The 53,670-nt window shown below is 53.0% G+C and carries 65 protein-coding genes, 8 tRNA genes, 2 rRNA genes and 1 riboswitch (1 of these 76 only partly in view); of the genes, 16 read left to right on the top strand and 59 right to left on the bottom strand.

Features of this window, described 5'->3' with window-relative positions:
- On the top strand, positions 1–1,076 hold the 3' portion of the coding sequence (locus tag KNP64_RS11775; protein ID WP_214793572.1) for an aldehyde dehydrogenase family protein. The gene continues 382 nt to the left of window position 1, outside the view; the window shows 1,076 of its 1,458 coding nt (coding positions 383–1,458); its start codon lies beyond the left edge, outside the window; the stop codon is at positions 1,074–1,076.
- 45 nt (positions 1,077–1,121) lie between these two features.
- Here KNP64_RS11775 and KNP64_RS11770 read toward each other — a convergent pair whose 3' ends face one another.
- From KNP64_RS11770 to KNP64_RS11755, 4 genes are all read right to left on the bottom strand, one after another.
- Positions 1,122–1,460 carry a zinc ribbon domain-containing protein YjdM gene (locus KNP64_RS11770; protein ID WP_214793575.1) on the bottom strand — a complete coding sequence of 113 codons (339 nt, stop codon included), beginning with the start codon at positions 1,458–1,460 and terminating at the stop codon, positions 1,122–1,124.
- A gap of 66 nt (positions 1,461–1,526) precedes the next feature.
- Complete coding sequence (locus KNP64_RS11765; RefSeq protein ID WP_138858617.1) at positions 1,527–2,039, bottom strand: GNAT family N-acetyltransferase; 513 nt, start codon at positions 2,037–2,039, stop codon at positions 1,527–1,529.
- 113 nt (positions 2,040–2,152) lie between these two features.
- Positions 2,153–2,482: a four-helix bundle copper-binding protein gene (locus KNP64_RS11760; protein ID WP_138858616.1), complete on the bottom strand. Its 330-nt coding sequence runs from the start codon at positions 2,480–2,482 to the stop codon at positions 2,153–2,155.
- 83 nt (positions 2,483–2,565) lie between these two features.
- On the bottom strand, positions 2,566–3,177 hold the full coding sequence (locus KNP64_RS11755; RefSeq protein WP_214793579.1) for a protein kinase family protein: 612 nt from the start codon (positions 3,175–3,177) through the stop codon (positions 2,566–2,568).
- Between the two features lie 153 nt (positions 3,178–3,330).
- Here KNP64_RS11755 and KNP64_RS11750 point away from each other — a divergent pair, with 153 nt between their 5' ends.
- The 3 genes from KNP64_RS11750 (at position 3,331) to KNP64_RS11740 (ending at position 6,768) form a co-directional block, all read left to right on the top strand.
- Complete coding sequence (locus KNP64_RS11750) at positions 3,331–4,227, top strand: aldo/keto reductase (protein WP_138858614.1); 897 nt, start codon at positions 3,331–3,333, stop codon at positions 4,225–4,227.
- 287 nt (positions 4,228–4,514) lie between these two features.
- Positions 4,515–5,786 carry a hypothetical protein gene (locus KNP64_RS11745; RefSeq protein WP_371815341.1) on the top strand — a complete coding sequence of 424 codons (1,272 nt, stop codon included), beginning with the start codon at positions 4,515–4,517 and terminating at the stop codon, positions 5,784–5,786.
- A gap of 124 nt (positions 5,787–5,910) precedes the next feature.
- Positions 5,911–6,768, top strand: a complete 858-nt coding sequence (locus KNP64_RS11740) for a pirin family protein (protein WP_138858613.1) — start codon at positions 5,911–5,913, stop codon at positions 6,766–6,768.
- Between the two features lie 24 nt (positions 6,769–6,792).
- Here KNP64_RS11740 and KNP64_RS11735 read toward each other — a convergent pair whose 3' ends face one another.
- The 4 genes from KNP64_RS11735 to KNP64_RS11720 all read right to left on the bottom strand — a co-directional run bounded on the left by KNP64_RS11735 (position 6,793) and on the right by KNP64_RS11720 (position 8,623).
- Positions 6,793–7,095, bottom strand: a complete 303-nt coding sequence (locus KNP64_RS11735; RefSeq protein ID WP_214793581.1) for a hypothetical protein — start codon at positions 7,093–7,095, stop codon at positions 6,793–6,795.
- A 168-nt stretch (positions 7,096–7,263) separates the two neighbouring features.
- Positions 7,264–7,725: a GNAT family N-acetyltransferase gene (locus tag KNP64_RS11730; protein ID WP_214793584.1), complete on the bottom strand. Its 462-nt coding sequence runs from the start codon at positions 7,723–7,725 to the stop codon at positions 7,264–7,266.
- Positions 7,725–8,042, bottom strand: a complete 318-nt coding sequence (locus KNP64_RS11725; protein ID WP_214793587.1) for a hypothetical protein — start codon at positions 8,040–8,042, stop codon at positions 7,725–7,727. Before KNP64_RS11725 ends, KNP64_RS11730 begins: the two co-directional genes overlap by 1 nt.
- Positions 8,043–8,098: 56 nt before the next feature.
- Positions 8,099–8,623 carry a GrpB family protein gene (locus tag KNP64_RS11720; protein ID WP_214709172.1) on the bottom strand — a complete coding sequence of 175 codons (525 nt, stop codon included), beginning with the start codon at positions 8,621–8,623 and terminating at the stop codon, positions 8,099–8,101.
- Between the two features lie 155 nt (positions 8,624–8,778).
- Between KNP64_RS11720 and KNP64_RS11715 the strand changes: the two genes are divergently transcribed.
- Both KNP64_RS11715 and KNP64_RS11710 read left to right on the top strand, forming a co-directional pair.
- Positions 8,779–9,321 carry a TraR/DksA C4-type zinc finger protein gene (locus KNP64_RS11715; RefSeq protein ID WP_034779670.1) on the top strand — a complete coding sequence of 181 codons (543 nt, stop codon included), beginning with the start codon at positions 8,779–8,781 and terminating at the stop codon, positions 9,319–9,321.
- Positions 9,322–9,460: 139 nt separating this feature from the next.
- Positions 9,461–9,928: a helix-turn-helix transcriptional regulator gene (locus KNP64_RS11710; protein ID WP_214709170.1), complete on the top strand. Its 468-nt coding sequence runs from the start codon at positions 9,461–9,463 to the stop codon at positions 9,926–9,928.
- 40 nt (positions 9,929–9,968) lie between these two features.
- On the opposite strand, the gene KNP64_RS11705 is transcribed toward KNP64_RS11710, so the two are convergent.
- The 3 genes from KNP64_RS11705 to KNP64_RS11695 form a co-directional block, all read right to left on the bottom strand.
- Positions 9,969–10,961 carry a M23 family metallopeptidase gene (locus tag KNP64_RS11705; protein ID WP_214793590.1) on the bottom strand — a complete coding sequence of 331 codons (993 nt, stop codon included), beginning with the start codon at positions 10,959–10,961 and terminating at the stop codon, positions 9,969–9,971.
- A gap of 181 nt (positions 10,962–11,142) precedes the next feature.
- Positions 11,143–11,325, bottom strand: a complete 183-nt coding sequence (locus tag KNP64_RS11700; protein ID WP_214709166.1) for a hypothetical protein — start codon at positions 11,323–11,325, stop codon at positions 11,143–11,145.
- Entirely contained in the window at positions 11,322–12,122 is an 801-nt protein-coding gene (locus tag KNP64_RS11695; protein WP_214793593.1) for a GNAT family N-acetyltransferase, read from the bottom strand. The genes KNP64_RS11700 and KNP64_RS11695 overlap by 4 nt, the downstream gene beginning before the upstream one ends.
- A 70-nt stretch (positions 12,123–12,192) precedes the next feature.
- Between KNP64_RS11695 and KNP64_RS11690 the strand changes: the two genes are divergently transcribed.
- A complete protein-coding gene (locus tag KNP64_RS11690) occupies positions 12,193–12,657 on the top strand; it encodes a GNAT family N-acetyltransferase (RefSeq protein ID WP_034779680.1) in 465 nt (154 codons plus the stop codon).
- On the opposite strand, the gene KNP64_RS11685 is transcribed toward KNP64_RS11690, so the two are convergent.
- The 4 genes from KNP64_RS11685 to KNP64_RS11670 form a co-directional block, all read right to left on the bottom strand.
- Positions 12,638–13,225 (bottom strand): GNAT family N-acetyltransferase, encoded by a 588-nt coding sequence (locus tag KNP64_RS11685; protein WP_214793596.1) that lies wholly within the window; start codon positions 13,223–13,225, stop codon positions 12,638–12,640. The genes KNP64_RS11690 and KNP64_RS11685 overlap by 20 nt on opposite strands.
- Before the next feature lie 94 nt (positions 13,226–13,319).
- Positions 13,320–13,922 carry an NUDIX hydrolase gene (locus tag KNP64_RS11680; protein ID WP_214711201.1) on the bottom strand — a complete coding sequence of 201 codons (603 nt, stop codon included), beginning with the start codon at positions 13,920–13,922 and terminating at the stop codon, positions 13,320–13,322.
- Positions 13,922–14,935: a S66 family peptidase gene (locus KNP64_RS11675; protein ID WP_251126427.1), complete on the bottom strand. Its 1,014-nt coding sequence runs from the start codon at positions 14,933–14,935 to the stop codon at positions 13,922–13,924. The genes KNP64_RS11680 and KNP64_RS11675 overlap by 1 nt, the downstream gene beginning before the upstream one ends.
- Positions 14,936–15,001: 66 nt before the next feature.
- Entirely contained in the window at positions 15,002–15,307 is a 306-nt protein-coding gene (locus KNP64_RS11670) for a hypothetical protein (protein ID WP_214764473.1), read from the bottom strand.
- A 147-nt stretch (positions 15,308–15,454) separates the two neighbouring features.
- Here KNP64_RS11670 and KNP64_RS11665 point away from each other — a divergent pair, with 147 nt between their 5' ends.
- Both KNP64_RS11665 and KNP64_RS11660 read left to right on the top strand, forming a co-directional pair.
- Complete coding sequence (locus KNP64_RS11665; RefSeq protein WP_138858601.1) at positions 15,455–15,769, top strand: hypothetical protein; 315 nt, start codon at positions 15,455–15,457, stop codon at positions 15,767–15,769.
- Between the two features lie 85 nt (positions 15,770–15,854).
- Positions 15,855–16,640, top strand: coding sequence for an SDR family oxidoreductase (locus KNP64_RS11660; protein WP_214793602.1), 786 nt, complete (start codon positions 15,855–15,857; stop codon positions 16,638–16,640).
- A 32-nt stretch (positions 16,641–16,672) separates the two neighbouring features.
- On the opposite strand, the gene KNP64_RS11655 is transcribed toward KNP64_RS11660, so the two are convergent.
- The 10 genes from KNP64_RS11655 to KNP64_RS11610 form a co-directional block, all read right to left on the bottom strand.
- Complete coding sequence (locus KNP64_RS11655) at positions 16,673–17,467, bottom strand: GNAT family N-acetyltransferase (protein WP_214793605.1); 795 nt, start codon at positions 17,465–17,467, stop codon at positions 16,673–16,675.
- 67 nt (positions 17,468–17,534) lie between these two features.
- Positions 17,535–18,602 (bottom strand): saccharopine dehydrogenase family protein, encoded by a 1,068-nt coding sequence (locus tag KNP64_RS11650; protein WP_214753427.1) that lies wholly within the window; start codon positions 18,600–18,602, stop codon positions 17,535–17,537.
- Between the two features lie 60 nt (positions 18,603–18,662).
- Positions 18,663–19,139, bottom strand: a complete 477-nt coding sequence (locus KNP64_RS11645) for a hypothetical protein (protein WP_214793607.1) — start codon at positions 19,137–19,139, stop codon at positions 18,663–18,665.
- A gap of 91 nt (positions 19,140–19,230) precedes the next feature.
- Entirely contained in the window at positions 19,231–19,860 is a 630-nt protein-coding gene (locus KNP64_RS11640) for an NADPH-dependent FMN reductase (protein ID WP_128123682.1), read from the bottom strand.
- A complete protein-coding gene (locus KNP64_RS11635) occupies positions 19,857–20,849 on the bottom strand; it encodes a ring-cleaving dioxygenase (protein ID WP_214793610.1) in 993 nt (330 codons plus the stop codon). The genes KNP64_RS11640 and KNP64_RS11635 overlap by 4 nt, the downstream gene beginning before the upstream one ends.
- Positions 20,850–20,889: 40 nt before the next feature.
- On the bottom strand, positions 20,890–21,321 hold the full coding sequence (locus KNP64_RS11630; RefSeq protein ID WP_251126426.1) for a MarR family winged helix-turn-helix transcriptional regulator: 432 nt from the start codon (positions 21,319–21,321) through the stop codon (positions 20,890–20,892).
- Between the two features lie 137 nt (positions 21,322–21,458).
- Positions 21,459–22,586: a tetratricopeptide repeat protein gene (locus KNP64_RS11625; RefSeq protein ID WP_214793616.1), complete on the bottom strand. Its 1,128-nt coding sequence runs from the start codon at positions 22,584–22,586 to the stop codon at positions 21,459–21,461.
- 49 nt (positions 22,587–22,635) lie between these two features.
- Positions 22,636–23,175: a ribonuclease FAU-1 family protein gene (locus KNP64_RS11620; RefSeq protein ID WP_214793621.1), complete on the bottom strand. Its 540-nt coding sequence runs from the start codon at positions 23,173–23,175 to the stop codon at positions 22,636–22,638.
- Positions 23,176–23,239: 64 nt separating this feature from the next.
- The gene (locus tag KNP64_RS11615) at positions 23,240–24,292 is read right to left on the bottom strand and encodes a DUF58 domain-containing protein (protein ID WP_214793624.1); all 1,053 of its coding nucleotides are present in this window, start codon (positions 24,290–24,292) and stop codon (positions 23,240–23,242) included.
- Positions 24,293–24,295: 3 nt separating this feature from the next.
- Positions 24,296–25,216, bottom strand: a complete 921-nt coding sequence (locus KNP64_RS11610) for an AAA family ATPase (RefSeq protein ID WP_214793627.1) — start codon at positions 25,214–25,216, stop codon at positions 24,296–24,298.
- Positions 25,217–25,314: 98 nt separating this feature from the next.
- Between KNP64_RS11610 and KNP64_RS11605 the strand changes: the two genes are divergently transcribed.
- Both KNP64_RS11605 and KNP64_RS11600 read left to right on the top strand, forming a co-directional pair.
- Positions 25,315–26,007, top strand: coding sequence for a hypothetical protein (locus KNP64_RS11605; RefSeq protein WP_214793630.1), 693 nt, complete (start codon positions 25,315–25,317; stop codon positions 26,005–26,007).
- Between the two features lie 92 nt (positions 26,008–26,099).
- Positions 26,100–26,846 (top strand): hypothetical protein, encoded by a 747-nt coding sequence (locus KNP64_RS11600; RefSeq protein ID WP_214764482.1) that lies wholly within the window; start codon positions 26,100–26,102, stop codon positions 26,844–26,846.
- 1 nt (position 26,847) lies between these two features.
- On the opposite strand, the gene KNP64_RS11595 is transcribed toward KNP64_RS11600, so the two are convergent.
- On the bottom strand, positions 26,848–27,816 hold the full coding sequence (locus KNP64_RS11595; RefSeq protein ID WP_214793633.1) for an aminoglycoside phosphotransferase family protein: 969 nt from the start codon (positions 27,814–27,816) through the stop codon (positions 26,848–26,850).
- 42 nt (positions 27,817–27,858) lie between these two features.
- Between KNP64_RS11595 and KNP64_RS11590 the strand changes: the two genes are divergently transcribed.
- The 3 genes from KNP64_RS11590 (at position 27,859) to KNP64_RS11580 (ending at position 29,186) form a co-directional block, all read left to right on the top strand.
- Positions 27,859–28,179, top strand: a complete 321-nt coding sequence (locus KNP64_RS11590) for a hypothetical protein (protein ID WP_214709126.1) — start codon at positions 27,859–27,861, stop codon at positions 28,177–28,179.
- A 24-nt stretch (positions 28,180–28,203) separates the two neighbouring features.
- Positions 28,204–28,302, top strand: a riboswitch (TPP riboswitch).
- 64 nt (positions 28,303–28,366) lie between these two features.
- Positions 28,367–28,855 carry an energy coupling factor transporter S component ThiW gene (gene thiW, locus KNP64_RS11585; RefSeq protein WP_214711184.1) on the top strand — a complete coding sequence of 163 codons (489 nt, stop codon included), beginning with the start codon at positions 28,367–28,369 and terminating at the stop codon, positions 28,853–28,855.
- 64 nt (positions 28,856–28,919) lie between these two features.
- A complete protein-coding gene (locus KNP64_RS11580) occupies positions 28,920–29,186 on the top strand; it encodes a hypothetical protein (RefSeq protein WP_214793636.1) in 267 nt (88 codons plus the stop codon).
- Here the strand turns inward: KNP64_RS11580 and KNP64_RS11575 are convergent.
- Complete coding sequence (locus KNP64_RS11575; RefSeq protein WP_214793639.1) at positions 29,181–29,660, bottom strand: GNAT family N-acetyltransferase; 480 nt, start codon at positions 29,658–29,660, stop codon at positions 29,181–29,183. The genes KNP64_RS11580 and KNP64_RS11575 overlap by 6 nt on opposite strands.
- On the bottom strand, positions 29,642–30,142 hold the full coding sequence (locus KNP64_RS11570; RefSeq protein ID WP_214793644.1) for a YcxB family protein: 501 nt from the start codon (positions 30,140–30,142) through the stop codon (positions 29,642–29,644). The genes KNP64_RS11575 and KNP64_RS11570 overlap by 19 nt, the downstream gene beginning before the upstream one ends.
- Positions 30,143–30,235: 93 nt before the next feature.
- Between KNP64_RS11570 and KNP64_RS11565 the strand changes: the two genes are divergently transcribed.
- The gene (locus KNP64_RS11565; RefSeq protein WP_214793647.1) at positions 30,236–30,634 is read left to right on the top strand and encodes a VOC family protein; all 399 of its coding nucleotides are present in this window, start codon (positions 30,236–30,238) and stop codon (positions 30,632–30,634) included.
- Between the two features lie 113 nt (positions 30,635–30,747).
- Entirely contained in the window at positions 30,748–32,577 is a 1,830-nt protein-coding gene (locus tag KNP64_RS11560) for an LTA synthase family protein (protein WP_214793650.1), read from the top strand.
- Positions 32,578–32,594: 17 nt separating this feature from the next.
- Here the strand turns inward: KNP64_RS11560 and KNP64_RS11555 are convergent, their stop codons facing one another.
- The 31 genes from KNP64_RS11555 to KNP64_RS11410 form a co-directional block, all read right to left on the bottom strand.
- On the bottom strand, positions 32,595–33,479 hold the full coding sequence (locus tag KNP64_RS11555; RefSeq protein ID WP_214793653.1) for a VOC family protein: 885 nt from the start codon (positions 33,477–33,479) through the stop codon (positions 32,595–32,597).
- 14 nt (positions 33,480–33,493) lie between these two features.
- Positions 33,494–33,778, bottom strand: coding sequence for a putative quinol monooxygenase (locus tag KNP64_RS11550; RefSeq protein WP_214793656.1), 285 nt, complete (start codon positions 33,776–33,778; stop codon positions 33,494–33,496).
- Between the two features lie 102 nt (positions 33,779–33,880).
- A complete protein-coding gene (locus KNP64_RS11545; protein WP_214793660.1) occupies positions 33,881–35,338 on the bottom strand; it encodes a methyl-accepting chemotaxis protein in 1,458 nt (485 codons plus the stop codon).
- Positions 35,339–35,485: 147 nt separating this feature from the next.
- Positions 35,486–38,146 (bottom strand): MMPL family transporter, encoded by a 2,661-nt coding sequence (locus KNP64_RS11540; protein ID WP_214793663.1) that lies wholly within the window; start codon positions 38,144–38,146, stop codon positions 35,486–35,488.
- Positions 38,147–38,149: 3 nt separating this feature from the next.
- Complete coding sequence (locus tag KNP64_RS11535) at positions 38,150–38,593, bottom strand: MarR family winged helix-turn-helix transcriptional regulator (RefSeq protein ID WP_214793666.1); 444 nt, start codon at positions 38,591–38,593, stop codon at positions 38,150–38,152.
- Positions 38,594–38,713: 120 nt separating this feature from the next.
- Complete coding sequence (locus KNP64_RS11530; RefSeq protein ID WP_214793669.1) at positions 38,714–39,181, bottom strand: GNAT family N-acetyltransferase; 468 nt, start codon at positions 39,179–39,181, stop codon at positions 38,714–38,716.
- Positions 39,169–39,642, bottom strand: coding sequence for a YfbM family protein (locus KNP64_RS11525; protein WP_214793672.1), 474 nt, complete (start codon positions 39,640–39,642; stop codon positions 39,169–39,171). The genes KNP64_RS11530 and KNP64_RS11525 overlap by 13 nt, the downstream gene beginning before the upstream one ends.
- Before the next feature lie 72 nt (positions 39,643–39,714).
- A complete protein-coding gene (locus tag KNP64_RS11520) occupies positions 39,715–40,647 on the bottom strand; it encodes an NAD(P)/FAD-dependent oxidoreductase (protein WP_251126425.1) in 933 nt (310 codons plus the stop codon).
- Positions 40,648–40,715: 68 nt separating this feature from the next.
- Positions 40,716–41,402: a DUF975 family protein gene (locus KNP64_RS11515; protein WP_214793678.1), complete on the bottom strand. Its 687-nt coding sequence runs from the start codon at positions 41,400–41,402 to the stop codon at positions 40,716–40,718.
- Positions 41,403–41,498: 96 nt separating this feature from the next.
- Positions 41,499–41,705 (bottom strand): helix-turn-helix domain-containing protein, encoded by a 207-nt coding sequence (locus KNP64_RS11510; protein ID WP_021065857.1) that lies wholly within the window; start codon positions 41,703–41,705, stop codon positions 41,499–41,501.
- A gap of 10 nt (positions 41,706–41,715) precedes the next feature.
- Positions 41,716–42,195 carry a DUF2975 domain-containing protein gene (locus KNP64_RS11505; protein WP_138858573.1) on the bottom strand — a complete coding sequence of 160 codons (480 nt, stop codon included), beginning with the start codon at positions 42,193–42,195 and terminating at the stop codon, positions 41,716–41,718.
- A 113-nt stretch (positions 42,196–42,308) separates the two neighbouring features.
- Entirely contained in the window at positions 42,309–42,869 is a 561-nt protein-coding gene (locus KNP64_RS11500; protein WP_034779749.1) for a YdhK family protein, read from the bottom strand.
- Positions 42,870–43,012: 143 nt separating this feature from the next.
- Positions 43,013–43,492: an MFS transporter gene (locus KNP64_RS14840; RefSeq protein ID WP_251126424.1), complete on the bottom strand. Its 480-nt coding sequence runs from the start codon at positions 43,490–43,492 to the stop codon at positions 43,013–43,015.
- Positions 43,477–44,193, bottom strand: coding sequence for an MFS transporter (locus KNP64_RS14835; RefSeq protein ID WP_251126423.1), 717 nt, complete (start codon positions 44,191–44,193; stop codon positions 43,477–43,479). Before KNP64_RS14835 ends, KNP64_RS14840 begins: the two co-directional genes overlap by 16 nt.
- 217 nt (positions 44,194–44,410) lie before the next feature.
- A complete protein-coding gene (glmS, locus tag KNP64_RS11490; protein ID WP_034779756.1) occupies positions 44,411–46,207 on the bottom strand; it encodes a glutamine--fructose-6-phosphate transaminase (isomerizing) in 1,797 nt (598 codons plus the stop codon).
- Positions 46,208–46,565: 358 nt separating this feature from the next.
- Entirely contained in the window at positions 46,566–47,924 is a 1,359-nt protein-coding gene (glmM, locus tag KNP64_RS11485) for a phosphoglucosamine mutase (RefSeq protein ID WP_214764499.1), read from the bottom strand.
- 35 nt (positions 47,925–47,959) lie between these two features.
- Positions 47,960–49,240: a CdaR family protein gene (locus KNP64_RS11480; protein ID WP_214711169.1), complete on the bottom strand. Its 1,281-nt coding sequence runs from the start codon at positions 49,238–49,240 to the stop codon at positions 47,960–47,962.
- Positions 49,237–50,100: a diadenylate cyclase CdaA gene (cdaA, locus tag KNP64_RS11475; RefSeq protein ID WP_214793681.1), complete on the bottom strand. Its 864-nt coding sequence runs from the start codon at positions 50,098–50,100 to the stop codon at positions 49,237–49,239. Before cdaA ends, KNP64_RS11480 begins: the two co-directional genes overlap by 4 nt.
- A gap of 135 nt (positions 50,101–50,235) precedes the next feature.
- Complete coding sequence (locus KNP64_RS11470) at positions 50,236–50,871, bottom strand: bactofilin family protein (protein WP_034779766.1); 636 nt, start codon at positions 50,869–50,871, stop codon at positions 50,236–50,238.
- Positions 50,868–51,443: an RNA polymerase sigma factor SigW gene (gene sigW / locus KNP64_RS11465; protein ID WP_214793684.1), complete on the bottom strand. Its 576-nt coding sequence runs from the start codon at positions 51,441–51,443 to the stop codon at positions 50,868–50,870. Before sigW ends, KNP64_RS11470 begins: the two co-directional genes overlap by 4 nt.
- 140 nt (positions 51,444–51,583) lie before the next feature.
- Positions 51,584–52,486 (bottom strand): arginase, encoded by a 903-nt coding sequence (gene rocF / locus KNP64_RS11460; protein ID WP_214793687.1) that lies wholly within the window; start codon positions 52,484–52,486, stop codon positions 51,584–51,586.
- A 201-nt stretch (positions 52,487–52,687) separates the two neighbouring features.
- Positions 52,688–52,763, bottom strand: a tRNA-Ala gene (locus KNP64_RS11455).
- 15 nt (positions 52,764–52,778) lie between these two features.
- Positions 52,779–52,853, bottom strand: a tRNA-Gly gene (locus KNP64_RS11450).
- A 7-nt stretch (positions 52,854–52,860) separates the two neighbouring features.
- Positions 52,861–52,936, bottom strand: a tRNA-Lys gene (locus KNP64_RS11445).
- Positions 52,937–52,941: 5 nt separating this feature from the next.
- A tRNA-Tyr gene (locus KNP64_RS11440) sits at positions 52,942–53,025 on the bottom strand.
- 6 nt (positions 53,026–53,031) lie between these two features.
- Positions 53,032–53,104, bottom strand: a tRNA-Thr gene (locus tag KNP64_RS11435).
- A gap of 28 nt (positions 53,105–53,132) precedes the next feature.
- A tRNA-Val gene (locus KNP64_RS11430) sits at positions 53,133–53,208 on the bottom strand.
- 3 nt (positions 53,209–53,211) lie between these two features.
- A tRNA-Glu gene (locus KNP64_RS11425) sits at positions 53,212–53,286 on the bottom strand.
- A 6-nt stretch (positions 53,287–53,292) separates the two neighbouring features.
- Positions 53,293–53,367, bottom strand: a tRNA-Asn gene (locus KNP64_RS11420).
- An 8-nt stretch (positions 53,368–53,375) separates the two neighbouring features.
- Positions 53,376–53,491, bottom strand: a 5S ribosomal RNA gene (gene rrf / locus KNP64_RS11415).
- Between the two features lie 96 nt (positions 53,492–53,587).
- Positions 53,588–53,670 (bottom strand): 23S ribosomal RNA (locus KNP64_RS11410); the annotation flags it as partial.

Genomic DNA, 53,670 nt, shown 5'->3' with positions numbered 1-53,670 from the left:
CAATCGTCCCGAACAAAGAGAACCGGGTCTATCGGAAACCGCTCGGCGTCATCGGCGTCATCAGTCCATGGAACTTCCCGTTCCACCTCGCGGTCCGCTCAATCGTCTCCGCCCTCTCGACGGGGAATACCGTCGTCGTCAAACCAGCGACGGCGACACCGGTCACAGGAGGTCTCCTCTTCGCCTCGCTATTTGAAGAAGCGGGTCTTCCGAAAGGCGTCTTGAACATCGTCGTCGGTCGCGGTTCGGAGATTGGGGACGCCATCGTCGAGCACCCGGTGCCAAAACTCATCTCGTTCACCGGTTCGACCGAGGTCGGCAAAGGGATCGCCGAGAAGGCCGGACGCCTGTTGAAAAAGACAGCGCTCGAACTCGGCGGGAATAACGTCTTCGTCGTCTTAGACGACGCCGACATCGACCGTGCCGTGGAATCGGCCGTCTATTCGAAATTCTATCACCAAGGGCAAATCTGTATGTCGACGAACCGAATCCTTGTCGCCGAGTCGATTCACGATGAATTCCTCAAAAAATTCGTTGAGGGAGTCCGCGCCTTGAAGTTCGGCAACCCGAACGAATCAGACACACAAGTCGGGCCGCTCATCGACCACGACCAAGTCGACCGCATCCTCGATCAAATCAAGCAGACGGTCGACGCCGGTGCGACGCTCCAGGTCGGCGGCAACGCTGACGGGAACGTGCTCGAGCCGACCGTCGTGAGCGGTGTCACGAACGACATGCCGCTTGCGAAAAATGAGATTTTCGGACCGGTCGCCGTCATTCTGTCGTTCAAGGACGACGCCGAGGCGCTGAAACTCTCGAACGAGTTGCCATACGGACTGAGTGGTGCCGTCCACGGTTCGATTTACCGTGCGACCGAGTTCGCCCGCCAAGTCGAGACGGGGATGATTCACGTCAACGACCAATCGGTGAACGACGAGCCGCACTTGCCGTTCGGCGGAGAGAAAGATTCGGGTCTTGGCCGCTTCAACGGCGAGTGGGTGCTCGAGGAGTTCACGACGCTCCAGTGGGTATCCGTCATGCACGAACGCCGGAAATACAAACCATTTTTCTCATAAACAGCAAAAAGCGTGTTGGTCCGCGAACGGACCAACACGCTTTTTTTAGATTTTCTTCACGAATTCCGATTTGAGCTTCATCGCGCCAAAGCCCTCAATCTTGCAGTCGATGTCATGGTCCCCGTCGACGAGACGGATCCCTTTCACTTTCGTGCCTTGTTTGACGACGAGCGACGTCCCTTTCACCTTTAAATCTTTGATGACCGTGACTGTGTCCCCGTTTTGGAGCACATTTCCGTTCGCATCTTTGATTTGCGCGTCTGCTTCCGCTTCGGCTACCTCGCTCGGCGACCACTCGTAGGCGCATTCCGGACAGACGAGCAAGCTCCCGTCCTCATACACATAAGTCGACTGACATTTTGGGCAATTCGGTAGTTCTGTCATACTGATTCCTCCATTCGATACACTGTTCCCAGTATACCGCAATTTTAGAAGTTCGACAGCTAGCGGTCAGCCTTCTTGCGGAGTCTCGGGGCCTTTCAAATCAAGCTGATAAAACGATAAGTCCAGCCATTTGCCAAACTTGTAGCCGGCTTTTTTTATCGTGCCTGAATGGACGAACCCTAATTTTTCATGGGCTTTGACGCTCGCGATATTGGCGGCATCGATCCCACCAATCATCGTCTTCACTTCCCGTTCTTCACCGATGCGGATGATTTCACGGAGCAATTTATTCCCGATCCCTTTCCCCCGATAGCCGGGATGCACGTACACCGAGTGCTCGACCGTATACTGATAGGCCGGCCATGGACGGAACGGGCCGAACGTGGCAAATCCCATGACGACATCGCCTTCCTCCCACACGATGATCGGGAGCCTGGACGCTTTTTTATCTTCGTACCAAGCGACGCGATTTTGAAGCGTCACCGGCTCGTAATGGTAAACAGCTGTACTGTTGACGATTGCGTCATTGTAAATATGTAAAACGGCTTGAAGGTCGTCTCGACGGCAGTTGCGAATCATGAGGACACCATACTTTCTATAAGTTTTCTTTATTATACTTATCTCAATTTCAAAATACACGTAACGATTTGCTGCCACAAAAAAAGTCAGCCGTTTCGACTGACTTTTTTACCTTAGGCTGCCAAACGGTCACACATCGATGCGCACTCGAAACAGACGCGCGCACATTCCTGACAATGTTCGTGCTTATGTTTCTCACACTCTTGGGCACACGCCTTACAGACGACCGCACAAGCCCGGGCCAGTTCCGGTACGAACGCCGACTCCCGTGTCATCGCCTCGGCGAGGAATGAACAGATTGCAGCGCACTCACGATCGAGTCGGATACAGTCGACCATCATCTTCACGTCATGTTCCTCGAGACAAGATTCAAGACAGTAATTGCACGTCTCCACGCAATCGTGCAACGTTTCCAGTTCGTTCGCATAAATTCGATGAGCCATGTATTCGTCCTCCTTTTGAATGACTACACAACGACAATACGTTACTGTTGTTCCCTAATCTTCAAAAGAAAAACCACCGTCGACTAACGTCTCGGGTCGTTCACGAATGTACGATATAGGTAGGCGACACCGTTCAACCAGCGCTCCGAATACCGCTTCGGCATGAAACGGAGGCGATAGAGCCGATACATCCGCTTCAAATCTTCCCATTGGTGATCGACTTGTTGCCCTTGTCGGAATCGCGCCAAGTCAATCAAATAGAGTCGGCCGTCCGGCGTGAGGATGAGGTTGCGCAAATGGACATCGGACGGGGTCAACCCGAGTCGCCGGGCCGCTATGAGCGCCTCATCGACTTGCTTGATGTACGCGGGGTCGATCCAAATGCCTTCAATCAAACATTCAAACAGTGTCTTCCCTTCGATATAGTCGATGACGATATAGTTCGGACCTGCTTCGTACAGACCCGGGAATTGTGGCAATCCCTCGAGCTTCCGATAGATCACGGCTTCCTCGGCCGCGATGTACGTATAGCCAGGGAAAAACACTTTAATGACGAGTCGTGTAGATTTTATGCGGAACACGGCAGCACTGCGCCCGATCCCGTGCAGTTCGAGGTCAGGATGATAGGCGGTCACACGCGTGTCTTGCCCGTGTCGCTCAAACGTGACGCCCGCATATTGTTCATAATGATTCATAGAGCACTCCTCTTTTTCGGTTCATCTCTTTCCTATCATAACTGAAATCACTTTCATTTGACTCGGTCCGCGTCCGTCCGATACGCCCAATAAGTGACGCATCCCCCGACTATCTCTATAATGAAAGCGACAGAAAATGAGGAGGAATCAATCATGCAACGTATCGAACTGACAGAAGACTTATCATTCTCACGGATCATCCACGGCATGTGGCGTCTCGCTGAATGGGATATGAGCCCGCAGGAACGTCTCACGTTCATCGAGCAATGTATCGAACTCGGAATCACGACGTTCGACCACGCCGATATATACGGCGGCTATACATGTGAAGGACTATTCGGGGAAGCACTTCGCCTCAATCCTTCACTTCGCGATCAAATCGAGATCGTGACGAAGACTGGCATTAAACTGACAGGTTCTTTCAACCCAGGCCAAACAATCAACCATTATGATACGACGAAAGAGCATATCATCCGTCAAGCCGAGCGTTCACTCAAAGAGCTCGCCATTGACCAGATTGACACGCTGTTGATCCATCGTCCCGATCCGCTCATGGACCCGGACGAAGTCGCTGAGGCATTCATTACGTTACAACGCAGTGGAAAAGTCCGGACGTTCGGTGTCTCGAACCACGTACCGGCAACCCAACAGTTGCTCCAGTCACGCTTACCGTTCCAACTCGTGACGAATCAGCTCGAACTTTCACCGATGCAACTGAAACACTTCGAAGATGGTTCTGTCGACCTATGCCACGAGAAGCGGATGCCGCTCATGGCGTGGAGCCCGCTCGCCGGCGGTCAACTGTTCACCGAGTCACAGTATGCGCCGCTTCGCGAGAAACTCGAAGACGTCAGTGACCGCCACGAAGCGAGCGGTATCGATGCAGTCGTTTACGCATGGCTTTTGAAACACCCTGCCAAGATCATGCCGATCGTCGGATCTGGGAAAATTGACCGAGTCAAGACCGCCGTCGGCACGCTCGATATCGAGCTCACCCGTGAAGAATGGTTCGAAATTTTGAAGGCAGCCCGCGGCCGCGACGTCGATTGAAGGTAAAAATAAACAAATAAACCCTGATTGGTTCCATCCTTGATTTTTTAAATAGTTTCATCATTTTCAAGAACGTGGCCATTCAACGGTTCATTCGTCAAAAATCGACATGTTCACAAGAGTGAAATTCCATTTCATATCCATAAGTGTAAAACAAGCCCGCTCAGTTCAAGTTGAGCGGGTTTTTTGATTTTTTTTTAAAAAAACACATTATTTTTCCTAAGACTAAAGTCACAAAAAAATGGTGCTAAAATGATGAAAGTTAATCATCAAAGGAGTGCACCCCCGTGAAAAAGTACTTGATTCTTTGTACGCTCGCCATGTTGTTCGTCCTTTTTGGATGTGAAGAAGAACATGCCTTTCGTTTACATATAGCTCCAGAGTACTATCAAGGTCGCGCTACCCTGCCATCAGGACAACAAATCGAGATGACCGAGTCCGATCGGACGAACGTCCTCGATGCTTGTTATCCAGAGGACGCGCTATCCCGTATTCCTGACGGAGAACGTCACTTGATCGGGACGGTCACATTGACCCAACCGCTGATCACGACATCCTCGACCGATGTCTTTCCGACCGCCACTTTTTTTGAAGTGGACAATCAAGCCTACGTCCAGTGCCAAGCCGAGACGATCACGTATATGAAACAAATCGACACGTTGCCGAACAGTCTCATTGCGTATCGTGACCACGCTGTCCCGTCTTCGGCAACGTCAAAACTACGAAACGCCCAACCGCACGAACGGATCCATTTCACAGAGGAAATGACTAAACCCGTCGGCAACGAGCCATATCCGAAACGGAGCGGGCTCGAGCAGACGCTCGTTCACGTGACGATGCCGTTCAATGGCTCTTTCGAATTCACGTTCGAATCCCCGGAAACATATGAGACGGTCACGTTGCCGATTAACGAAGCATCGCGCCAACCTTTCCTCTCCCTCGCCTTAGGTACCGAGGTGTCTCAAGATACAAAACAATATGGGCTTCATTTGTCATCTGATCAAACCTTATATGGGGATGTGCTTCGACCGAAAGACGCGAGGTTCGACCGCATGCTTGGCGCTCGTCAAGCGAGCACGCTCCCGACGACACTCATCCCGAATGAGCGCTATCCTTTGTTCAGCTTTTCATTCATCCGTGACGGGAAACCGCATAAACAAGTCGTCTCAATCACCTATCGAGAAGAAACGTTGCTTCGCGGCGATCGGTTGAAAACGAAGATGCGCCAACAATTTGCCCACCGCCGGCATGTCGTGACACATGACTTGGCGCTGCTCGGAACGGAATCCAAGGACGCATCGTTCTTGCATCACGCCAATGCCGAGGCCGTCCAATTCGTGTTCCAAGCGATCGATCGTTCGAAAGCTGTCGCCACGGCCGGGACCCCGGCCCCGACTCCCTATTTGACCGTTTTCGAGGGTATTTGTGCGCAGACGTTCGATATCAGCTATAACGGAGACGATGTCTTTTTGACGAATACGTTGACAGGGTCACACTTCAAACTGCTCCGCGCCGATGCCGAACGTTGGCACGACTTATTCAATAAGCAACAGGGCTAACCCCTTTCCTAAAGACAGACCGGTATGAACCGGTCTGTCTTTGCACGTTTTCTAGGCAAAATCAGAAAGCATCCATCGGTCGCTATGCGACAATGACAGCAAACGATGTAAAGGAGAGAATTTGATGACCAAACGATTCGAGCGCGACGTCGCCACACATTGGCCCGTCGCTTATAAGCAACCTGGATATCCACACGTACAACAAGGTTGGGTCTTGCCCCCTGAGCGAAAAAACGAGTTCGACCCGTTCATCTTGATGGCCGAGGACTGGTTCAAACGCGGCACGTTCTCGGACCACCCGCATCGCGGTTTCCAAACGATCACCTACGTCATTGACGGACGACTCGAACATATCGACAACCACGGCGGCCATTCGATTTTAGATGCCGGAGACGTCCAGTACATGAACGCGGGCTGGGCGGCCCGACACGCCGAGGAGGCCGTCGACGACGACTTGATTCATACGCTGCAACTGTGGCTCAATTTACCGAAAGCGCTCAAAACGACGACGACGTCTTATCAAAACGTGTACGTCGAAGACGCCCCGGTCGTGCCAATCGACGGTGGACAAGTCCGTGTCTATTCGGGTGAGGTCGGCGGTGCGACAGGCCCGATGGACAGCCTTGTCCCGATCACAATGAGTGAAGTCAGCTTAAAGGAAGGTGAAGTCTATGAGCACGTCATCCCCGTGAATCATAACGCCTTCGTCTATATGCTCGCCGGTTCGGTCGAACTCGGGACGTCCGCGACACCGCTCGAGAAGACGCACGTAGCGACGCTCACGTTCGACGAGACGGCCGAGGGTGAGAGCGGACTCCGCATAAAAGCAACGTCACGCACGAAACTGCTTGTCTATTCAGGCAAACCGATTCGAGAAGACTATATCGCTCACGGCCCGTTCGTCATGAACACCGAGGATGAGATTCGCCAAGCGTTCCGCGACTATCACGCCGGTGTGTTCGGTCCCCCGGCCGTCAAATAAAATAAGCCGCGCCTGAGGCGCGGCTTATTGTTTGTCCGGCATGAGCACCGTCTGTTGTGTCGGAACCCGACCAATCGGGACGGTCCGCTCGACGAGGACATAGCGTTTCCCGTCCACTTCAAACTTCCGGTCGCCGAGATAATGGGCCGACTTCCCGTCCTCATACAGTTTCGTCAGGATTGCCGGCACATACTCATTCAAATTCGTATAATGCTCGTCTAGCGTCATGACGATGTTGCCTTTGCCATAACCCAACCATTGGTTCGACATGAATAACATGAGCGAAATCGTCCCGATGACACCGATGCCTAAAATGACTGTCTCCATCAAATCCTCCTCATTCCACTTTCAAAAATTGCGCATCATAGCGGCGCGCCAAGACGAGATGCCCGTCGTGCGGACAAGCCAGATGTTCACACCCAACACGACCATGACAGACTAAACGTCAACACGATGAACAAGGTGATCCGCCGGGCCATGGCCGGTCTCTCCGTTCTACAGCTGCTTTACGACGACTTGACGTTTCGGTCGGAATCCCACCTGTTCATAAAAAGCCGCAGTCGCTTCGTTCACCGACCAATAATCCAGTTCGATTGAGGGAACTCCGTGCGCGATGGCATAGCGTTCCACTTCTTCCATAACCAAACGTCCATACCCTTTTCGCTTCGCTTCCGGGTTAATACTGATTTGATGCACGTACAGCGTGCGCACTGCTTGCCGAAATGCGTTCGCCTCACTCACCCGCTCTTGAAAACAGACGTAGCCAACTGTGTCCCCGTCGACCTCTGCCGTGAAGAAATGATAATCGTTTCGCGCCATCATCTCCGAAAACGCCGCTTCCATCGCCGCGTGATCGTAAGATGCAAAGAAGGCCGGTGCGAGTTGAAGATGATGTTCATGGATGGGACGATTCAACGTCGCAATCAAGCTCGCATCGTCGGTTCGTCTCAACTGCATCATAACGGCCCCGATCCCTCGTTCCCATAATCTCGTGTCTCAGTGACCCCGTGCGGTTTTTCATAGCCGCGCAACGTGTGGTTCGAACTTACCGTCTCTCTTCCGCTCAAACGGCGCTGAATGGGACGGGCCAGCCAATAACCTACGAATAGCGAGGCCGGAAAGAGGATAAACGCGGTGCCGAGAAAGACATAGAAATAAGACTCCTCGGCTGTTAAGACGAAGTAACTGACTCCGTAACGCAGTCCGAAAAACAAACCAACGAACACGACGGCGACGAACGCGTACTCGATACACTTGCCAAGAAATTGTTTCATTCCGTTCCCCCCTTAAAATAATTACCATTCTTTACGAGGGGAAATGGAAAAAGGTTTCAAATTTGTTTTCTGGATCCATACCATATTGTAGCCGCCCGCTCCGTCGCCGATACCCAGTCTTGTTTCCCTTGGATGTAACTTTCGATATCGTCCGGATGTTGGCTCGCCAACTGCTGCTTGAGCGACGCGTACTCGTCCCGCACGTCCGGGAATGTGACCAAGTAGTCACGAAAGGCGAGATGCCGGATGACGCCGTCATCCCCGTCCTCGAACATGTGGACGTGGAAAGTCCGAACCTCCTCGCCTTTCGCAAAGAAACGGCGTCTCGGGATGCCGTGTTCACCAAAACTCCGATAACCGAGCGCTTCCATATGACCGACCCAGTCGTCGATTCGCTCGATTTGCCGAACGACCGGCATGATATCGATAATCGGCTTCGCGTCGAGCCCGGGGACCGACGTACTACCAATGTGATGAATCGCGACGAGTTCGTCTTCGAACAATCGCTGGAGCTTGGCCGCCTCTTCTTCGAATTTCGTCGCCCATATCGGGTCATATGGGATGACTTCTACTTTTCTCATCGTCCTAATTCCTCCTTCGGCTAATTCGTTCCTTCTCTATCATCATACCCGTTTTCCGAATCGTTTAGAAACGGACCCCGCCGACGGGAAGGTTTGTCACGACTCAAAATGGGAAATGCTAATACTAATGAAAACAGAACTGGAGAGTGAACCGTATGTTGACACAGAAGCAGATCGATACGTTCAAGGAGCGTCTATTAAAAGAAAAAGCGAAGACCGAAGGATATATGGAAAATCGGGAAGAGGTATATGACGAAGGGGAACTGTCGCACTATGATAATCACCCGGCCGATTCCGGGGAAGAGCTCTTTTTGCGTGAACGTGACCAAGCGCTCACGGAACTCGATGAAGATTTTTTGAGCGATGTGGACAAGGCACTGCTCGCCATCGAGAAAGGCACGTATGGAAAGTGTGAGGTGTGCGGGGAAGACATCGAGTTGGACCGCCTAGAGGTAATCCCGGAAGCGACACTCTGCATCAAGCATGCGCGTGAACAAGAAGAAGACGAGCATCAGACCGACCGTGAACGCCCGGTCGAAGAAGACGTGCTCAACCCGTCCGAGACAGCCGCCCGCAAACAGCTCGATGGGACGGACGAGCCTGGCCAAAGCACCGACGCGTTCAGCCAAGTCGAGGATTTCGGGAGCTCGGATACGATTGCTGATAGCGAAGGCAATCACGACCCGACACGAGAATAACGTAGGCCATTGCGTGAGCGGAAGGAGTCCATCTCCTTCCGCTTTTTCATGACCATAAACAGCTGTTTTCCCCATCCTATATCTTCCCTGTTTTCAAGCCACATGATACGATGTGTAAAAATACATCTTAGGAGAATTTATGCATACAAAAGAAACGTTTTCTGAGCTGATTTCCAGCAAACTCAAACTGATTCGGACGGAACAAGGATTATCCCAAGAAGAACTCTGTACGCTCGTCGGTATCTCAAAAAAGACATTGATTCAAATCGAGAAGCGACGCCTGAACGCGAACTGGACGACGACCGTCGCCATCTGCGCCTTGTTCAATCAAAGCTCTTATCTCCATTCGTTGATCGGGGATCAACCGATCGAGTTCATTCGCCTCGTCGCGCATACCGATCCAACGTTGGCGACGAAGACGTTGGGCGGACACGTCTGGTGGACGACGATCGAGCATCAAGGGAAATATCGAATTCAACAGAATATGGTCAGTCAACATTACCGGATTCTCGACCACGACGACTTCCGCTGGTTCAGCACGTTCGACCGCGACGAGGCGTTTCAAAAGCTGTTCGAACTGCGAACGACACATGATGAGCAGGCTTGAAGAAATGACACAAAAAATGACGCAACGAAATTTCGTTGCGTCAATAAGTAGCTTTAATGGGCGACGCGCCACCGAGTACTTCGGCGACGTCCATCGGGTTGACCGTGTTTCCGGCCGAACTGGATGAATAGGCATATTCGCCTTTATGCACTTCGAAATGGAGGTGAGGACCTGACGAGTTGCCGGTGTTGCCGATTTGGCCGATGGCTTCGCCTTGGAGCAACGCCTGTCCTTTTTTCACTTCGATTTTATGCATGTGCGCGTAGACCGTGGTCCATTTCTGACCATCGATTTCGTGCTCGATGAAGACGTGCTTGCCGTAAGGACCACCTGACTTGACGTCGGTGACCGTTCCGGCCGCGGCCGCGTAAATCGGTGTGCCGACGTTCGCGGCGATATCGAGTCCGTTATGGAACGTGTACCCGAACTGTCCGCTCGCAGCGCCATAGCCTTGTGACAGACGACCGGTCGCCGGCATCATGAACTTCTCAGGCGCCAACGCTGTCGTTTGTCGTTTCAAATCTTTCAACTCGGCGGCCCGATGTTTCAATTGCTTGTAGGCGGCTGAATGGGTCGAGCGGGCCTTCTTGTGCTCTGCGCCCACTTTGGCCTGTTCGTTCTCTAATTTTTCTAACGACCGAGTCGTCGCCGCTTGTTTCTCTTTCAAGTCAGCCTCGTTCTTTTCAGATGCCGCCGCTTCCGCTTTCGCGCTCGGAAGAACAGTCGATAGCACTTGTTTGAACAGAGATGGATCATCCGTCTCGGGATTCAGCGCCGTCTCGTATGACGCGAGTTGCGCGTTGGCACGATCAATCTTCTTTTGAATCGCGTTCTTTTTTGCTTCAACCGCTTCAGCGCGGCGTTTGGCTTTCGCGACCGATTGTTTCGAGGTATGAAGCCGCTGTTCGGTCTGTTGAAGCGATTTCGTCGCCTTGACGAGGTCTTGCGGGGTAAGTTGATCCGCCGATACGGCTGAAGTCCCTGAAAAAATCAGGACGCCTGTACCGACGGTTACGAGTAGTTGTTTCCACATATATTGATAAAAACCTCCAAATAGGATGATTCGCTAGCTATATAAAAAGCTACAAGTGCGAATATAGCATCCATGTTTGAAAAGTTCAATATATGAAGCATTTCATTTATATGTCGAACATGTCAAAACGATGAGTCGACCCTCCACAAACTTCACTCAAACTTCATACGTCCTATCGCGGTCATCGCTTTCGTTTCAATACGATTATGACAATACCGAGGGCGGCGCAGACGGTCAAGGCCGGGCCACCGATTAAAAAGAACCGGGTGCTGGCTGACGACAAGTTCGTCGTCAGACCGAGGATTGTGAACAAATTCCCGACAATCAGCAGCACCATCAGGACGGGCAAGAAACGATGCATCACACGATACCTCCCGGTTTGACCATCTCGAATTGAGCGATTTCATCCTGCATGAATCCGAGTCGGCGGGCTGCCTCGATCAAGGCCGGACGGTCCGAAGTGAGCGTCAGTTTAATCGGACCGGCCGCTGCTGCCGCTCGCAACAACCATTCCGCATCTTCATCCCGACCAAACACATCAAGGAGCAAATCGCCTCGAAAAAGGAGGGCTCCTGTCGTCTCGCCCTCACGGACTCGCACAAGCTCAGCCTGTTGTTGGGTCGTACGAACGTCGACTTGCCAAATCGGTCGGTGGATTGCAGACGGATAATACGTCTCGAATAGCTCGGTGATCGGTTCCGGTTCGAGCGACGCCTCCGTCTCGGTCGGTACAGATTGGAAGTACATAATTTCTCGAACTGTTTCATAGCCGAGCCGTTCATAAAGCGTGAGTGCTGGTTCGTTCCCTTGGATGACTTCAAGCAGGCGTGTGCCCATCGCTTGTTCATCGAAGCGGCGCATTAACTCGTTCGCGATGCCGAGGTGTCGATAGCCAGGGGCGACCGCCAAGCCACCGCAACGAGTGACCCATCCCGAATCCAGGTGCGCCACGCCGCTCAACATGACGGCAACAGGACGATTGTCCGCATAGGCGACGACGGAACGGGATGGCTGGTTTTGATCGCGGACGAGAAACACCGCCTCAAATCGAGCCTCATCCATGTCAAAGTGAATCATATAATCAGAAAAACCGTCCATGAAGGCATGGTATAAATCCGCGCGCGGTGGATTTTGGACATAAGAAATGATTGGTCTCGCCATCGTGCTCAGTTCCTTTCGAGTTAGAGTTCAGTATACTAGAAGAGTCAACTTACACCGAGGAGGAATCCGGATGTCAATCAAACTCGAACCACTCCGTGACGCCCATTGGCCTGTCTTGGAGACATTTTCCCTACCGCTCGACCAAGAGAAATATACGACGCTCCCAACAGATCTCGATTCGCAGTTGCCAGACGGGGTGTACCCTGTCGTCATCACGACCGATGAGCCCGTTGGCTTCTTTCTGCTCCACGACACGGAACGGGTCGCCTCTTACACGGAGGCGCGAGATGCGTTATTGCTCTCGATGTTTTCCATCAATCATCCGGCTCAAGGAAACGGCCACGCCAAAGCGGCGCTCCGTCTCTTGCCGAGTTATGTCCGGGAGCACTTCACCGATAAACACGAGGTCGTCCTGTCAGTCAATCTCAAAAATGAGCCGGCCTTCTCGCTCTATCAAACTGTCGGCTTCGTCGACACCGGCCGCTTGATCGACGGACCGGTCGGACCCCAACGCATCATGTCGCTGCAGGTATAAGTTCGCCGGGTAAGATGCTGTAGACGGCCGTGTCCGTCAAGCGTTTTCCGTCAGCAGACAAGTCCTCGTTTCGGAGCGTGCCTTCCAACTGAAAGCCGAGCCGTTCCGGAATCATTCGACTTCCTTCATTGGTCGACTCGCATTGGATTTCAATCCGCTGGAAGCTGAAGTGGGCGAATCCGAAACGGACGATCGCCTCGACCGCCTCGCTCATATAACCGTGGCCGGTGTGTTCCGTGTGAAGCCAATAGCCGACTGCAGCCTTCCGTACGTCCCAGTCAATCCCAAACAGACTGACCGTCCCGACGAACGGCCCCGTCTCCCGTAAAAAGATGAGATACCGAAAACTCTCACCTGTTACATAGAGTTCCTGTGCCCGCTTCAAGTTTTCTTCCGTCTCGGATAACGTCGGCACTTCTTGCGCGAACGGAAGCCAGCGCTTCAGTTCATCATGCGACTCCCGAATCGCCTCGTTGACGATACGGGCATCTTCTCCGGCGCGAGGTGCCCGCAAGTATAACCGCCCGGTCTCAATCTGGAGCGGTGTATCTGTACGTTCAACGTTCATCTCGTCATTCCCCCCTCTTCACTTGCGAAAACACCAAACCAAAAGACTACCTAAACCGAGCACGAGCAATACGTTCAGCAGTTGCCAAATAAAATCAATCATGAGACCCGCCTCGATTGCTTGAAGTCAACTCTTCAAGGCCTGTCAAAACTTGCTCCCAGTAGCTTGTCGGATGGGGCACGAGATCTTGCTTCGTCACGGTCCGTGTCTCCCCTGAGATTGCCGAGATCGACTCAACCTCCGCATGCTTGCCGGCCAAGAGCGACCGGAACGCCGCAAAATCGACCGTGACGACATCGCCCACTTCCATCTCATCTAATGTAAACGGTTCTCCCGCGTACGCGTAGACATATGTATGGGCGAACTCTCGATCCAAAAATGTCCCTGTCTCGATCACGTCTTCGAAGACGCCGAGCGGAGTCAGTTGATCGAACGTCAGGTCGAGCCCGAGCTCTTCATGAATCTCCCGCACCCCGTCCCGAACGGTCTCTCCGGCCGCCAAATGCCCGGCTGCCGTGATATCGAACAATCCGGGAAAATCTGTCTTCCGTTCGCTTCGAAGTTGCAGGAAGAGACGGTCGTGGGCTGTCATCCAACAATGGAACGTCTCATGCCAGTCCCCGTCCCTGTGCACATCGGCGCGTGACTTCAACCCGACTTTCTTCCGCCGGTGGTCTACGACCGTGATGAATTCCATTATCGCGTCACTCCATCCTCTAAAAATGTGATTGTCCCTGACGTCGCATCGAGTTCGACATCGATGCCGATGGGGAACACGTGTGACGGAAACGTATGCCCGATATCAACGTTCGTCAAAATCGGGAAGTCGACGTCTCCGAGCACTTCGAGCAACAGCTCCTCAAACGTGAACGGTGCGCCGGCCGCATCGAAATGTTCATGTTTCCCGATGATGAGTCCATTGATTTGATTGAAAACTCCGGCCAGTTTGAGCATACTGAGGGAACGTTCCTCGTCTGCCATCGTCTTGAACGAGTCTTCTAAAAACAGGATGGCCCCGTCCATGTCTGGGAAATAGTCCGACTTCAAGAAGCCGGTCATCGTGTTCATGTTCCCACCAATCAACTTGCCACGAGCCTGACCTTCTCGGAGAGTGAGCCAGCCATCATTCGGCCGGAAATTTTTCTCCCGGTCCTGCGTCGACCAATCGATCATCTCCTCGGTCCACTCTCCAGGAACGTCGAGTGAGTAAGGCGCCGTCCGCTCCAAACAGAGTACCTCTCGCACGTAGCGCTCCCCGTCCGCAAACATCGTCTCGTATTCCCCGAACGACGGGACGATGGCTGGACCATAGAACGTCGTCACACCTGTCTTTGTATAGCAGGCGAGGAGGAGTGCTGTGACATCGCTATACCCCATGATGATTTTCGGATGGTGTCGCAACGCCTCGTAATCGATATACGGTAAGAGCGAGTTCGAGTTCGTCCCTCCGATGGTGCTAATGATTGCTTTCACGTCGCGGTCGCGCAGCAACTCATTGAACTCCTCGGCTCGTTCGCGGATCGAGGCCGAACGGTATCCTTCTGAACGGTGCGTGCACCGTCCCTCTCGAACGAGAAAACCCATCCGCTTGAGCTGTTCAATTCCTCGCGCATACCGTTCCGGAAACCGGACCGGTGCCGGAAACGACGGCGTGATGATTCCAATCGTGTCCCCCGCCCGTAACGTCGGCGGTTGTTTACTTGTCCCCAACCTCATCGCTCCCTCATGTTTGTTTCATTCACTGTACGGGTTCCAAGAGTCGGCTGACAACCTATCCTAAAACAAATCAGGGTCTTCCGAGAGTGTCCGTACCTTTCGAATTTTCTGCGGACGGCCCATCCAACCGAGCACAAGAAAGAAGAATCCGCCCGCAACAATACAAAATAATCCGACCAATCCCGCGATGATGCCATGGAACCCAAAGCGTTCCCCGCTCAAGACAAGAAGGAAAGGGAAGCAGGTGAACGCGACACCTAACATGATCAGTCCGCCCCATATGCGTCGCCGTGGGAACCCGATTGTCCACCATCCGAACGCCACCAATCCTAAAATGATTAAACCGACCAGCCCGACTAGCATCATCGTCAGCACCTCCACTCATCAAATTGTCTTGTTATATTCCGCAACATTGATTCAAATTCCTGTCAAAAGAATCCTGTACAATTCCTGTAATACGGGTAAATAACTAATGGAAACCATCGTACCGGAATACCGCAGAGGAGGAACGTCATGAGGACACGACTCATCTTTGCCCTCGCGTTTATCGGTCTTTGTTTAGTGGCGGTGTATTGGATTAGTACGTGGGACGACCATCAAATCGAAGGACGGATTGAGCAAATCGATATCCCCCAAATGATGATTGGTCCAAGTGACGTCTCGGGCAATGAAGTCAAGTTGTATACGATTTTAATCAATGATCAGACCGAAGTGACCGGGGGTGCGAACGACGTGCAAGAACTTCGGGTCGGTCAAGTCGTCACGGTGGAGCTCGACCGTGACGCCAAACTCAAAATTGCCGTGTCAATCCATGTAACGCCGGATTAAGCGACACGGCTTTTTTTCAGAAAACGAGCATAGTTTTTAGGGAACGGTGGAATATGAGAACAGGAAGCTGAAAGGAGCGAATTGAATGATTTCACATACATTGTTATCAGGGAAAGTCGCATTCATCACGGGTGCGGCATCTGGAATCGGACGTGCCACCGTCATCCGGTTCGTTCAAGCCGGGGCGAAAGTCGCGATCGTCGATTTGAATTTAGAAGATGCGGAGCAACTCGCGAGTCTGATTGGAGAAGAGCGTGCCGTCGGCATCAGTGCCGACGTCGGGAACGAAGACGAGATGAAACGAGCGTACGAGCAAACGATTGAACGTTTCGGCCGCGTCGACATCGTCTTTGCGAACGCAGGACGGAACGGCACAATCACACCAATCGAGCATTTGTCACTCGAAGATTGGAACGGTGTCGTCGAGACGAACTTGACGGGCACGTTCTTGACAGTGAAACACGCCATTCCGCATTTAAAAGAACGGGGCGGCAGTATCATCATCACGTCATCCATCAACGGGAACCGTTACTTCAAAAACTTCGGGTTCAGCGGCTACGCGACGACGAAAGCCGGTCAGACCGGATTTGCGAAAATGGCAGCGGCCGAGCTCGCCCAATTTGGCATTCGCGTCAACTCGATTTGTCCGGGGGCCATCGACACGAACATCGATGACTCGACGAACCGCGATGATGCCTTGCTTGAAGAAGTCGTCATCCCAATCGAGTATCCGGAAGGAAACCAACCGCTTGCCGGGAAATCCGGTTCAGCCAAACAAGTCGCGGACGTCGTCTTGTTCTTCGCGAGCAACATGTCAAGTCACGTCACCGGCTCTGAGGTGTACGTCGACGGCGCCGAATCATTACTTTAACGGACAACAGGTCGCCCCGCGGGGCGACCTGTTTATTTGAGGATTGGACTTTTCATGACCGCTTTCTGATAAAACGGAATGAACCCTAAGCGCTCCATATTCCGTCCCGAGGCCGTATCGACTTTCGTCGTCACGGTCACGTACTCGCATCCGGCCGCTTTCGCGGCCGCAATCCGTTCCAAGATGAGCTGCGTCTGATAGCCTCTGCCCCGATAAGCGGGAATCGTGCTCGTCAAAAACAGTTCACCCATCCCGTCCTGGATGGCTAGAATCCCGCCAGCGACGGCCGTCCCGCCTTCGCGGACGAGAAACGCCTGGTTTTCGGGAAGCGCGTAGAAACCTTTCGCCGTATCGATCGTCTCTTGCATGACCGTCCCCGTCTCGGCGAAGCCGGCCGCGATGGCCCGGGCCCACTCATTCACGTTGTTTGCGTGCACGCGTTCGACCGGATGCGCCATCTCTGGCAAGACGAACGCATTCACGTCGAGCAACCAGACGTCGAGGAAGTGGTCGAGCGTATAGTTTCGTTCTTGCAATAACCGGATGAGTGACATGTCCGCGAGTGGACAGACTTCGATATGTAGGCGGGACACGTTCTTCCCGCGCACCCACTTCTCCATCTGGTGCAAATCGTAAAAACTGGTCGGTCGATTCAACCCGAAGCCGACCGCGAAACTCGTATTGCCCATCCGGAAGACGTGGCCCTTGTTTTCAACAATCAATTCCGAACCTTCATAGGGAGGGGTCTGTTTACGATGCCGAATATAGGCAGACGTCCCTTCCGCTTTGATGCGTTCGATCCGCCTGGCTAGTTCTAAGCGTCTCATCTCATTCCCTCCCTACTAATCTCCCCTGAGTTTACCACACTTCGATTGCGAACAGATTGTGATTCCGTTACAGCCGGACCTCATCGACGACAAATGACGATGATCCTTCGATTTCTTCGATGAAGTGCGACCCGAACAGCATCGCCGGTGTAAAGCTACCTGGGATGACACGGCCCGATCCGACAAGACGCTTCACGACCTCAAGTGCGCCGTACACGGTGAAGGCATACGTGCTCGCCGTCTTGATGCGAACGATCACTTTACGTCCTGAGGCGTCCGTCGCCTCGCCCCAGACATACGTCGATGATTGCTCCCGCTCCGACTCATCCGGTCCGCTCACGTGCTCATCAACGTAACGGAGCAGCTTTCCTTGCACCGCGTCGCTGCCAAGAATCGGGCCGAACCAAGATAAGAGACGCGCCCCGTAAGCGTAAGCCGTCGGGACCGGGACCCACGTCGTGATGTTCGGGATACCCGTCGTATAATAGGCGGTCGAGACATCCCCCCATGGAATCGCAAGTGCCGTTTTCTTGCCGCGTCCGAAATCGATGTGACGGCGTTTCGCCCCGAGCGGGAATGGTGTCAGTTCGCCATCTTTCCGTTCGGCACTGCTCGACCCGAGTCCGCGGATGGCTGTTTTCAGCGTCCCGCGTGAGATACCGGCGGCCGCCGAGAAGCCGAGTGCTAGATTCGTCGCATCCGGCATCAGCTCTTTCAACTTGCGGGCCACACAGTCGGTCGGGATGACGTCAAAGCCGACACCCGAACAAAGCAACACGCCGGCCTCTTGTGCGAGCTTGGCCCGTTTCTTCGAGTGGATGTATTCGAACACTTCGATTTCCCCGGTAATATCCAAGTAATGCGTCTTCGTGGCGAGGCATGCCTCGACCATCGGCCGACTCGTATCGGCGAACGGTCCGGCACAGTGTAACACGAGGTCGATGTCTTCCAATTGGCGTGTCGCCTTATCGAACGACAAGTTAAAGACGCGCGTCTCACACGCGAGCTCTTCCCCGAGCTTTGCGATTGCGTCCGCACGCCGACCCGCGAGCACCGGTGTCATCCCTTCTTTTACTGCTTGCCGGGCAATCAGTTCGCCTGTATAGCCGTTCGCCCCATAAATCATCCATTTCATCACGATTCCTCCTTCAACTCTACAAACATGTCTTTTCTTTGTTCCCTATCCTGGCAACTTTCACCCGTGTAACCGATGCATCACGTCTTGCATCACACCAATCAAATAAACGATGCCAACAGCCGTCACTATGACACCGACGGGGATGACGAGACTCGACCACACCTGCCTTGTTGCGAACCGACAGCCCTTATATGTCAAGTAGCGATCAATCGCCCAATATAATAGCGCCGCCCCTAAACTGAGCCAGAGCAAGACGAGCCCGAACCCGATATGTAACCCAAACGAGACGAGCGGCCCGAACCGCTTCGACATCCGGCGTGTCACCCAATCGCTGAACACCGACGTCAACACGCCGTACGTGACGATGACCGGGAAACTAACTGCTAAATAAGTTGCCGTCAACATCAATAGCTCATTCACCGTATCGCTCACCCCACCGCTGTCCGGATATTGCGGGATGACGACCCAACACGCCAACAAGAGTGCATAAATCGGGGCCGTGAGCGACGCCGCGACAATTTTCCGAGCCCACATGCTCATTTCCCCCCTTCTTCTACTCCAACTTTACATGACCCGTAAAAAAAGCGCACAAAAAAACCAGCCTGTTTAAAGGCTGGCCAAATACTTAGTTGTTCGCAGCTTCTGCCGCTTTCGTGCGGACCGTCTGCATCGCTTCTGTCCATGGGACGAGCTGGTCGAGCATGTCGTTGACCGATTGGACTTGAACGTCTTTCGGTGCGAAATGTGTCCCGTTCTCGAAGTCCGTGAAGAGCGAGAGGGCTGGGTGGACACGGACGTGGGCGATCAAGAGCTCGCTCAACACGCCGCGTAAGTGTTCTGTCGCACGCGCACCGCCGACTGAACCGTACGAGACGATTCCGGCTGCTTTGTTATGCCATTCGTTACGTAAGTAGTCGAGAGCATTTTTGAGCGCGCCTGTGATTGAGTGGTTGTATTCTTGGACGATGAAGACGAAGCCGTCCATCTCTGCGATTTTCTCAGACCATGCCGCCGCACCTGATGCGTCGCCGCCTGGTTCGCCGAGAAGCGGAAGGCTGTAGTCTGCGATATCGATGATTTCATAGTTAGCGTCACCGCGTTTGTTCGCGAGTTCTTTCACCCATTCTCCGACTTGTGGGCTGACGCGTCCTTCACGAGTAGATCCGAGTACGATTCCAATTTTCAACATGTTAGTTCCTCCTTGTGAGTTGGTTGGTTCTTCTTGTTTACCGAACAAACGATTTAAAAAGCTCATTTCATTCCCTCATATTCTTTCTCAAACGTTTTTGTACTTCTGACCGTATCAATCGGTCGAACCATCGCTTCAATCTGTTCCCGCTTCGACTCTAAGAACGGCGGGAGTGACAATTTCTCACCGACCGTCTCATACGGCTCATCGCCCATGAACCCTGGTCCGTCCGTTGCCCATTCGAACAGGATTTGCGGCGCGACGCGTGCGTAAGACGATTCAAAGAAGAAGCGGTCGACATAGCCTGATGTCGGTAACCCGAACTGTTGCAATCGTGCCGTCCATTCATCGAGGACACTGCGGTCATCAACACGGAAAGCGACGTGATGCACGGTTCCGAACCCTTGGCGCGCGACTGGTGACGTCTCGTCATGAATGACGACGACTTGCGCTCCGTTTCCACCCTCACCTCCTTCAAAGAGATGCGCGTCGCCTTCTTGTCCGATCTCTTCGAACAACATGACTTGCTCCATCACTTGTTTGAAATACGTAAAGTCCGCGATGCGGATGAAGATTGGACCGAGGCCCGTGATGGCGTACTCGAGCGGGACCGGGCCGTTTTGCCACGGTTCGCCTGACGCGACGCCAACGTTGAACTCATCTGAGATGAGCTGGTACGCCTGCTCGTCGAAATCGACGAACGAAAGCGTCTTCTTGCCGAACTGCTCGGCGATGCCTTCATGCTTCACTCCGAGGCGGTCGAATCGACGTTCCCAATATGTGAGTGCCTCGTCGGTCGGGACGCGGAACGACGTCTTGGCGATTTCATTCGTCCCATGCACGCCTTTTGGGATGCCAGGGAAATCGAAGAACGTCATATCTGTTCCAGCGCTGCCTTTGTCATCGGCGAAAAATAAGTGGTACGTCTGAATGTCGTCTTGGTTGACCGTCTTTTTGACGAGACGCATCCCAAGGACGTTCGTGAAGAAGTCATAGTTCTTCTCGGCGCTGCTCGTAATCGCCGTCACGTGGTGAATTCCTTTTACATGGTTCATTCGAATCGCTCCTTCAAAATCTTGATTTCGAGATAATTAATTAAAATTTTTTTGCCGCTTCGGCACGTTTGCCGATCGTCTTCAATTGAGTAATTGTATTTGCTAAATCGAGACCGTCGAACAGCTCGTCCATTCGTCGTTCATGGGCTGGAAAGATGCATGACATAAGTGTCTGTCCTTCCTCTGTCAGTGCCGCATACGTGACGCGACGGTCGCTCGGACACGCTTTGCGGATCAAATAGCCTTTCGCTTCGAGCCGGTCGACGATGTATGTCATGCTCCCGCTCGTCAATAATACTTTTTTGCCGATCATTTGAATCGGTTGGTCGCCTTTATGGTACAGCAATTCCAGGACCGAGAACTCGGTCGGATTCAGCCCGTACTCGGCGACTTCATGCTTGACCACGTCTTGAATCGATTGCGAGGCCCGAAGCAACACCGTGATCGCTTTTAACGTTTGTCGTTCTTCCATGTGTTCCCCTCCTCTGCTGAGAGAAAACAATACTTTAAATTTCATTATCTTTAATTCGAGATAAATATAACACGCTAAATTTGATGGGTCAATCAATTTGTCTCAAAAAAAAAGACGAGTTGCCTCGTCTTGTCGTTTCAGTCATACGTCTCATCCAAGTTACGCGCATAAAACGCGATGGCGCGACGATACCGTTTGATGCTGTCATCCGGCTCCGGGCTTGCGAGCAGTTCGAGCAACGTACCAGTCGCCTTACTGTGGCGCCCGAGATTATAATGAGTCATCGCCTGGAACACTTTGAGCGCCCCGATGTCTGGGAACTGCTCAATCGCCTTGGCAAACAACGCCTCAGCGTCCTCATAGCGGCCGAGCGCCCGATACGTGCTGCCGAGTCCGATATACGTCTCCCGAAGCTCTTCGCCGGCGAGGCCGAGCCGGATTGCCCGTTCATAATGCGGGACGGCTTGACGCTCTTCCCCGAGCGAGTCATAACACCAGGCGCAATGGGCATGCAGGCGTGGGTTCTTCTCATCTTGTCGGAGCAACATCAGGAACAGCTGCTTTGCCGGTTCGAGCTCTCCGATCTCGCGGAGACGAATCGCTTCGTCGAGCCCTTTCTCCTCTGGGGTTTGAACTTCCAGGTCACTCAAGTCGTCGAGCCACGCTTGCAACAACTCGTAATAGCGACCGACATGGACGCCATCGACGAGGGCATGATGCGCTTGAACCGAGAGCGGCATCGACATTCGGCCGCCCGTCTCCGTAAACTTGCCCCAAGCGATGCGCGGCACCGTATCATGCTGCTGATCGTGTGTCGGGTGGCTGATGCTCGTGAACGTGACCCAGGGCACGCTCGTGATGTAAAGCAGACTGTCCGGCTCATCGTCGCCGACGACGACTTCCCGTTTCGCCCCGCTCATCCGGGCCGTCACTTCTTCCATGAAGTCCGGGAACGCGTCTTTATACGTTGCCGTGCAAAAGTTGAAGACGTCATCGTCCATCATGACGGTGAACGATGGATGTACGACGTCGTGCTCGATGACCTCGTCGCCGCGAATGCGGTAGCGAAGCTCCGGGATGGCGTTCGCCGTCTTGACAGCACCGTACAAGAACAGTTTAAAGAACGACTGGCCGGTCCGTTTGGCGTGCGTATGTAACTTCGTCACATCAACGCTCGCCGTCACATTGAAATGCGGAGCGTCAAACGCCTGAAAGAATTCGTAATGCTTCTTGCGCGACCACGTCTCGGTATTGATGATTTTCATGATTCGTCCCCCTGTTTTTTCTTTCACTGTACCAAAGGGAACAGGTCGTTCAAAGTTTTTGCTTCAACTCGGTGTAATGCTCGTTCGCCAAGTCGAAATAGACGAAGTCCCGACGTTCAATCCGGTCGAGCGTCGCATGGAAGTCACGCCAGCCCTTCTCGACGAGCTCTGGCGTCAGTTCTCCGGCCACCGTAGCTTCCTCGAACTCGTCCTCGTCTTTGCGGACGACGTCCCCGTTCGGGAAGATGAGGATGTCGAGCAACAAGTCGTCCATATACGGGATTCCATCCTCATATCCGATTGCTTCGACGATATCGATGTACCATTGGACGATTTGCCCTTCCTCATTAAACATGACGGTCACACCGAACGGCTCGTCGTCCGGGAAGTATTGTAGCCAAGCGTATCCGGCATCGGCGACGATGAACTCTTCTCCCTTGTGCATCTTATATTGAGGTGCGCGGACGGCGTCGATTTGAAACAAGGCGACCGTCCCGGAGAAACGGTCATCATGGATTTCCATCTGCGCGTAGCGATGTTGCAAAATCCGTTCCCAGTCCCGGCGATTGGCAAATTTTCGTTTTGGCATATGTCTCTCTCCTTTTGACCCAATTCATACGTAAAGAGTTCGCCAAAATCCGACATTCCCCTGTTCAATCGTACAGATTGTGTTGATTGAACGAGACGAGATGGCTTTGTTTCAATCGTTTTCGCTCGACCATCCGTGTAAAGGCGTCGGTCGAGATGAAGCGATTGCCCGGGTGAATCGTCGCCAACTGCAACAAGATGAAGCGAATGCCGCGCTCCCCTTCCTGAAGCGGGACATGAAACATCGTCCCATCCTCATTGAATCGATTTATGAACAATTCGATTTTGCAGTCTTCTTTTAACAGTCGTGACGTGACGAAGGCGGCTTGGCTGATGAGGGATTCGAAGTCGTGATGGAGCGTATAACCGGACGGACCGTTCAAGTCCAAGGCGAACGTGAACGTATCGAGCGTCGTCTGTTGAAATACTTTTGACTGCAGGCGTCCGAGTTTGGCGGTCGCGTACCAATCGATCTCCTTCACCGGTTCCCCTTCATACGGTTTCGACCCGATTAGTTGCAACGGATTTCGAAGCGGTGACGCCAAGAGCGGCCGGTCCCCGAGCGCTAACCGTTTCGTCCCGACCGGTGGATGCAACAGGAGCGATGGAAGGACGGTCCACTCTATATCGACCGGTCGTTCATATAAATACGTCCCGAGTCGGAACGGGAGCGTGACGGCGATGACGCATTCCTCGAACGTGGCTGGTCCGCGATACTCAGCGCGCACGACCAATTCGTGGCGGGCGCGACTGACATCGACCTTATAGTCGAGCACGTTCGGAAGGCGCTCATGCGCCGGAAAGCTTATTCCCGAGCTCGACTTCAAACGAATGCGAAGTGGCAGGCCGAGTCGATCCAACTCGTCCACCCCATCGACCACTAACACGATCCGGCTCTCATCTCCGACAAACAGCAATTCTTCGTATTGCGTGAACCGGAGATCGATGTGCCGCTCGAGTTGTTGCCGCGTCCGCTCGAGCATCCAAATCGCACTCGCTACAATGAAACATAGATAGCCGAATCCGTAGACGTACGGGAAGAACACGAGCATGGCTCCGCTCACGAGATATATAGGGAGGAGCCGGCGCTGCAACCAAGCGTGCGTGGACAGGATCATGCGTCAGCCCTCGACCGGCACGGGCACGGTGTCTAAAATGTGTGCAATGACGTTCGCTTTCGTCGACTTAATTCCGCCTTCAAGCGTCAAGCTGATCCGATGGGCGAGCACGTACGGCGCCACGGCTTTGACGTCTTCTGGGATGACGTACAGTCGGCCGGCCAAATAGGCATAACTTTGACACGCGCGGAGCAATGCGATCGCGCCGCGCGGGCTGACCCCGACCTCGACAGAAGAATGCGCCCGGGTCGCATGGACGAGACCGAGCATATAGTCGAGGACATCGTCTTGAATCGCGACTTGTCTCGTCTCGGCCTGCGCTTCTTGCAGCGAGGTGAGTGACGTCACGGCCTCGATGTGTTTGCGGGTCTCGGTCAACACTTGCAACAACAGTTCTCGCTCTTCGGCGGCTTCCGGATAGCCGACCGGAATCGAGATGAGGAATCGGTCGAGCTGCGCGTCTGGGAGCGGGAACGTCCCGGCCGATTCAATCGGGTTTTGCGTCGCGATGACGAAGAACGGCTTCGGCATCGGATACGTCTTCCCGCCGATTGACACTTGTCGTTCCTCCATCGCTTCTAACAGCGCCGACTGGGTGCGCGGGACGGCCCGGTTGATTTCATCAATCAAGACGATGTTCGCAAAAATCGGACCTTGCCGATGGTCAAAGTCTTGCGTCTGCATATTGAAGTAGTCGGTCCCGATGACGTCGGACGGGAGCAAATCGGCCGTAAATTGGATGCGCGAGAATGACCCGTCCAAACTGCCGGCAATCGCTTTGGCGAGCAACGTCTTCCCAGTTCCAGGTACGTCCTCGAGCAAGATGTGCCCTTCGGCGAGAAGCGCCGTGCAGCAGAGCCGGACGACTTCATCTTTCCCCAAATACACTTCATTCAACTGTTTGATGACCGCTTCGATTCCCATTTCGTTCCCCTCCGTTGGTAGATGTCTTATTCGAAGTTTACCTGTTTATGGTAATATAGACAATAAATAGTCTGAACATTCCGATAAGGAGGGAAAGGATGAAGTGGTCATCTCGATTTATAGGGTTCCTTGTTGTGACAGCTTGTCTCGTAGTGATGTTCGTCTTTATCAGCAAGGAGACGTTCAGTTGGTTCCAAACAATCAATACACTTGCTCCAAGTAGTGTGATCGAAATGGGCAAGCCAGAAGAGGCACCACCGCCAAAAGATGGTATTGATTTAGGTTCGACCGATGAGCCTGGAAAAGCTGGAGAACGGCAAGTGAAGGAAGACATGCTCAAATTCAAATTTGGTAGCGGGAATGGTGATGCCCCCGGCGGACTCGGCACATTGTTTACCTTCCTTGCCGCCATCGGGTTGACCGTCTATGGCGTGCGTAGATGGCTGCGTCGTCGACGGGGGAAAGGATTCACGTTTTCTAGTAGACAAAATGCCTTTGCGCCACTGTCTCTCAACGCGGACACATCGATTGAGGCACGGACGTTCCCGATGCTCACGAATATCGAACTGAGGGATTGGCTGATCACGTTCAACGCGTCGCTCGCCCCTGAGTTAAAACTTCGGACGAATGAGACGGTCGTCGACTGGTTCGAGCGCATCGAGCTGACAGATATCGATGCCTCGCTCTATCATCTGATTCGCTATGGTCCCGCATCCGATCATGACATCCCGTTCGAGCAACAACAACGATTTCACGAGGCACTCGACCGTTACTTGAAGCGGCAACCCTGAGCGAGAAAGTACCCGGGTTCTCAATGACTGGCAAACATGCTACGCTCATTGATAATAGGAAAAAAATGTAACTTTCTTAGGAGGTTTGATTGATGAAACGCCTAGGCCTACTCGGATTCAGTGTGTTTTTGCTGACCGGGTGCACCGATTCCGTTGAGCAACCCATCGTCCCGGCCGATACAAATGAACCGTCGTCCGAAGACATCACCGCTTGGACGCGAGAAGATTTTAAAGACGTCTTCGACCAATATGAAAAAGTCCCGCCGCTCTTGAAGGCACTCGAGAACGATGGACTCACCCCGTTCCGCGAGACGTTCGAGCACGTCGTCATCGCCGGCGACGGCATCCAGCATACATACGCCGACATTCATCCGTTCAAACTTGACGACGGCACGTACGCCACCGTCTATGAGAGCGCGAACGGAGACATCGCCAACGGTCCCGAGTCGGTCGCGCCGCTGTTTTGGCAAGAAGCATCGTTCCTTCAATTCGTCGAAGAAATCGAGAAACGAAAATATGGGACGAGTGCCCCACCGACGGACGTCGTTTTGACCGAAGACGAGTTTCAGGCGCTCTATAATCGCCACGCCTACACATCCGCGCTCATCGTCGAGCTCGACGAATGGGGCGTACAACTGGCGCGCGATCCGCTCGAGAACGTCATCATCGCGGGAAACGGGGTCAAGGAAGTGAAGGCCGACTTGATCGTCTTTGAAGTCGAAGGCGGCTACGCCATCGTCTACGACCGAGACGGTGAGATTTTCAAAGGGCCGGAGTCGATTGCTCCGCTGTTTTGGAGCGAGACGGATTATGAAAACCTACTCGAGAAACATGAATGACTTATGGGAAGCGTCGTTTCAAGTCCCGGTACTCGAGTAGCAAATTGAGCCATTGCGCCGGCTTATCGCTCGACTCAGCTACATCGTACCGGTACCTCGTCACATATACATGCCACGACAAGGCACGATAGACGCAACCGAGCTCTTCGGCGATCAATAGATGACGCCAAAGTACGTCCTTGGGTGCGACGCCGCTCCACGCTTCCAAGTAAACCGTACGCATCGTTTGAATCTGTTCATACCAGGCGACCTCGTCTTCTTCCGGCAATAAGTCGTACAGCGCGTTCCAAAACACGCGCACGCTGAAAAACGGATGTGTGACGGTCGCGTCGCCCCAGTCGAGGATACACAAATCATTCGTCCGTTCCCGCCAGAAGATGTTGCCGCCGTGCAAATCACCGTGCTCGAGACTCATCGGCATCCCAATCGCCAGCTCATCGCACATCGCGATCAATTCATCTTGAAGCGCGAGCATAGCCTCGGCTTTGTATTGCTCGAGCCCGGCGCAGAGCTCAGGTAAATACGTGCGAATTTCGCCCTTCAACTTGGCCGGTCGGCGGTCCGGGATGCCGTAAGACAAGTAGGTCTCGATCTGGTCGATCTCCTGTCGCTGCAGCTGTGCGTATTGACGCAACGCCGCTTCGTATCGACTCACGTCAGGTCGTTCACGTAGCGCCTCTCCGCCGATGTCTCGCATGAGCAACCAGTTCCGGGCTGAATCGATGGCGATGACGTCAGGCACGAAATCAGGATGCCGCTCGGCCAGAAACGCCGACAATCCGGCCTCGCCGCGGCTGATATCGGTCACCACTTTGGCGTAGTAACGTTCCTCATCGAGCGCGCCAACAAGCAAGTACGTCAAATCGGTATCTTTGATCACGTGCCACCTCGCATTCGGCACGTTTGCCTCAATCCATCGTTCGAACCGTTCACGAAACGATCGTTCACGCCATGGGATTGCCTGTCTCATCCTTTTCACTCTTTCTTTCATCATCTCCTAGGAGGAAACGATATGGACGTTGTATATTACTCATACCCGGTCGATGCCATCTTGTATATGTACTTAGGGGCGACGGCCGTCGTCAGTCTCATCATCGGGCTGCTCGTTTGGCGTCTGTTCAAGCGCCGAGCTGTCGGCTTTTGGACAACGCTCGTTCTCAGCTTTGTCGGGCTGTCGCTCTCGCTCGTCTGGTTTCAAAACGCGTCCGTCGCCGTGTTCATGGGGACACTCCCGTGGCTGATCAATCTCGTCTTCTCCCTTTTGTTGTACGGCCTGTTCGTCGGAATCATCTATGTCGCGTTCCGACCACGAAAGCTCGACCGCGTCAAGTGACGGTATGCTATACTCATGTTAATAAACGACCACTAGGGGAGCCTTCGGGCTGAGACGGCATGCGCCGGACCCTTCGAACCTGATCTGGCTCATACCAGCGTAGGGAAGTGGTGTGGGATTCGTCTGTCTTTCCACGCCACTTTTCCACTTGGAGAAGTGGCGTTTTCATTTTGAAAGGAGACTATCTATGCGTATTCAACAACTCACTTGGATGGCGATGCTCATCGCCATCGCCGTCATCGGTTCCCTGTTCATCTCGATTCCGACCGGTGTCGCCCGTGCCTATCCGATTCAACATATGGTGAACGTCATCGCCGCCGTCACCGTCGGGCCGATCGGGGCCGTTCTCGTTGCGTTCGTGACCGGAATCGTCCGTGTCATGACCGGTACCGGGTCGCTCTTGGCCTTTCCCGGAGGTATGATTGGGGCGCTTTTGGCCGGGGTCTTCTATATGAAGACGAACCGCGTAGCCTTCGCCGCATTTGGTGAAGTCATCGGGACCGGCCTCATCGCTTCGCTCGTCGCCGTCCCGTACGCCAAGGTGTTGATGGGGACCGAGTTCGGGGCGCTGTTCTTCTTCCCAGCCTTCCTTGCCTCGAGTGTGACTGGGGCCGTGCTCGGCTGGATCGTCTTGGCTCGGGTCAAGCAATTACGACCGCTCACGGTGAAACGATAAATAGGAGTTCCCCCCGCTGAAAAAAATGGTAAAATCAGGATAACACATACTGGGAAGTCATGTCTTGAATCGATTGACGCTATTATTGGCGGCTACCGCTTGCCTGTTCATGTCCGGTCTGTTGTACACACTTGAACGGATTGCCATGTATACACGGTGGAACGCTCAAATCGCAACGGGTACATTCTCGAGCGAGCCGATGTTCGTCGATGTGTTGCTCCAAAACGTGTTCATCTCGATTTTCGGAGTGGCCGTGATCGTTCTCTTTTTCAAAGCGGGCAGTGCTGTCCAAAATACATCGTCCACAAAAGCAGGGACGGCCGACTCATGACGGCTGTCCCTGTTTGACGTGATACACCCAAATCTCTTCCCCGTTTGCCTCATCAATCAGGACACTGTCGACAAATCCCCCCTTCGCATAGAACCGTTTTGCCGGTTCGTTCATCGGATGCAAACTGAGGATGAGGTCATCGACATCGAAGTGTTCTTGCATCCACTGAATCGCAAGTTGTAAACATGTTGAACCGATACCTTTCCCTTGCTCTGTCACATCGATCATAAATCGATCGAGCCAGATGTAACGCTCCACCTTGTTCTCTGCCCCAATCATCATGAAACCGACGGGATGATCATCGCGACAAAGTGCATAGCACTGCCACGCATATTTGACATCGGTTTCCATCTCGCGGAGCGATTCGGCGTTTGTTTCGATAAAGCGAGCTTGGTCAGAAGCGACGGTCAAGGCGACAACAGCCTCCCGGTTCGTGTCATCGACAAGTTGAATCGTCAGCGTATCGGCAGCCATCGGCGCACCTCTTCCATGTCCAGTCCGCGCTTCGGCAAGATATAGGCGCTGACCGAGGAGTTGTATAGATACACATAATCGTCCTCCTCGACGACTTCCTTGATTCCTGCCCATGACACACGCGTCTCGCCGAACTCATTTAAATCGCGCAGACCAGTCTCCTCCAAATCCATCGTATGCAAGCCAAGCATACCTTCGTTGCTGCGTTCGTCGATGAGACGCCGCGTCTGCTTCCGGACGTGCCGTTCAAAGTATTTCGGATAATATAGGAACCACAGAACGCTCGCGATTCCGTATATCCCGTACAGCCACCAGTCCGTCTCTTGGAGCCACGTCGCCAGCACGAAAGCAGCGCCTAAAAAGATAAGTGGTCCGATGATTCGCTGCAGGAGAATCATTCGCTTTCCGGTCTTCGAACGTTTAATATGGCTCAAGTTGAACCGGATATAGTCGTCTTCCGTCAATTCGTATTGGATTTTCATCATCATTCCCTCCTCGGTGTCCTATACGTCTCACGTGAAGAAAAGTTCCGTTCAGAACGTTGATTCGATACACTAAAACAAAGGAGTGACATCATGAAACAAATCCATCACATCTGTATTCAAACACCCGACTATGAGGCGTCCAAACAATTTTATGAGGCGCTCGGCTTCGAACTCGTTCAGGAGTCACCTGACTTTCATACGCGCGCGTACAACAGCTGGCTCAAACTTGGCGATTTCTATATCGAGCTTCAAACGGCAAAAGTCGACGAGACGTTGTCGCCTTATTCAAAGCACGTGGCCGGCCCGGTCCACTTCGCGCTTTATGTCGATGACCTCGAAACAGAAGTGCGGCGCCTCGAGGACCTCGGTGTAACGTTCCTACCAAAGCACGGCGGGAACATCTACTTCGTCGTTGATGGTCATTTGAGTAAATTAAAAGCCCCGGAAGGCACGATTATCGAGCTCCGGGACACGTTTGTCATCAAGTGAGGCGCTGCCTTGCTTTTTTTATTGCCAAAATCGCACACCCTCATGTTTTTCGCCGTCTTCGAACAGGTACAAGACAAAGAACACACTTTGTCCGTACCGTTTGGAGGCCTTTCATGAAATATCTCGATTATTGGAGTTACTTATCGCTCTCCCTCGCCAAGCTGTTCCTCTTCAGCCTGTTGACCGCGAGCGCGTTCGACCTACCTTTTCTATTCATCAACCTCGCGACCATCTTGATGATGACGAGTTGGGCGCTACTCGTAAAATCGCAGACACGTCGCTGGATTTTGTTCGCGTCGCTGTTTCTGCACAGCACGCTACTCATCTCGGACGTCTGGTACTACCGCTATTTCGGTAACTTGCTGTCGGCCGCCTTGCTCTCTGACATCGGCCAGATGGGAGACGTCGGGGGCGGCTTTCTGACACTGATTCAAGCTCCTGACTTCATCTTGTTCACAGATTTGCTCGTCTACGCGGCTGTCCTCCTCTATATGAAGCGACACCCCATCACGGAACCGAAACGTCTCGGTCGCCGTTTGGCGGTCGCCGGTTTTCTTGTCGGCTTCATCGTCTTTACCGTCCCGACCGTTGTTCATTACGCCGAAACAGATCACCGGAAAAGCTCGATTTCGAACATGCGCGAGTATTATCAGCTCGGCTTTTGGGGCTATCACGGGCTCGATACGTTCCGTGGCCTTCGCGACGCGTTGAACCTCGGTGACGACCTGACGGAACGGGAGCGCGGCCAAATCGAAGCGTTGGCGACCGAACCGGTCGAGGCTACAGCCGACACGAACGTCATCGTCGTCCAACTCGAGTCGTTCCAAGCATCCGTCATCGGTCAGACGGTCAACGGGCAGGAGCTGACGCCGAATTTGAACGCGCTTCGTGATGAGATGCTGTATTTCCCGAATTTTTATCATCAGACGCACGAGGGCCGGACGTCTGATGCGGAATTCACCGTCAACGCCTCGCTCTATCCCGTCAAATCAGGTTCGGTGTATACGCAGTATGCGACGAACACGTTTGACGCCTTGCCTGAGCAGTTACGACGAGCCGGCTATGATACGGCCGCGATGCATGCGTTCGACAAGGAGTTTTGGAATCGTGCCAACTTCTATGAGCAAATTGGCTACAACCACTTCTTCCACCAAGGCGATTATCCGGCCAATCCGGTCATCGGTATGGCCGTCGGCGACAAGGAGTTCCTGACGACATCGGTCGACCACTTGGACACGTTGGACGAGCCGTTCTATTCCTTCATGGTCGCGTTGACGAGCCATACGCCGTATGAGATTCCGGACGAGGAGAAACGGTTGGATCTATCGGAATACGAGGACCCGCTCCTCCAAGACTATTATCACACCGTCCACTACAGCGATGCCGCCGTCGGTCTCATGGTCGAACGACTGAAGGCGGACGAAAAGTGGGACGACGCCTTGGTCGTCTTTTATGGCGACCACGACAGCGGATTGACCGCTGCCGGTGACGAGATGGCTATAAAAGCAGATGCCGACTCCACGGTCGATTTGTTCCAGCTTGACCGCTCCGTCCCGTTATTCATCAAACCGGCCGGACTTGAACGAGGCCAGACGGTGCAGGTGAGCGGCGGGCAAGTCGATTTGGCCCCGACCATACTCGATTTGCTCGGCATGACACCGACGTACATGCTTGGAAGTTCGCTTCTCGACGATGAGCCCAATTTGACCGTGTTCCGGAACGGCTCCTTCCGCTACGACGACCTCTATTTCGTCCCGGATTTGACGGAGCCGGTTGGCAGCGGCATGTGTTATTCGGTCGAGACCGGTGATGACTTGCCGCTTCAAGCATGTGAGCCGTATATTGACGAGGCCGCCGAACAGCTTCGCTTATCCGATACAATGATTGAGAAAGACGCCCTGTCCGACTTCACACCAAACGACAAACAAGCCGCCCCGAACTAATCGGGACGGCTTGTTTGTCAGTAGACGTTTCGTAACGCCTTGACGTCGATTTTCTTCATCGGCAAGAACACCTCGGTCACTCGTGCCAATTGTTCCTTTGTTCCGGTCGTCAGCATCTCTTCCATCTCCCACGGCACGATTTGCCAGGAGACGCCATACCGGCCTTGGAGCCAGCCGCACTGTTCCGCTTCCGAGACGGCCGACAGTTTGCCCCAGTAGTCATCAATCTCGGCTTGTGTCTCACAAAAGGCGATCAGCGACTGCATCTCGTTGAAGGCAAATTGATGATTTTCCGCGCTGTCCATGGTGACGAACTCGCGTCCGGACAAGACGAAGCGGGCGTAATTGAGCTTCCCTTCCAACTCCGGTCCGTCTGTCGCCTCGTAACGGATCAGATGGTCTTCCAGCACGTACGAATCCGGGAAGATGGAAATCCAGTCGTTCATCGCCGCCTCAGCGCGCCCGAAGACGTCCCCGACGAACAAAAAGCATGGGGTCACCGTCTGGATGTCCATCCCGCCGCTATGCATGATTTGCCAAGAGACACCGTGTTTGTCTTTTAACCAGCCGTAGCGCTCGCTGAAGTCATACTTATCGAGCGGCATGAGCACCTCTGCCCCCTCCACAAGCTCGTTCCATAGCGTCTCTACTTCTTCCGACGTCGGGAACGCAACCATATATGAGATGGACGGGTTGCGTTCCTTCAACGGACCAGCCCCGAGTAGTTGAAAGAATTGTCCCGCCAGCGAGACGGTCACAACCGTCGTCTCACCCGAAGGCGTATCGCCCAGTTTCGTCGTATAGTCGACGAATGAATCAGGAAATCTCGACACGTACCATTCCGCAATCGCCTCGACGTCACCTTCGAACCAAATGCATGGGATAATCGGTTGGGTAATCATAGTCTTTTCTCCTTTCAGACTTCGTGGAGACGATACACCTCACGAACCGCGAGCAACGTCTCTGCCGCCTTCCGATACGCCTGATAGTGAGATGAGTTGATGTGCGCGTTGAGCGCCGTCTCGTCTCGATACTTCTCATAGAACACGAACGTGCCCGGGGCGTCGATTGACTCATGGAGCACATACGTCAGGCACCCCTCCTCTTGTCGCGACGGAGGAATGACCTCATCGAGCGCTTGCCGTAACTCGTCCTCTTTCCCCGGATGTGCCTTCAAGATAGCGGTGATTGTAATTGCCATATGCGATTCCTCCTCATTTTAGGACTGACGCAAAACTGTTCCCGTTTTGGAAGAGATGTATACGCAAATGGACACGCCTATTTGTAAAGGCGTGTCCATCGTTTAGACGAGTTCGTTCGCAATCTCGTTCAGTTCTTCAATTTGATCTTTCAACGAAGCTAACGCTTCTTGCTGTGACATCGTCAGCACATGAACGTCTTGACTGTTCACTTCGAGCGCTGTCATTAGTGCCGACATTTGGGAAGTCACTTGGTGAACTTTGTTCAGTTCTGATGCGACGACTTGGAGCTGTGTCGACGTCTCATCCACGGTGCTTGCGACCGTTCCTGTCGTTTGGATCATGGAGAGAATCGATGTTCCGCTCTTACGTACTTGTTCTTCCTGCGTCGATAAACGTTCTGTACTACCATCGATTGCACGTTCCGTCACTTGCACCTCCTGCATGACGAGTTGGATAATATCATTGATTTGAGATGAGGCTTGGGCCGTTTGAGCCGATAGATTCCGAATTTCGGACGCGACGACTGCAAATCCTTTTCCGTGTTCCCCCGCTCGCGCTGCTTCAATTGAAGCGTTGAGCGACAGCAGGTTCGTCTGAGACGAAATCTGCTGGATCGTACCCGTGATGGTCCGCACTTCTTGGAAACGCTCCGCCAATCCTTTAAACGCATGATTGACTTCACTGATACTTAAGTTCAGTTCAGCGAGCGACTGTTCTGTCGAGTCCATATTTTCATGCGATACATGAGCGTCCTGCAAGACCCCACTCACTTGAGACGTCGTCTCCTGGAGCTGTTGTTGCATCCGCTCAAACGCCTGTACAGTTGAACGAATTTGCGAAGCGACGTTTTGAATCAGACCTGCTTGTTCCGACGTCCGTTTCGTCATCAAACCGATTTGTTCTGTCACTTGCTCCGAAGCATTTGTGACAGAGTCGACTGAATCATTCATCGTGAAGACGGCCCCATGAAGTGTGGTCGCACTCGCTGTCGTCTTCGCCATCGTTAGCTCGATTTCGCTAGCGTGTTGTTCTGACTTTTCTTGTTGCGTGAACGTCTCATGTAACAACTTCGCACCAAAGAATGACACAAAGTATGCGCCAGACAAAGCCATTGTGAGCACAGTGAACCAAATGACGAGATCGAGCGGCGTTTCAAATGAAAAGCGCCCAATCAATACAGCTCCGACCGATACGATAAGCGCGAGAATGCTGCCGTACAGCACAAGATGCCGATTCAAGTACATCAACATCAATACGATATACAGAAAGACGATATTTTGAATCGCAGTACCTGGCAGCGTCAAGATAATTGCTGAAGCTGCAATGTACATCAACGTGACGAGCCCATACTTCAACCAAGTATGTTCCACATAGAAGCGATGGCCCAGCCATGATGCGGCTTGAATGACACCACCTATCAGAATAAAATTGACTGCGCCTTGCCCCGCGAGCTCCCCCATCCAATACAAAACACCCATGATCGGATAAGAGAGGAAAAATAAAATAATCACCATGCGCGATACAAACAACGAACTCATTTTTTCAAAATGATTCACCATAATTGTTGCCTACTTTCAATAGAATAAAGATCTATATTATATTTCGGCGTATTTTTATTAATCTCAAGTCCGTCTTTCTCCATTTCGCTGACATTGACTCAACAAATAAAAACAGCACAACAATTGTTGTGCTGTCCATCGCAAAATTTAGTCTCTATCTTTACTTTTTTGTTTAAATGGCCACCATACCCCGTCCCCGAACGATACGGTGATCGCTGGGATGAGCAGTGGCAACACAATCAATCCGTATAACAACAGCCCGGTGATGACGATCGTCGCAATCTGGACGAGACTGAGCACGCCAGACGGGATCATCGCCCCGAACGTCCCAGCGAGGATGACGGCCGCGGTCATGATGACCGTCCCCATCTTCGTCATCGAATGGACGAGCGCATCGCGAACCGTCATCCCGTTGATCGACTCCTCGCGGAACCGGTCGAGCAGGAAAATCGAATAGTCGATGCCGAGGGCGATCAACATGACGAACCCGAAGAACGGAACAGCCCAACTGATGCCGTCATAACCGAGTCCTTCGACGAAGATGAGCTCCGTGATGGCCGCCGACGTGTAATACGTCAGTAAGAGCGAGCCGATCATATAGAGCGGCATGACCATCGAACGGAATAACACCGTCAAGACGAGGAACAACGTAACGAGCATGATGGCGACCGTCCGATTGAAGTCGTTCGTCGACGTCTCATTCAAGTCGCTGTTAATGCTCGAGATACCGGCATATCCGATTGTCGCATCCTCGAACGGCGTATCGGTGACGACCCGGTCCATCGTCGCTTTCACGGTCTCGACCGTGTCAATCGCTTCCGGCGAATATGGGTCCATCTCGAGGATGACCTCGAGCTGTGTCGCCGTCCCGTCGTCAAACACGTAGCGCTCGACCGCCGGGGCGAACTCCTCTGACGTGAGCGTGCCTTCCGGTAGATAGACGCCCGTATCGCGCAGGCTGTCCGAGCTACTCAGGTCTGATAAGAATGCTGCCGCTTCATTGATGCCGGTCTCGATTTGAGCGAGCCCTGCGTTCGCTTCACCGACACCTGCAGCGAGTTGTCCGAGACCCGTTCCGAGTTCTCCGGCTTGGGCGCCTTGTGCCGTCAACGTAGATGCTGCCTCGTTAATGCCTGCCTCGATTTGACCGAGACCGGCCGACACTTGCCCGAGCTGCGTTACGGTCGCCGGAATATTTTGCGTCGCCGTGAGTCCTTGGCCAATCAGACCGAGCTGAGCGTTCAATTGACCAAGTCCCGCTGCCGCTTCCGCGAGCGGGGCGCCGGCATTCGTTGAACCGGCCGGTAATTGGCCAACGACGGCGTTAAGCCCAGATTCGACTTGCGCGAGTCCGTCCTGGACGTCACCGAGACCAGTCTCGGCTTCCGTCAGTCCTGCGCTCACTTGTTCGAGCTGGGTGTCGACGTAAAAGTCATCGATGACGTCACCGGTCGGACGCGTCACGGAACGGACGCCGCTCACCCCGTCGACGTTTTCAAGTTCACTCGAGAACTTCTCGATGTACGGGATGTCCGTTTCGGACAGCGTGCCATCTTGTTTCAAAATGACTTGGACCGGGAGCGACTCCCCTTGCCCGAATCCTTCCGAAATCAAGTTGAGCCCGCGCACGGAATCATAATCGTCACCGATCTCATCGACCGTATTGAACGACCGGGCATCGTCATACGTGAACAACACCGGCACCGTGATCAACGCGACGACGAGAATCGAAACGAACGGTCGATTGACCGACAGACGGCTGAATCCTTCCCAGAGACGGCTGTCGTGATGCTCGCCCGCCTTCTTCGATGGCCAGAACAAACGATGCTTGAGCGTCGCCATAAAGAACGGCACGACCGTGAAGAGAATGAGCAAGAGCACGGCAATCCCGACCGCGACGGCGACGGCTGATTTGAAGATTGGAAAATCGGCGAAACCGATGGCCGCAAAGCCGACGAACACGGCAAGACCGCTGATGAGGACTGTCCGCCCTGCTGTCTTGTACGTGTTGACGATGGCATCTTCAATCGCGTGGCCCGCGCCGAGCTCTTCTTTATACCGGCTGAGCAGCAAAATACAATAGTCGGTTCCAATCCCGAACAAGATGGCCACGAGGAAAATCTGCGTGTAGTTCGAGACCGGGAAGCCAAACCAATCGACGAAGAATGCGACGAACGATTGGCTCAATAAATACGTGAATCCGACCGCGATGAGCGGGATGAACGGCGTCACGATTGAACGGAACACGAGCAGGAGCAGTCCGAAAATGAGGACGACCGTGATGATTTCCGTCTTCTTCAAGCCTTCCTGCGCACTCAAGTTCACATCGTTGTTGATGATTTCTTCACCTGTGATGTAGACCGTCTCGTCTTCCGGGAGAATGTTTGCCCGCACGTCGTCCGCGAAGGCGTTGATGTCTTCCATCGACCCTTCGACCGTGATTGGGACGAGCACGATGCGGCCGTCCTCCGAGACGAGCTGTGCTTCCGTCTCTTCATTTTCAAACGGGTCGAGTACGTCTTTGACGACCGTGTCGTTTTGTTTCATCTCGCCGATGACCCGGGAAATATCGGCCCGTTCGGCATCACCGAGCGTTTCGAACTCATAGACGAGCGAGATCGTCTTATCGCTCTTTCCGGCGGCGTTCAAGATGTCCTGCGCCCGCTGCGAGTCCATGTCCTCGGATAATTGGAAGCTGCCGGCTTGTTCGGCCTGCTTCGTCAAGTTCGGCGCCACCACAAACAAGGCGGCCGTCAAGACGATGAGACCGATTAAGATGCCCCAGCGCCATTGGATGATTTTATGCACGTGTTATTCCTCCCCAATTCGAAGCAGCTGTTTAATTTTCCGGAACGTCCGGACGAACTGTTCGATTTCTGTCTCTTCGATGTTGCCGTCGAGTAACGATTCGACGTAACGGTAGACGGCCGCATCCGCTTCTTCGACGACACGGTGACCGGCTTCCGTCAACTCAATCAACCGCTCGCGCTGGTCATGCCCGCGTCGACTGACGACGAGCTCTTTGTCGACGAGCTTTTTTAACCGGTTGGAGACGGCGCTCTTATGAACTCCTTGTTTTTGGGCCAACTGGCCGGCTTGAATCGGACCGAACTGTTCGAGCAGTTTGAGTAGCTGCAGTTGTTCCCGCGAATAGTCATGCCAGACGTCACCGTCCATCGCCTCGATGACATGCTCCGCACCTTGGAACATGACCTCTTCGAACAACTGGACGGCTTCCCGCATCAATTCTTTCATTTTGGTTTACCCCCTAAACTAGATAAAGATAGTTTATGTCCTAAACTAAGAGCGGTCAAATAAAATGACCGATGAAGTTGCTCCTTCATCGGTCGAGTGGATATACATACGTATTAAACGTCAGCGTTCGTCCTCCCATTCTATCTGTCGTACCTCGCCGTCACGGATAAAGCCGGCACGCACTAATACGCGCTGGGACGCCACGTTGTCGCTTGTCGTCTCAGCTCTCAATCGTTTGAATCCAGGCAACTCGAACGTCAGCAATTGGCGCAGGGCCGCCGTGGCATACCCGCGTCCCCCATGCTCCGCCCCGACCCGGTAACCGACCTCACCAGTGTCGGCATCGGTGTGATGGACGTTCCGACGCCCGACGATTGTATCGTCGCACCACATCAAGTAATAGCATCCGTCCACGTCCGCCTGCTCGCTCAATAGTTGCTGCAACGCCTGATGGAATGATTCCGGCTCATAGTAGGTGTCGCCTCGGCTCGTAACCGAACGCTCGAAATACGTGCGATTCTCGCACTCGAACTCATACAGCAACGCCTCATCTTGAAGACGTAACGCCTTTACGCTTACCCGATCCATGTGACGAGCGCCTCCCGCTGTCTCGACGCCTGGGCGAAGACACGTTTCAACTCATCGAACTGGTCCAATAAGTACTGTTTTTCCTCGAGTCCCCACTCCCGTTCAAATGGGTACAGTTCCTGCTCGTTCATCGTCGCGACGTCGTAGCGCGCTTCTAGCGCCTCCAGCTCGATGTATTGAAGTCGGGTCGACAAGTCCTCGACTTCTCCCGGCATCAAATAGGCGATGCCCGTCTCCTCGTCGATGACATCCCCTCCGAAGACTGCCTTCCCGAGCGAATGACGGTCAATCTCGTCCAAATCGGTCGCCCCGGTCAATAAAAAGTAAAGACCGTGCCACGCCTTATCGATATCGGTCTGTCGTTCCTCATCTTCTAACAGTTGCTCGAAACGCTCCGGCTCTTGAAGCAGTGCTGTCAACTCTTCGACCGATACCCGCATGTATGCGCCAACCATCCCCATGTCTGATTCCCCTCTCCAATTCATATGTCTGACTATTCGGCACGGTCATGAAAAAAACCTTCCGAAGAAGGTTTAGCGCATCGCTTCCGCGACACGGAGTCCTGAGACGTACGCGCTCTCGAACCGAGTCCGGCCTGAAGCGTCATCCGGCTCGAGGAAGACGTCACCGGCCAAGAAAATCGGCTCGTCCCGCAATCGATGGTAAGGCTCGTTCCAGACGTCGGTCGCCTGCGCATAGCGCCATCGTTTCAACTGCCTCGATTGAATCACCGCCGACCCTGTCACCGTTTGCAACAGGCGCTCAATCTCACGAAGCGTGTCTTCGTCCGCTCGTTCATACCACTCCTCGCTCCACGACTCGTCCATATAGACGCTGACGAGTTCGGTCGCCGAGATGCCTTTTTGGCGGTTGTTGATGACTTTCAAGATACCCGGCGCCAAGTCTGTATCGAGAATCCCGTCCGGACCGATGGGAGTATCGCTTGCCAATTCGAACAAACCGACAAACGTCGGGGCGTACGTCAATTCACGTAACGCCGCATCGACCGGAAAATCTGCGAGCAAGTCGAGCGTCTGCGGGAGCGGCGACGTGATGAGGAGACGGTCATACTGCCGCGTCGTCACATCCGTCTGGACGCTGACCTGACCATCTCGTGTCGTGACCGTCTCGGCCCGTTCGTTCAAATGGACGGTCAATCCGTCAGCCAACCGTTTGGCCAAGGCGTTCATCCCGTCGACGGCGACGTAGCGCGGATACGGGTCAGCGTACCAGACGTTCACCCACCCTTCCATCTGCCAGTCGGCGACATCTTGTTTGAGTTCTTCCCCTCGTACGGTGAAATAGACAGCTCCGTGATCGGCTTTGCCGTCTCCGATCCGCCTCGTCGCCAAGCGTCCCCCGACGCTCCGACTCTTCTCAATCAATTCAACTGTATGGCCGTGACGGGCGAGGTCGCGTGCTGCGACAATCCCGCTCAGTCCGGCACCAATAATACCGATGTTCATGTCCATTCCCCCTTCTGTCAGGAAGATTGTATCATGCCCGAGGACTCATACGCCGGAACCGATGCGCTTCACGCCGAGCGATTCCACTGCTCGTCATACTCGATACGCGCGTCTTCATACATGACGGCGAAACGGCTGACGATGAACGGGCGGATGAGTGCTAGTGCGACGAGGAAAATCCATGACCCGAGGACGACTAAATCAAGTTGCATATAAAAAATCAAACCGACTAGATACATCGGAACGAATGGCAAAATGAGTTTGAACGCATCCCACTTTCGTCCGCGCATCATCGTTCTCGATTTTGTGATTACCTCTGTAGCAGACAGTTCTGGTTCGTCGCGTAAGATGAAGTATGTGAACGCATACGAGAAATACTTTATGATTCCTGGTACGACTAGCAACAATGTCCATAGTACTTGGAACAATATGACGAGAATTGTTGCGAGCAAATGTTTTCCATAGCGGTGACGAAACGGGTCGAACACATCACTCCAGCGAATCGGCTGATCTCGTACCGTCTTTAAGATGAGCCAGTTGTATCCGACGTTAACCGGATAAAGGGCGATATAAACTAAGATGCCACCTAAACTGAGCACGGTCAGCGGCAGTGACTCCACCGTCAAACCGTAATAAGTCGGGTCTGCCATCAACCCCAATTCTAACATCACAGAGCAGGCGAACGACCAGATGAGTAATAGCCCTGCCTTTCCTTTTAACGCTTTGTGCGCCCGTTCATTCCATGTCTGAATCATCTCGTTTCCCCTTTTCGTTCCTCTTTCCTGTCTTATACGCAACGTGATGGAAAATGTTTCAAACGCCACAAAAAAACAGGGCGCTCGCCCTGTCCATCACTCTTCCCGATATTCTAAAATGTCGCCCGGCTGACAGTCGAGCGCCTGACAGATTGCTTCGAGCGTCGAGAAACGAATTGCTTTCGCTTTGCCCGTCTTTAAAATCGACAAGTTTGCCATTGTGATGCCCACTTTTTCAGACAGCTCGGTCACACTCATCTTTCGTTTCGCCAACATTACGTCAAGATTTACGATAATCGCCATCTATCTCACCTCAGACCGTCAAATCATTTTCTTGCTTCATGTCGATGGCACGCTTCAATAGTTTCTGTAACAGTTCCGCGAATACGGCGACGACGAACGCGGCAAACACAAAGACAAGCCCGATGAGAAGGAACCCAGGCGCATCATCTCGCTCGGCGAACCAGTAGAAGAACGGGAGCGTCCCGATATAAACGGCCGTGATCGTCAACGCACAATACTTGATCATGCGGAGTGATTGGACAGCCCGATACGAGAACCCTTCGTCGCGGTCAATCAACCGTAGCAACATGAACGCTTGGAACAGCGCAATGAAGAACGGGATGGCCGATACGTACATGCCAATCACAATCGGGCGAATTGAGTCCTCAATCCAACTCCCGCTCTCGACCGCCTCGCGCCAAATGTATGGAAGCAAAAACAAGCAGGCCGCCACAATCGGGACAGCCAGAACGAATACGGCCAGCCGTAAAAAAACCGTCTCTCGTTTCATGATGAAGCCACCTCACTTCGTTTGATAGCTTCATCATAACCTCACTTTTATCGTTTATCAATAAATAATCATCGTAAATAAATAAAAACCTCAGATTTCTCTGAGGTTCATCCTTAGTTCATGGCTTCGAGTTCATCCTCTGTGACCCATTTATGGTTCGTGACGTCTTCCCCGTCGTTTGTGGTGAAGTCGACCATATACACCGTCGTCTGTTCGGCCGAATCAATCGTCGCCTCGGCGCCGTCCATCCCGTCCATGTGGTCTGTGGCCAGAGTAGCTTCGGTCCCTTCTTCTAACGGTGCCTCACCTGGATTGTCGAGTTCTTCATGGATGACCCACTTGTGATCTTCGACCGGGTCACCTCCATCCGTCGGGGTATAAGAAACCGAATAGACGGTCGTGTCATATGCACCGACGATTGTCGCTTCGGTGCCATCCATGCCCGGCATGTGGTCGGCCGTCATCATCGCGGTCGACCCGACCGGGAACGTCGGATCTGTCGCTTCACTTAACCCGCTCGGCACCTCTCCTGATCCCGAATGGTCCATCATCGAATGGTCCGAATGTTCTTCTGTCGAATCGCTCGTCTGTTCTTCCTCGGCATCCCCACAAGCTGCCAAAGTCGTCGCGAGCAACATCGCGCTCAAACCCGTCATCCATTTTTTCTGTCTCATCGAATCTCTCCCTTACGTCTTTATGTGTATACGTTACCCTGCTATCGAGGTGATGAGACGTTTTTGAGACCGATACGATGATTTGTTAGCAGTTTGACACATAAAAAGACCGCCCTCGAACGAATCACGGGACGGTCTTTGCCTCAATGGTGCTTGATTTTTCTCAAGAAAACCAACATCGGGAGGAGCAAGAGCGCCGCTGCCCCGAGCCCTCCTTGAATCGACGTGTACAGGGCGAGCAGTCCAATCAACGGTCCCCCGGCGATTTGACCGAACGCGTCGACCTGACCGAACATCGACAAAATCGTCGCCCGGCCTTTCGACGGGAGCCGCTCGTTCGTCATGACGCTCATGAGCGGGTAGTGCACGTTACGCAGTGCCGCAATCGTCCAATACAGCAACACGGCCACCCAAAACTGTCCGACCCAAGCGAAAGCAAGCATCGCAACGATGAGCAACACGTTGAACCAAAACAAGGTCGTCGCATAGCGTCCTTTGACGTATAGCTCGACATCTTTCAACACCAGCATGTTGAATAGAAACGCGACGGCATAGAACAAGCCGAACCAATACACGGCCGCCTGTTCCGACAACTGGAACGTCTCAATCAAATGCGCCCCCATAACCGGTCGAATCCTTCACTAGCGAGACCCCAGACGAGCGTGATGGCAGCCAAGCCGACGAGAATCGAATTGCCACGGATATGGGTGTATCCGTCCCGAACCGTCCGTTTTGCTTGCGCGAGGTTCGACGTATCGGCCCGCGTGATCGGTTCGAACCGCGTCACTGGCAAGACGCGCCATGCGATGATCGCGAGCATGACCAACATCCCACCGGCGAGCACGATTGTCGTTTGGACGGACGTGACTTCGGCGAGGAGCACGGCAAGCCCAATTCCGACGAAGCGGCCGAGCGAACTATATTGAGCGCCTCGCAAAAACACTTGTTCTAACCCGTCATTCCCCATCTCATCGGCAATCCATGCCTGTTCGGCCCCGCTGATGAACGTCCAGCCGATACCCCATAGCGCTGACGCGACCGCGATGGCCCAAAATTCAGGGATGCCCCCTTCTAGCAAATGAGCCAGTCCAATCAAACCGATGCCGATGACCATCGACTGCTTCCGTCCATATAAATCGGCGACGAGACCGGTGGGCAGCTCGAATAGTAAAATTGATACTTCTAAAATCGTTCCGATCAAGACGAGTTGTAACGCATTCAACTCGGCGGTCGTCACATAATAGATGGCGTTCAACGTGAACACCATCTGTATGATGAGCGAGCGCGAACTCGTGACCGCATAGTAAAGCTGTTGAATCTTCAATTGTATGGTTCCTTCGATAGTTTGTTCCAATACAGTGAATCATCGGAGGAGGTGGCCAACTTATGAACGCACGTCCTCCGGCAGGATGAATGTGTTAACTAGTTGGATTCGCATGGCGTTCTCTCCTTAGTCGTTATACCTTCAGTATACAAGCCGGTTCGCATGACGTAAATCACAACAAAAAAAGCCAAGATCCCGAAAGATCTTGGCCTACCGTTTATTCGACTGTGACTGATTTCGCCAAGTTACGTGGCTTGTCGACATCGCAATCACGCGCAAGAGCCGCGTAATACGAGATGAGTTGAAGCGGTAATACCGTCACGAGCGGCGTGAGCAGTGGCTCGACACGCGGCAAGACGAATGAATCACTCTCGTGTTCCATGCCTTCCATCGAGATCGTGCAGGCAACGGCGCCACGGGCGACAACTTCCTTGATGTTTCCACGGATGTTGAGGTGCGTGTTCGGTTGCGAGACGAGCGTGATGACCGGTGTGCCATCTTCAATCAAGGCGATCGGTCCGTGCTTGAGCTCACCACCTGGGTAGCCCTCTGCTTGGATATACGAGATCTCTTTGAGCTTGAGGGCACCTTCGAGACCGACGTATGAGTCCATGCCGCGACCGAGGAAGAACGCGTTGCGTGACTCTTTCAAGAACTTGTCTGCCAATTGCTCAAAGATTTCTTTTTGAGCCATGACCGAGTCCATGATCGTCGCGACACGCGCGAGCTCTGTCATGAGGTCAAACGGAAGCTTCTTGCCGTTCGCACGAGCGATGTCGTAGGCGAGGATGGCGAGCACGGCGATTTGGGCCGTGTATGCTTTCGTCGACGCGACCGCGATCTCCGGGCCGGCGTGGAGGAGCATCGTTTCGTTCGCTTCACGTGAGAGCGTCGAACCGGCAACGTTCGTGAGTGTGAGCGCCTTGTAGCCGCGCTTCTTCACTTCGACGAGGACGGCCCGGCTGTCCGCTGTCTCACCTGATTGTGAGATGAAGAGGAACAACGGCTTCTCCGTGAGGAGCGGCATGTTGTAACCGAATTCTGAAGCGACGTGCACTTCTGTCGGCACACCTGCGACGCGCTCGATCAATTGCTTGCCGACGAGACCAGCGTGGTAGCTCGTACCACAGGCGACGATATAGATGCGGTCCGCTTCTGAGACGAGCGAGCGCACGCCTTCCGTGAGCTCGATGTCACCGGCGTCGTTCTGGTAGTGCTGGATGATGTTGCGGATGACGGCTGGTTGCTCGTCCATCTCTTTCAACATGTAGTGCGCGTACGTGCCTTTCTCGATGTCTGACGCATCGATCTCGGCCGTATACGGGGCACGTTCGAGGACTTCGCCGTCGAGTGTCTTGATCGTCGCCGATTCGCGCGTCAAGATGACAATCTCGCCGTCGTGGAGCTCGAGGTACTGGTCCGTCACTTGGAGCATCGCCATCGCGTCAGACGCCACGACGTTGAACGTGCCGTCGCCGAGTCCGACGAGGAGCGGTGACTTGTTCTTGCCGATATAGAGGCGCTCTTTATCTTCCGAGTCGATCATCGCGATCGCGTACGAGCCGTGGAGCTCAGACAACGTCTTGCGGAACGCCGCCTCGACGTCGCCGAGTTCGACGAAGTTCTTCTCCATCAACTGGACGATGACTTCCGTGTCCGTCTCCGAGAGGAACGGCACGTCGAGTGTCGCCTTGATCTGTTCGTCGTTCTCGATGACACCGTTGTGGACGAGCGTGAAGCGGCCCGTCGTGCTCTGGTGCGGGTGGGCGTTCGGCACACTCGGCACCCCGTGTGTTGCCCATCGTGTGTGGCCGATTCCAATCGTGCCATCTACTTCTGCTGGGACGACTTCGCGTAGCGCAGCAATCCGGCCGACTTCTTTATGCACGTTCACGTTATCATGCATCAAAGCAAGACCTGCCGAGTCGTAACCGCGGTACTCGAGTTTTTCAAGACCTTTGAGAAGGATTTCCTTCGCTCCGGTATTCCCAATCATTCCTACAATTCCACACATACAAAAATCTCCTCTATATTCGATTTCTCGAAAAAGGAAACGGGCTTTTTCTAAGAGCTGTCAACGCGCTCCCCTTTGGCCGTCCGGTCGCCCGGGCGTTTTGAGGGTTTGCTTGTAGTCGTGACAGGCGACTAGGAGGCATCCGCCGAAAACTCGATAACCTCCAACCTCGTCAACTCCGAAGAGTTCTGGCGCTTGTTTCGTACTGGGTGTCCTTCCGTTTCTAAGGTCACGCTCTTAATAGTACAAATCACACCTCCATTCGTCAAGAAAATCACATAATTTCACAGTGACAAAACGGAAACAAAAAGGGAACCCGAGGACGGATTCCCTTGTTTTATTCCCTATTTCGACAGAATTATCCTTCTACACCGTAATCTTCGCGGACAACTTGTGCGATTCGTTCGACATAACGGTCACATTCTTCCGAAGTCGGTGCTTCCGCCATGACGCGTACGAGCGGCTCCGTACCAGAGGCGCGGACGAGGATGCGGCCGTTGCCGTTCATTTCCGTTTCCGCTTCTTGAATCGTCGCGAGCACGCGGTCGCCATTCATCGCCTCGTTTTTGTCCGTGACACGGATGTTGACGAGTTTTTGTGGGTAGACCGGCATCTCAGCCGCGAGTTCTGACAGCTTGCGGCCTGTCGTCTTCACGATTTGGGCGAGTTGAACGCCAGAGAGCATGCCGTCTCCCGTCGTCGAGTGGTCGAGGAAGATAAGGTGACCCGACTGCTCGCCACCGAGTGTGTAGTTGTGTTTCTTCATCTCTTCGACGACATAACGGTCACCGACCGCCGTCTGAAGCGCCGTCATACCAGCCTCTTCAACCGCTTTATGGAAGCCGAGGTTACTCATGACCGTCGCGACAATCGTGTTGTCTTTGAGACGGCCTTTCTCGCTCAAGTACTTCCCGCAGATGTACATGATTTTATCGCCGTCGACGATATCACCGTTCTCATCGATCGCAATCAAGCGGTCGCCGTCGCCGTCAAAGGCGAGACCCATGTCCGCTCCTTTTTCACGAACGAACTGTGCCAAGTGCTCAGGGTGTGTCGAGCCGACACCTTCGTTGATGTTCAAGCCGTTCGGCGAGTTTCCGATCGTCGAGACGTTCGCCTCGAGGTCAGCAAACAGACGTGCTGCCAATCCGCTCGTCGCACCATGAGCGCAGTCAAGGGCAATATGGAGACCGTCGAAATCTTCTTCGACCGTCTGTTTCAACATTTGAAGGTACTTCTGTGCACCTTCATAGTAATCCGAGACAAAGCCGAGGTCTTTCCCGACCGGGCGTGGCAACGTGTCTTCCGCCGCATCCAAAATCGCTTCGATTTCCGCTTCTGTCGCGTCATCGAGCTTAAAGCCGTCGCTACCAAAGAACTTGATGCCGTTATCCGCGACCGGGTTGTGCGATGCCGAGATCATGACACCGGCTGTTGCATCAAGCGACTTCGTCAAATAAGCGACACCTGGCGTCGAGATGACGCCGAGACGCATCACTTCGGCTCCGATTGAGAGGAGACCCGCGATGAGTGCACCTTCAAGCATGTGGCCTGAAATGCGTGTGTCACGGCCAATCAAAACTTTTGGCTGTTCGCCGGCTGGCAAGTGTTTCGATAACACGTAGCCGCCCGCACGACCTAAACGATATGCTAATTCTGCTGTCAATTCTGAGTTCGCGACACCGCGGACTCCATCAGTTCCAAAATATTTACCCATGAATTCAATTCCTCACTTTTGTATGATTGAACGCCTCATTGAATCGAGGACGTTTCGGTTTGTTCATCGACACTCGTCAACTCAATGTCGATCGTTTTCGGTGAGACGACGGTCACACCTTTTGGTACTTCATAATCGACGTCGACCCCATGCAGTCCGCTCGGGAGACCTGTCAAATCCAAGGTCACACTCACACTGTTCGACGTGATGTTTTCCAACAGGGATCGCTTCCCGGACAACGTCACTCCAATCACTTCAGGAGCTTGGAGCGTAAAGTTGGTCCGGTCATACCCCCGCACGGTCACAGGGACCGTCAAGCGAACCCGTTCCGTCAATTCGCCTGTGTCGTCTCGCGTCTCATCTGCAGCCCGGACGAGCAATTGGACTTCCGCTTGCTTTGTCGCAAGGGATGAAGCGCCTTCTGGCAAAGCGAGATTGGCGGTCACTTTCCCGGTCTTGTCGATGCCGTCTAAATCAATCGGCTCCGTCTCCACGGTGTCGATCGCATCGAGCACGTCTTGTGGCGCAAAGACACGGACTTCCGTCTCTTCAAGCAACGTATCGACCAGTCTGTAATCGTCGGCCACTTCACCAGTCGTGACTGCTTCGATCGGGAAGACGGCACTTTGTTCGTAGACCGGGACCGACACACTGATGATGTTCGGTTCAACAGTCACGTTGAGCGGATTGCCGTTCGCATCTAAAATCGTCGGCGTCAATTCTCGCGTGAACGTTTGACTTTGGTTGGCGACATCGACGTTCAACGTGATCTCTTTGACGTTTTGAATCCGACTGGCACCGCCCGAGACTTTCACCGTTGCCGGTTCAATATCGGCGTCACCGACCACTTTCCCTTCTGGCAACTGCTCTTTGTTCAAAAGGTTGACCGATACGGGAACTTCAATTGTCTGTTTACGGTCGATGTAAATTTCTACTGTATCCCGTTCGAGCTTGACGTTGACGTCTCCGCCAAAGCCGCGTGCCTCAACCGGAACACGGTGGAAGCCGGTCCCGAGATTCGTTAAATCGACGAAGACTTGATAATCTTTCACCAATTTCGTCATCGTTAAACTGCTAGATGGTCCTTGAAGTTCAACGTTCATTTCTTCTGGAACGTTATATGCCACGTACTGCACCTCATCGAAGAACACTTCGACGGGAACGTCGAGCGTCATCGAACTTTGTCCGACGATCGGGAGGGCATTCGTGGAGTTGGTCGACGAACTCGTTTCGGCGACCATGAAATAAAGCAGGATGGCTAAAGCAAGTGCGATGATGCGGAGAAACCATTTATGTTGTAACCACTGATCAATCACTTACTTGTCCCCCCTTTTTTATTAAAGAACGAGAGCGTCGTCTCTTTTTCTTCAATAACGAGTTCTTGGATCAACTTATTGCGAAGTGCCTCCTCATCCAACTCTCGATACAGACGACCGGCAATCGCGAGTGACACGGCGCCTGTTTCTTCAGAGACGGTGAGGGTCACGCTATCAGTCACTTCACTGACCCCGATGGCGGCCCGGTGTCGTGTCCCTAACGCTTTATCGATGTGCGGGCTCTCGGACAACGGCAAATAACAAGCCGCGGCCGCAATTTTCCCGTCCTGGATAATCATCGCCCCGTCATGCAGCGGGGTGTTCGGAATGAACAGGTTGATGATCAGTTGTGATGTGATGTGCGAATCCATGCGAATCCCGGTCTCGACGTACTCATTCAAGCCCGTATCGCGTTCAATCGCAATCAATGCACCGATGCGACGTTTTGACATGTATTGCGCCGAACTGACGATCGCTTCGATCATTTGACGTTGCTTATCCTCATCGCTCGTGCTCGTTCGGCCGAACAAATTACTTGTTCGTCCTAAATGCTCGAGTCCTCTTCGGAGTTCTGGTTGGAAGATGATAATGATCCCAAGTAGTCCATATGTGATGATTTGATTCAATAAGAACTGTAACGTCTTCAACCCAAAGAACCCACTGAGGAACCAGCTGACAAGGATGATGGAAATCCCTTTAATCAATTGGACCGCTTTTGTCCCACGTACAATCATCATCAACTTATAGATGACATACGTGACGACGACAATATCTAAAACGTCATTCAAATAATCGTACCAATGTACGTTCTCTGAAAGACTAAAAAATGATAAGAATGATACCTGTTCAAGTAGCGGCAAATGCTCCCCTCCTCAACTACCTAGCCAATTCGTGCAAATTACATTATATCACATTTCCGAAACCGCGCATCGCTAGACAATAAAACGAAACCAGATTGAAACGAACACAAAAAGACGCCGTCTCCGGCGTCTCCGTTAGAAGATTTGTTTGAACGAATACCACATCCACTCAAACATCCGATCGATCTGCTCAAGTTCTCCTGTGACTTCTCCAGCGCTAGCCAGATAAGCCCGACCATTTACAGCCGTCGCGTTCCCATTGACGGTCCCTTCAATTCGAAGGTCCCCGCCTTGGACCGTGATATCCCGCTCGACGGTAACGCCTTCCGGGATGACGACCTCGTTTGACGTGACAACGATGCCCGGCACTTTCGTGTACGTCATCGTCTCTGTCGATTCGTTCCATAGGCCGAGCGTCGCGCTCGACATCAAACTGAAGAATAAGGCGGCCGCCATCAGTCCTGGATGCTTACGGAACCACGTCATCCATTTGGATGGTGGTTTGCGTTTCGTCTGGACTTTTTCTTCAAATCGAGTCACCGGTGTGACCTCTACCCGTGCTTTCGCGTCCGGTAGAGATGCCATCACACGGGCTGTAAAATCATCGGATAGTTTCGGCCGTGGTAAGGCCTTCAGTTCGGCATCTATTCGTTCGTATTGAAGGTACGCTTCATATAAGTCGTCGTCCTCCAACAAGTGACGTAGTTCGTCAGATTCTTCGGGCAGGATGCCATCTTCCAAATATTGTTGTACTTTTTCTTCAGGAGTCAATTGAACCCCTCCCTGTTTTGAAAGATTGTCTTTAACATTTCTCTTCCCCGGAAGATCCTTGTTTTAACCGTAGCGACCGGCATATCGATCATGACGCTAATCTCTTTGAGCGATAAATCATCCACGTACTTCAGCAGGAGCGGAATCCGATACTTATCGGGCAACTGCTTAATCGCGTCATGCATCTCGCCTCGAATTTCGCGATGAACGACTTGGGCATCGGGTTGGGGTGCTTCATCAGCCAAATGGTCCTGATAGGTCAAGCCGTCGGTGCCCGCAATCTCGGCATCCATCGAATACTCCGGCTTTCGTTTTCTGAGACGATCGATTGCGACGTTCGTTGCAATGCGATAGAGCCACGTCTTGAACTTGTACTGAGAATCGTACGTATCAATCCGGGTATACGCCCGAATGAACGTCTCCTGGGCTGCGTCTTCCGCTTCGCCACGATCATATAATATCTTATAAGCGACAGCAAAGACACCATCCTTGTACAGTTCTACCAGCTCAGCAAACGAATCATGATTCCCCGACCTCAATTCGTCTACTAAACGGGTGGTCAGCCGTTCCATCAATCCACTTCCCCTCTCCGCAACCTATGCGGTCATCTTTCTATACGAATCATTTTCTATGTAGGTTTCAAAAAAAATCGTGACAACAAAAAAAGTTCCCAAGTCCATTGTAGCAAAGGGACTTGGAAACCGTAAGGTCATCAGACAGTTTCACCTTCCAATAACAGGTTTTCTTTGGATTTCAAAATCGTCTCGCACAACTCAAACGCCAACTGGGTCGTCGTATCCTCATGGTCAAGCGCCGGATTCAATTCAACCAACTCAATCGCAATCAGATCGTCTGCCTTCATCGCTTCGGCCAAGATCGCTTTTCCTTCCGCGGCCGTCAGACCTTGATCGACCGGCGTCCCGGTACCTGGCACAAGTTTTGCGTCCAAGCTGTCCATGTCGAAACTGAGATAGAAGCGATCGACACGTGCGCGCAAATAAGCGAGTGCTTCTTCCATCATGACGTCGACGCCCCGCGTCCGAATTTCTTCGACCGTGATGACTTTAATGCCAAGACGATTGATTTCTCGAATCTCACCTTCATCGATGTCTCGAAGCGCTATATAGACCAAGTGCTCAGGCGCGAGTTTGGGTTCACGTCCGCCGACTTCAGTCAAGCGAATATCTCCCATTCCCAGCGCCGCAGCAAGCGGCATGCCATGAATATTGCCCGATGGAGACGTTTCTCCCGTATTCAAATCAGCATGTGCGTCGACCCAGATGACGCCGTACGGTCCTGTTTTGGCAAGACCCGCTAGCGTTCCGATTGCCATGCTGTGATCGCCCCCAACGATCAAGGGGAATCGTTTCGCCTGTATCTCGATATCGACGACTTCTGCCAGTTCTTGGACCGTGTATAACACCCCGTCTACGCGTTTCAAATGCTCTTCACTGTTGATCATTTCAGATTCAGGTAACACCCGAATCGTCTGTCGCTTCGTTGAGGCCGGTAATAATGTCTCCAATCCAAGTGTGCGTAACTTTGATGGACCTTGCTCTACGCCATGTTTCCCCTGTCCATAGCGAAGCGGTACTTCAATATATGACCAATTCATCCCCATTTCCCCCTTGAACGTTTAATATCTTCATTGTAAACGTTACCAAAGTCGTGGTTCAACTTCACATCATGATGAATAAACATACAAAAAGGCAGCCTGAATGGTGGCAGGCTGCCTTTCTCTGTACTCTCAAGTGAATGGTTCATGGATTTAGGCAAAAAAAAACTTAAGTCATAAGTAACTTAAGAAAAAAACAAATGGTGGAGCCTAGCGGGATCGAACCGCTGACCTCCTGCGTGCAAGGCAGGCGCTCTCCCAGCTGAGCTAAGGCCCCTTAAAGGGAAAAATATGGAGCGGAAGACGGGATTCGAACCCGCGACCCCGACCTTGGCAAGGTCGTATTCTACCACTGAACTACTTCCGCAAAAACATGGTGAGCCATGCAGGGCTCGAACCTGCGACCCTCTGATTAAAAGTCAGATGCTCTACCAACTGAGCTAATGGCTCAAACCTGGTGGGGGGGGGCGGATTCGAACCGCCGAACCCGAGGGAGCGGATTTACAGTCCGCCGCGTTTAGCCACTTCGCTACCCCCCCAAGGAGTGCCGGCGAAAGGATTCGAACCCTCGACCCTCTGATTACAAGTCAGATGCTCTACCAACTGAGCTACACCGGCATATATGGTTTGATTGGTTAAAATTAAATGGTGGAGGATGACGGGATCGAACCGCCGACCCCCTGCTTGTAAGGCAGGTGCTCTCCCAGCTGAGCTAATCCTCCAAATGGTGACCCGTACGGGATTCGAACCCGTGTTACCGCCGTGAAAGGGCGGTGTCTTAACCGCTTGACCAACGGGCCTTAATATGGCTCCGCAAGTAGGATTTGAACCTACGACCTACCGGTTAACAGCCGGTTGCTCTACCACTGAGCTATTGCGGAACGATCTTGCCTGGCAACGTCCTATCCTCACAGGGGGAGACCCCCAACTACTTTCGGCGCTGAAGCGCTTAACTTCCGTGTTCGGCATGGGAACGGGTGTGGCCGCTTCGCTATCGCCACCAGACAAAAGAATATTAACATCGCCTCGAGGGCGTGTCAATCCATTTCAGGGTTGTTCCCTGAAAACTGAAGACTCATCAATTCATACAAACCATTAGACTAGATCAAAGCCTCGACCGATTAGTATCATTCAGCTCCACACGTCGCCGTGCTTCCACCCATGACCTATCTACCTCATCGTCT

This window comes from Exiguobacterium sp. s64, assembly GCF_018618035.1.
GTDB classification, from domain to species: Bacteria; Bacillota; Bacilli; order Exiguobacteriales; family Exiguobacteriaceae; genus Exiguobacterium; species Exiguobacterium mexicanum_A.
The sequence above is the reverse complement of the archived record's forward strand: the minus strand, read 5'-3'. Positions and strand labels throughout refer to the sequence as shown.

What these genes read in the sequence shown, in the direction of transcription:
- KNP64_RS11770 (WP_214793575.1), bottom strand. Translation starts at nt 1,460, where the DNA reads ATGACAGAACTACCGAATTGCCCAAAATGTCAGTCGACTTATGTGTAT.
- KNP64_RS11765 (WP_138858617.1), bottom strand. Translation starts at nt 2,039, where the DNA reads ATGATTCGCAACTGCCGTCGAGACGACCTTCAAGCCGTTTTACATATT.
- KNP64_RS11760 (WP_138858616.1), bottom strand. Translation starts at nt 2,482, where the DNA reads ATGGCTCATCGAATTTATGCGAACGAACTGGAAACGTTGCACGATTGC.
- KNP64_RS11755 (WP_214793579.1), bottom strand. Translation starts at nt 3,177, where the DNA reads ATGAATCATTATGAACAATATGCGGGCGTCACGTTTGAGCGACACGGG.
- KNP64_RS11750 (WP_138858614.1), top strand. Translation starts at nt 3,331, where the DNA reads ATGCAACGTATCGAACTGACAGAAGACTTATCATTCTCACGGATCATC.
- KNP64_RS11740 (WP_138858613.1), top strand. Translation starts at nt 5,911, where the DNA reads ATGACCAAACGATTCGAGCGCGACGTCGCCACACATTGGCCCGTCGCT.
- KNP64_RS11735 (WP_214793581.1), bottom strand. Translation starts at nt 7,095, where the DNA reads ATGGAGACAGTCATTTTAGGCATCGGTGTCATCGGGACGATTTCGCTC.
- KNP64_RS11730 (WP_214793584.1), bottom strand. Translation starts at nt 7,725, where the DNA reads ATGCAGTTGAGACGAACCGACGATGCGAGCTTGATTGCGACGTTGAAT.
- KNP64_RS11725 (WP_214793587.1), bottom strand. Translation starts at nt 8,042, where the DNA reads ATGAAACAATTTCTTGGCAAGTGTATCGAGTACGCGTTCGTCGCCGTC.
- KNP64_RS11720 (WP_214709172.1), bottom strand. Translation starts at nt 8,623, where the DNA reads ATGAGAAAAGTAGAAGTCATCCCATATGACCCGATATGGGCGACGAAA.
- KNP64_RS11715 (WP_034779670.1), top strand. Translation starts at nt 8,779, where the DNA reads ATGTTGACACAGAAGCAGATCGATACGTTCAAGGAGCGTCTATTAAAA.
- KNP64_RS11710 (WP_214709170.1), top strand. Translation starts at nt 9,461, where the DNA reads ATGCATACAAAAGAAACGTTTTCTGAGCTGATTTCCAGCAAACTCAAA.
- KNP64_RS11705 (WP_214793590.1), bottom strand. Translation starts at nt 10,961, where the DNA reads ATGTGGAAACAACTACTCGTAACCGTCGGTACAGGCGTCCTGATTTTT.
- KNP64_RS11695 (WP_214793593.1), bottom strand. Translation starts at nt 12,122, where the DNA reads ATGGCGAGACCAATCATTTCTTATGTCCAAAATCCACCGCGCGCGGAT.
- KNP64_RS11690 (WP_034779680.1), top strand. Translation starts at nt 12,193, where the DNA reads ATGTCAATCAAACTCGAACCACTCCGTGACGCCCATTGGCCTGTCTTG.
- KNP64_RS11685 (WP_214793596.1), bottom strand. Translation starts at nt 13,225, where the DNA reads ATGAACGTTGAACGTACAGATACACCGCTCCAGATTGAGACCGGGCGG.
- KNP64_RS11680 (WP_214711201.1), bottom strand. Translation starts at nt 13,922, where the DNA reads ATGGAATTCATCACGGTCGTAGACCACCGGCGGAAGAAAGTCGGGTTG.
- KNP64_RS11670 (WP_214764473.1), bottom strand. Translation starts at nt 15,307, where the DNA reads ATGATGCTAGTCGGGCTGGTCGGTTTAATCATTTTAGGATTGGTGGCG.
- KNP64_RS11665 (WP_138858601.1), top strand. Translation starts at nt 15,455, where the DNA reads ATGAGGACACGACTCATCTTTGCCCTCGCGTTTATCGGTCTTTGTTTA.
- KNP64_RS11660 (WP_214793602.1), top strand. Translation starts at nt 15,855, where the DNA reads ATGATTTCACATACATTGTTATCAGGGAAAGTCGCATTCATCACGGGT.
- KNP64_RS11655 (WP_214793605.1), bottom strand. Translation starts at nt 17,467, where the DNA reads ATGAGACGCTTAGAACTAGCCAGGCGGATCGAACGCATCAAAGCGGAA.
- KNP64_RS11650 (WP_214753427.1), bottom strand. Translation starts at nt 18,602, where the DNA reads ATGAAATGGATGATTTATGGGGCGAACGGCTATACAGGCGAACTGATT.
- KNP64_RS11645 (WP_214793607.1), bottom strand. Translation starts at nt 19,139, where the DNA reads ATGTGGGCTCGGAAAATTGTCGCGGCGTCGCTCACGGCCCCGATTTAT.
- KNP64_RS11640 (WP_128123682.1), bottom strand. Translation starts at nt 19,860, where the DNA reads ATGAGCTTTTTAAATCGTTTGTTCGGTAAACAAGAAGAACCAACCAAC.
- KNP64_RS11635 (WP_214793610.1), bottom strand. Translation starts at nt 20,849, where the DNA reads ATGAACCATGTAAAAGGAATTCACCACGTGACGGCGATTACGAGCAGC.
- KNP64_RS11630 (WP_251126426.1), bottom strand. Translation starts at nt 21,321, where the DNA reads ATGGAAGAACGACAAACGTTAAAAGCGATCACGGTGTTGCTTCGGGCC.
- KNP64_RS11625 (WP_214793616.1), bottom strand. Translation starts at nt 22,586, where the DNA reads ATGAAAATCATCAATACCGAGACGTGGTCGCGCAAGAAGCATTACGAA.
- KNP64_RS11620 (WP_214793621.1), bottom strand. Translation starts at nt 23,175, where the DNA reads ATGCCAAAACGAAAATTTGCCAATCGCCGGGACTGGGAACGGATTTTG.
- KNP64_RS11615 (WP_214793624.1), bottom strand. Translation starts at nt 24,292, where the DNA reads ATGATCCTGTCCACGCACGCTTGGTTGCAGCGCCGGCTCCTCCCTATA.
- KNP64_RS11610 (WP_214793627.1), bottom strand. Translation starts at nt 25,216, where the DNA reads ATGGGAATCGAAGCGGTCATCAAACAGTTGAATGAAGTGTATTTGGGG.
- KNP64_RS11605 (WP_214793630.1), top strand. Translation starts at nt 25,315, where the DNA reads ATGAAGTGGTCATCTCGATTTATAGGGTTCCTTGTTGTGACAGCTTGT.
- KNP64_RS11600 (WP_214764482.1), top strand. Translation starts at nt 26,100, where the DNA reads ATGAAACGCCTAGGCCTACTCGGATTCAGTGTGTTTTTGCTGACCGGG.
- KNP64_RS11595 (WP_214793633.1), bottom strand. Translation starts at nt 27,816, where the DNA reads ATGAGACAGGCAATCCCATGGCGTGAACGATCGTTTCGTGAACGGTTC.
- KNP64_RS11590 (WP_214709126.1), top strand. Translation starts at nt 27,859, where the DNA reads ATGGACGTTGTATATTACTCATACCCGGTCGATGCCATCTTGTATATG.
- thiW (WP_214711184.1), top strand. Translation starts at nt 28,367, where the DNA reads ATGCGTATTCAACAACTCACTTGGATGGCGATGCTCATCGCCATCGCC.
- KNP64_RS11575 (WP_214793639.1), bottom strand. Translation starts at nt 29,660, where the DNA reads ATGGCTGCCGATACGCTGACGATTCAACTTGTCGATGACACGAACCGG.
- KNP64_RS11570 (WP_214793644.1), bottom strand. Translation starts at nt 30,142, where the DNA reads ATGAAAATCCAATACGAATTGACGGAAGACGACTATATCCGGTTCAAC.
- KNP64_RS11565 (WP_214793647.1), top strand. Translation starts at nt 30,236, where the DNA reads ATGAAACAAATCCATCACATCTGTATTCAAACACCCGACTATGAGGCG.
- KNP64_RS11560 (WP_214793650.1), top strand. Translation starts at nt 30,748, where the DNA reads ATGAAATATCTCGATTATTGGAGTTACTTATCGCTCTCCCTCGCCAAG.
- KNP64_RS11555 (WP_214793653.1), bottom strand. Translation starts at nt 33,479, where the DNA reads ATGATTACCCAACCGATTATCCCATGCATTTGGTTCGAAGGTGACGTC.
- KNP64_RS11550 (WP_214793656.1), bottom strand. Translation starts at nt 33,778, where the DNA reads ATGGCAATTACAATCACCGCTATCTTGAAGGCACATCCGGGGAAAGAG.
- KNP64_RS11545 (WP_214793660.1), bottom strand. Translation starts at nt 35,338, where the DNA reads ATGGTGAATCATTTTGAAAAAATGAGTTCGTTGTTTGTATCGCGCATG.
- KNP64_RS11535 (WP_214793666.1), bottom strand. Translation starts at nt 38,593, where the DNA reads ATGAAAGAATTGATGCGGGAAGCCGTCCAGTTGTTCGAAGAGGTCATG.
- KNP64_RS11530 (WP_214793669.1), bottom strand. Translation starts at nt 39,181, where the DNA reads ATGGATCGGGTAAGCGTAAAGGCGTTACGTCTTCAAGATGAGGCGTTG.
- KNP64_RS11525 (WP_214793672.1), bottom strand. Translation starts at nt 39,642, where the DNA reads ATGGGGATGGTTGGCGCATACATGCGGGTATCGGTCGAAGAGTTGACA.
- KNP64_RS11520 (WP_251126425.1), bottom strand. Translation starts at nt 40,647, where the DNA reads ATGAACATCGGTATTATTGGTGCCGGACTGAGCGGGATTGTCGCAGCA.
- KNP64_RS11515 (WP_214793678.1), bottom strand. Translation starts at nt 41,402, where the DNA reads ATGATTCAGACATGGAATGAACGGGCGCACAAAGCGTTAAAAGGAAAG.
- KNP64_RS11510 (WP_021065857.1), bottom strand. Translation starts at nt 41,705, where the DNA reads ATGGCGATTATCGTAAATCTTGACGTAATGTTGGCGAAACGAAAGATG.
- KNP64_RS11505 (WP_138858573.1), bottom strand. Translation starts at nt 42,195, where the DNA reads ATGAAACGAGAGACGGTTTTTTTACGGCTGGCCGTATTCGTTCTGGCT.
- KNP64_RS11500 (WP_034779749.1), bottom strand. Translation starts at nt 42,869, where the DNA reads ATGAGACAGAAAAAATGGATGACGGGTTTGAGCGCGATGTTGCTCGCG.
- KNP64_RS14840 (WP_251126424.1), bottom strand. Translation starts at nt 43,492, where the DNA reads ATGGGGGCGCATTTGATTGAGACGTTCCAGTTGTCGGAACAGGCGGCC.
- glmS (WP_034779756.1), bottom strand. Translation starts at nt 46,207, where the DNA reads ATGTGTGGAATTGTAGGAATGATTGGGAATACCGGAGCGAAGGAAATC.
- glmM (WP_214764499.1), bottom strand. Translation starts at nt 47,924, where the DNA reads ATGGGTAAATATTTTGGAACTGATGGAGTCCGCGGTGTCGCGAACTCA.
- sigW (WP_214793684.1), bottom strand. Translation starts at nt 51,443, where the DNA reads ATGGAACGGCTGACCACCCGTTTAGTAGACGAATTGAGGTCGGGGAAT.
- rocF (WP_214793687.1), bottom strand. Translation starts at nt 52,486, where the DNA reads ATGAATTGGTCATATATTGAAGTACCGCTTCGCTATGGACAGGGGAAA.